Source organism: Marinomonas sp. S3726 (assembly GCF_000967665.1).
Classification (GTDB): domain Bacteria; phylum Pseudomonadota; class Gammaproteobacteria; order Pseudomonadales; family Marinomonadaceae; genus Marinomonas.
This window is the reverse complement of the sequence record NZ_JXYC01000036.1, coordinates 1-57,671: the sequence shown is the minus strand read 5'-3', so window position 1 is coordinate 57,671 and position 57,671 is coordinate 1. Positions and strand designations below refer to the sequence as shown.

Annotated in this window: 55 protein-coding genes (1 of these 55 running past the window's edge); 34 read left to right on the top strand and 21 right to left on the bottom strand. The window is 39.8% G+C overall.

Features of this window, described 5'->3' with window-relative positions; translation table 11 throughout:
* A protein-coding gene (locus TW85_RS22295; protein WP_046019359.1) for an XdhC/CoxI family protein crosses the window boundary here: on the top strand, window positions 1-901 show its 3' portion. It extends 161 nt beyond the left edge of the window; 901 of the gene's 1,062 nt are visible here — the last part of the coding sequence; its start codon lies off the left edge, out of view; it ends in the stop codon at window positions 899-901.
* Window positions 901-1,533, top strand: a complete 633-nt coding sequence (locus TW85_RS22290) for a nucleotidyltransferase family protein (RefSeq protein WP_046019358.1) — start codon at window positions 901-903, stop codon at window positions 1,531-1,533. Before TW85_RS22295 ends, TW85_RS22290 begins: the two co-directional genes overlap by 1 nt.
* Before the next feature lie 55 nt (window positions 1,534-1,588).
* On the opposite strand, the gene TW85_RS22285 is transcribed toward TW85_RS22290, so the two are convergent.
* Window positions 1,589-2,401 (bottom strand): TauD/TfdA family dioxygenase, encoded by an 813-nt coding sequence (locus TW85_RS22285; protein WP_046019357.1) that lies wholly within the window; start codon window positions 2,399-2,401, stop codon window positions 1,589-1,591.
* A 188-nt stretch (window positions 2,402-2,589) separates the two neighbouring features.
* On the opposite strand from TW85_RS22285, the gene hxpB reads away from it, so the two are divergent.
* Entirely contained in the window at window positions 2,590-3,246 is a 657-nt protein-coding gene (gene hxpB, locus TW85_RS22280; protein WP_046019356.1) for a hexitol phosphatase HxpB, read from the top strand.
* Here hxpB and TW85_RS22275 read toward each other — a convergent pair.
* Entirely contained in the window at window positions 3,215-3,649 is a 435-nt protein-coding gene (locus TW85_RS22275) for a PACE efflux transporter (RefSeq protein ID WP_046019355.1), read from the bottom strand. The genes hxpB and TW85_RS22275 overlap by 32 nt on opposite strands.
* Window positions 3,650-3,765: 116 nt before the next feature.
* Between TW85_RS22275 and TW85_RS22270 the strand changes: the two genes are divergently transcribed.
* Window positions 3,766-4,620 carry a LysR family transcriptional regulator gene (locus TW85_RS22270; protein ID WP_238326279.1) on the top strand — a complete coding sequence of 285 codons (855 nt, stop codon included), beginning with the start codon at window positions 3,766-3,768 and terminating at the stop codon, window positions 4,618-4,620.
* 30 nt (window positions 4,621-4,650) lie between these two features.
* Here TW85_RS22270 and TW85_RS22265 read toward each other — a convergent pair whose 3' ends face one another.
* The 3 genes from TW85_RS22265 to TW85_RS22255 all read right to left on the bottom strand — a co-directional run bounded on the left by TW85_RS22265 (window position 4,651) and on the right by TW85_RS22255 (window position 7,214).
* Complete coding sequence (locus tag TW85_RS22265; protein WP_046019353.1) at window positions 4,651-5,235, bottom strand: LysE family transporter; 585 nt, start codon at window positions 5,233-5,235, stop codon at window positions 4,651-4,653.
* 124 nt (window positions 5,236-5,359) lie between these two features.
* The gene (locus tag TW85_RS22260; protein ID WP_046019352.1) at window positions 5,360-6,190 is read right to left on the bottom strand and encodes an AraC family transcriptional regulator; all 831 of its coding nucleotides are present in this window, start codon (window positions 6,188-6,190) and stop codon (window positions 5,360-5,362) included.
* A gap of 166 nt (window positions 6,191-6,356) precedes the next feature.
* On the bottom strand, window positions 6,357-7,214 hold the full coding sequence (locus TW85_RS22255) for an aminotransferase class IV (protein WP_046019351.1): 858 nt from the start codon (window positions 7,212-7,214) through the stop codon (window positions 6,357-6,359).
* Between the two features lie 112 nt (window positions 7,215-7,326).
* Between TW85_RS22255 and TW85_RS22250 the strand changes: the two genes are divergently transcribed.
* The 5 genes from TW85_RS22250 (at window position 7,327) to TW85_RS22230 (ending at window position 14,485) form a co-directional block, all read left to right on the top strand.
* Window positions 7,327-8,379, top strand: a complete 1,053-nt coding sequence (locus tag TW85_RS22250; protein ID WP_046019350.1) for a LysR substrate-binding domain-containing protein — start codon at window positions 7,327-7,329, stop codon at window positions 8,377-8,379.
* Between the two features lie 199 nt (window positions 8,380-8,578).
* Window positions 8,579-9,406 carry a cytochrome c gene (locus tag TW85_RS25745; RefSeq protein WP_084616474.1) on the top strand — a complete coding sequence of 276 codons (828 nt, stop codon included), beginning with the start codon at window positions 8,579-8,581 and terminating at the stop codon, window positions 9,404-9,406.
* A 217-nt stretch (window positions 9,407-9,623) separates the two neighbouring features.
* A complete protein-coding gene (locus TW85_RS22240) occupies window positions 9,624-10,325 on the top strand; it encodes a ceramidase domain-containing protein (protein ID WP_046019349.1) in 702 nt (233 codons plus the stop codon).
* 487 nt (window positions 10,326-10,812) lie between these two features.
* Window positions 10,813-13,740, top strand: a complete 2,928-nt coding sequence (locus tag TW85_RS22235) for an AAA family ATPase (protein ID WP_046019348.1) — start codon at window positions 10,813-10,815, stop codon at window positions 13,738-13,740.
* Window positions 13,733-14,485, top strand: coding sequence for a hypothetical protein (locus TW85_RS22230; RefSeq protein WP_046019347.1), 753 nt, complete (start codon window positions 13,733-13,735; stop codon window positions 14,483-14,485). The genes TW85_RS22235 and TW85_RS22230 overlap by 8 nt, the downstream gene beginning before the upstream one ends.
* Before the next feature lie 298 nt (window positions 14,486-14,783).
* On the opposite strand, the gene TW85_RS22225 is transcribed toward TW85_RS22230, so the two are convergent.
* The 4 genes from TW85_RS22225 to TW85_RS22210 form a co-directional block, all read right to left on the bottom strand.
* The gene (locus tag TW85_RS22225) at window positions 14,784-15,644 is read right to left on the bottom strand and encodes a hypothetical protein (protein ID WP_046019346.1); all 861 of its coding nucleotides are present in this window, start codon (window positions 15,642-15,644) and stop codon (window positions 14,784-14,786) included.
* 446 nt (window positions 15,645-16,090) lie between these two features.
* On the bottom strand, window positions 16,091-16,675 hold the full coding sequence (locus TW85_RS22220; protein ID WP_046019345.1) for a paraquat-inducible protein A: 585 nt from the start codon (window positions 16,673-16,675) through the stop codon (window positions 16,091-16,093).
* A gap of 150 nt (window positions 16,676-16,825) precedes the next feature.
* On the bottom strand, window positions 16,826-17,776 hold the full coding sequence (locus tag TW85_RS22215) for a patatin-like phospholipase family protein (protein ID WP_046019344.1): 951 nt from the start codon (window positions 17,774-17,776) through the stop codon (window positions 16,826-16,828).
* A gap of 1 nt (window position 17,777) precedes the next feature.
* On the bottom strand, window positions 17,778-18,725 hold the full coding sequence (locus TW85_RS22210; RefSeq protein WP_046019343.1) for an SDR family oxidoreductase: 948 nt from the start codon (window positions 18,723-18,725) through the stop codon (window positions 17,778-17,780).
* 280 nt (window positions 18,726-19,005) lie between these two features.
* Here TW85_RS22210 and TW85_RS22205 point away from each other — a divergent pair, with 280 nt between their 5' ends.
* The 5 genes from TW85_RS22205 (at window position 19,006) to TW85_RS22185 (ending at window position 23,520) form a co-directional block, all read left to right on the top strand.
* Complete coding sequence (locus TW85_RS22205; RefSeq protein ID WP_046019342.1) at window positions 19,006-19,893, top strand: AraC family transcriptional regulator; 888 nt, start codon at window positions 19,006-19,008, stop codon at window positions 19,891-19,893.
* A 293-nt stretch (window positions 19,894-20,186) separates the two neighbouring features.
* On the top strand, window positions 20,187-20,558 hold the full coding sequence (locus TW85_RS22200) for a hypothetical protein (RefSeq protein WP_046019341.1): 372 nt from the start codon (window positions 20,187-20,189) through the stop codon (window positions 20,556-20,558).
* 33 nt (window positions 20,559-20,591) lie between these two features.
* A complete protein-coding gene (locus TW85_RS25740; RefSeq protein ID WP_052702369.1) occupies window positions 20,592-21,797 on the top strand; it encodes a LanC-like protein in 1,206 nt (401 codons plus the stop codon).
* Between the two features lie 124 nt (window positions 21,798-21,921).
* Entirely contained in the window at window positions 21,922-22,584 is a 663-nt protein-coding gene (locus tag TW85_RS25735; RefSeq protein WP_052702368.1) for a helix-turn-helix domain-containing protein, read from the top strand.
* A gap of 153 nt (window positions 22,585-22,737) precedes the next feature.
* Window positions 22,738-23,520, top strand: a complete 783-nt coding sequence (locus TW85_RS22185; protein WP_238326278.1) for a transporter substrate-binding domain-containing protein — start codon at window positions 22,738-22,740, stop codon at window positions 23,518-23,520.
* Window positions 23,521-23,650: 130 nt separating this feature from the next.
* On the opposite strand, the gene TW85_RS22180 is transcribed toward TW85_RS22185, so the two are convergent.
* Both TW85_RS22180 and TW85_RS22175 read right to left on the bottom strand, forming a co-directional pair.
* Window positions 23,651-24,820 carry a hypothetical protein gene (locus TW85_RS22180; RefSeq protein WP_046019340.1) on the bottom strand — a complete coding sequence of 390 codons (1,170 nt, stop codon included), beginning with the start codon at window positions 24,818-24,820 and terminating at the stop codon, window positions 23,651-23,653.
* A 339-nt stretch (window positions 24,821-25,159) separates the two neighbouring features.
* Entirely contained in the window at window positions 25,160-26,044 is an 885-nt protein-coding gene (locus tag TW85_RS22175) for a LysR substrate-binding domain-containing protein (RefSeq protein WP_046019339.1), read from the bottom strand.
* A gap of 144 nt (window positions 26,045-26,188) precedes the next feature.
* On the opposite strand from TW85_RS22175, the gene TW85_RS22170 reads away from it, so the two are divergent.
* The 5 genes from TW85_RS22170 to TW85_RS22150 all read left to right on the top strand — a co-directional run bounded on the left by TW85_RS22170 (window position 26,189) and on the right by TW85_RS22150 (window position 29,738).
* Complete coding sequence (locus tag TW85_RS22170; protein ID WP_046019338.1) at window positions 26,189-26,863, top strand: pirin family protein; 675 nt, start codon at window positions 26,189-26,191, stop codon at window positions 26,861-26,863.
* Between the two features lie 34 nt (window positions 26,864-26,897).
* Window positions 26,898-27,152 (top strand): DUF2798 domain-containing protein, encoded by a 255-nt coding sequence (locus TW85_RS22165; protein WP_046019337.1) that lies wholly within the window; start codon window positions 26,898-26,900, stop codon window positions 27,150-27,152.
* Window positions 27,153-27,265: 113 nt separating this feature from the next.
* Complete coding sequence (locus TW85_RS22160; RefSeq protein WP_046019336.1) at window positions 27,266-28,108, top strand: CPBP family intramembrane glutamic endopeptidase; 843 nt, start codon at window positions 27,266-27,268, stop codon at window positions 28,106-28,108.
* Window positions 28,109-28,194: 86 nt separating this feature from the next.
* A complete protein-coding gene (locus TW85_RS22155) occupies window positions 28,195-28,686 on the top strand; it encodes a thioredoxin family protein (protein WP_052702367.1) in 492 nt (163 codons plus the stop codon).
* Window positions 28,687-28,925: 239 nt separating this feature from the next.
* Window positions 28,926-29,738: a pyrroline-5-carboxylate reductase gene (locus tag TW85_RS22150; protein ID WP_084616473.1), complete on the top strand. Its 813-nt coding sequence runs from the start codon at window positions 28,926-28,928 to the stop codon at window positions 29,736-29,738.
* 66 nt (window positions 29,739-29,804) lie between these two features.
* Here TW85_RS22150 and TW85_RS22145 read toward each other — a convergent pair whose 3' ends face one another.
* A complete protein-coding gene (locus TW85_RS22145; protein ID WP_046019334.1) occupies window positions 29,805-30,488 on the bottom strand; it encodes a glutathione S-transferase family protein in 684 nt (227 codons plus the stop codon).
* 185 nt (window positions 30,489-30,673) lie between these two features.
* On the opposite strand from TW85_RS22145, the gene TW85_RS22140 reads away from it, so the two are divergent.
* The gene (locus TW85_RS22140; RefSeq protein ID WP_157197006.1) at window positions 30,674-30,952 is read left to right on the top strand and encodes a hypothetical protein; all 279 of its coding nucleotides are present in this window, start codon (window positions 30,674-30,676) and stop codon (window positions 30,950-30,952) included.
* A 137-nt stretch (window positions 30,953-31,089) separates the two neighbouring features.
* Window positions 31,090-31,305 (top strand): hypothetical protein, encoded by a 216-nt coding sequence (locus TW85_RS22135; RefSeq protein WP_052702366.1) that lies wholly within the window; start codon window positions 31,090-31,092, stop codon window positions 31,303-31,305.
* Between the two features lie 85 nt (window positions 31,306-31,390).
* On the opposite strand, the gene TW85_RS22130 is transcribed toward TW85_RS22135, so the two are convergent.
* Window positions 31,391-31,888: a lactoylglutathione lyase family protein gene (locus TW85_RS22130; RefSeq protein ID WP_046019332.1), complete on the bottom strand. Its 498-nt coding sequence runs from the start codon at window positions 31,886-31,888 to the stop codon at window positions 31,391-31,393.
* 127 nt (window positions 31,889-32,015) lie between these two features.
* Here TW85_RS22130 and TW85_RS22125 point away from each other — a divergent pair, with 127 nt between their 5' ends.
* The 5 genes from TW85_RS22125 (at window position 32,016) to TW85_RS22105 (ending at window position 36,572) form a co-directional block, all read left to right on the top strand.
* A complete protein-coding gene (locus TW85_RS22125) occupies window positions 32,016-32,918 on the top strand; it encodes a LysR family transcriptional regulator (RefSeq protein WP_046019331.1) in 903 nt (300 codons plus the stop codon).
* A gap of 197 nt (window positions 32,919-33,115) precedes the next feature.
* Window positions 33,116-33,949 (top strand): pre-peptidase C-terminal domain-containing protein, encoded by an 834-nt coding sequence (locus TW85_RS26615; RefSeq protein ID WP_071210302.1) that lies wholly within the window; start codon window positions 33,116-33,118, stop codon window positions 33,947-33,949.
* A 173-nt stretch (window positions 33,950-34,122) separates the two neighbouring features.
* Window positions 34,123-34,635 (top strand): GNAT family N-acetyltransferase, encoded by a 513-nt coding sequence (locus TW85_RS22115; protein WP_046019330.1) that lies wholly within the window; start codon window positions 34,123-34,125, stop codon window positions 34,633-34,635.
* 75 nt (window positions 34,636-34,710) lie between these two features.
* Window positions 34,711-35,325, top strand: a complete 615-nt coding sequence (locus TW85_RS22110; RefSeq protein ID WP_046019329.1) for a DUF6151 family protein — start codon at window positions 34,711-34,713, stop codon at window positions 35,323-35,325.
* 14 nt (window positions 35,326-35,339) lie between these two features.
* Entirely contained in the window at window positions 35,340-36,572 is a 1,233-nt protein-coding gene (locus TW85_RS22105) for a sugar efflux transporter (RefSeq protein WP_343251986.1), read from the top strand.
* A 48-nt stretch (window positions 36,573-36,620) separates the two neighbouring features.
* Here TW85_RS22105 and TW85_RS22100 read toward each other — a convergent pair whose 3' ends face one another.
* The 6 genes from TW85_RS22100 to TW85_RS22075 all read right to left on the bottom strand — a co-directional run bounded on the left by TW85_RS22100 (window position 36,621) and on the right by TW85_RS22075 (window position 43,948).
* The gene (locus TW85_RS22100) at window positions 36,621-37,565 is read right to left on the bottom strand and encodes a hydroxymethylglutaryl-CoA lyase (protein WP_046019327.1); all 945 of its coding nucleotides are present in this window, start codon (window positions 37,563-37,565) and stop codon (window positions 36,621-36,623) included.
* Window positions 37,562-39,565, bottom strand: coding sequence for an acetyl/propionyl/methylcrotonyl-CoA carboxylase subunit alpha (locus tag TW85_RS22095; RefSeq protein ID WP_046019326.1), 2,004 nt, complete (start codon window positions 39,563-39,565; stop codon window positions 37,562-37,564). The genes TW85_RS22100 and TW85_RS22095 overlap by 4 nt, the downstream gene beginning before the upstream one ends.
* Window positions 39,558-40,454, bottom strand: a complete 897-nt coding sequence (locus TW85_RS22090; protein ID WP_084616470.1) for an enoyl-CoA hydratase-related protein — start codon at window positions 40,452-40,454, stop codon at window positions 39,558-39,560. Before TW85_RS22090 ends, TW85_RS22095 begins: the two co-directional genes overlap by 8 nt.
* A gap of 101 nt (window positions 40,455-40,555) precedes the next feature.
* Window positions 40,556-42,163 (bottom strand): carboxyl transferase domain-containing protein, encoded by a 1,608-nt coding sequence (locus TW85_RS22085; RefSeq protein WP_046019325.1) that lies wholly within the window; start codon window positions 42,161-42,163, stop codon window positions 40,556-40,558.
* A gap of 112 nt (window positions 42,164-42,275) precedes the next feature.
* On the bottom strand, window positions 42,276-43,442 hold the full coding sequence (locus TW85_RS22080) for an isovaleryl-CoA dehydrogenase (protein ID WP_046019324.1): 1,167 nt from the start codon (window positions 43,440-43,442) through the stop codon (window positions 42,276-42,278).
* Between the two features lie 47 nt (window positions 43,443-43,489).
* On the bottom strand, window positions 43,490-43,948 hold the full coding sequence (locus TW85_RS22075) for a MerR family DNA-binding transcriptional regulator (protein WP_046019323.1): 459 nt from the start codon (window positions 43,946-43,948) through the stop codon (window positions 43,490-43,492).
* 272 nt (window positions 43,949-44,220) lie between these two features.
* Between TW85_RS22075 and TW85_RS22070 the strand changes: the two genes are divergently transcribed.
* Both TW85_RS22070 and TW85_RS22065 read left to right on the top strand, forming a co-directional pair.
* Complete coding sequence (locus TW85_RS22070) at window positions 44,221-45,399, top strand: acetyl-CoA C-acyltransferase (RefSeq protein ID WP_046019322.1); 1,179 nt, start codon at window positions 44,221-44,223, stop codon at window positions 45,397-45,399.
* 166 nt (window positions 45,400-45,565) lie between these two features.
* Window positions 45,566-45,934, top strand: a complete 369-nt coding sequence (locus TW85_RS22065; RefSeq protein ID WP_046019321.1) for a hypothetical protein — start codon at window positions 45,566-45,568, stop codon at window positions 45,932-45,934.
* 58 nt (window positions 45,935-45,992) lie between these two features.
* Here TW85_RS22065 and TW85_RS22060 read toward each other — a convergent pair whose 3' ends face one another.
* Window positions 45,993-47,702, bottom strand: a complete 1,710-nt coding sequence (locus TW85_RS22060) for a diguanylate cyclase (protein WP_046019320.1) — start codon at window positions 47,700-47,702, stop codon at window positions 45,993-45,995.
* A 344-nt stretch (window positions 47,703-48,046) separates the two neighbouring features.
* Here TW85_RS22060 and TW85_RS22055 point away from each other — a divergent pair, with 344 nt between their 5' ends.
* The 4 genes from TW85_RS22055 (at window position 48,047) to rluF (ending at window position 53,819) form a co-directional block, all read left to right on the top strand.
* Window positions 48,047-49,654 carry a methyl-accepting chemotaxis protein gene (locus tag TW85_RS22055; RefSeq protein WP_046019319.1) on the top strand — a complete coding sequence of 536 codons (1,608 nt, stop codon included), beginning with the start codon at window positions 48,047-48,049 and terminating at the stop codon, window positions 49,652-49,654.
* A gap of 125 nt (window positions 49,655-49,779) precedes the next feature.
* Window positions 49,780-51,480, top strand: coding sequence for a sensor domain-containing diguanylate cyclase (locus TW85_RS25730; protein ID WP_157197005.1), 1,701 nt, complete (start codon window positions 49,780-49,782; stop codon window positions 51,478-51,480).
* Window positions 51,481-51,735: 255 nt separating this feature from the next.
* Entirely contained in the window at window positions 51,736-52,527 is a 792-nt protein-coding gene (locus TW85_RS22045; RefSeq protein WP_046019318.1) for a transporter substrate-binding domain-containing protein, read from the top strand.
* 173 nt (window positions 52,528-52,700) lie between these two features.
* On the top strand, window positions 52,701-53,819 hold the full coding sequence (gene rluF / locus TW85_RS22040) for a 23S rRNA pseudouridine(2604) synthase RluF (protein WP_046019317.1): 1,119 nt from the start codon (window positions 52,701-52,703) through the stop codon (window positions 53,817-53,819).
* A 14-nt stretch (window positions 53,820-53,833) separates the two neighbouring features.
* On the opposite strand, the gene TW85_RS22035 is transcribed toward rluF, so the two are convergent.
* A complete protein-coding gene (locus TW85_RS22035; RefSeq protein WP_046019316.1) occupies window positions 53,834-55,597 on the bottom strand; it encodes a SulP family inorganic anion transporter in 1,764 nt (587 codons plus the stop codon).
* A 123-nt stretch (window positions 55,598-55,720) separates the two neighbouring features.
* Here TW85_RS22035 and TW85_RS22030 point away from each other — a divergent pair, with 123 nt between their 5' ends.
* Window positions 55,721-56,551, top strand: coding sequence for a LysR family transcriptional regulator (locus TW85_RS22030; protein ID WP_046019315.1), 831 nt, complete (start codon window positions 55,721-55,723; stop codon window positions 56,549-56,551).
* 107 nt (window positions 56,552-56,658) lie between these two features.
* The gene (locus TW85_RS22025) at window positions 56,659-57,288 is read left to right on the top strand and encodes a hypothetical protein (protein ID WP_046019314.1); all 630 of its coding nucleotides are present in this window, start codon (window positions 56,659-56,661) and stop codon (window positions 57,286-57,288) included.
* Window positions 57,289-57,671: the final 383 nt, after the last annotated feature.

The window sequence follows — 57,671 nt, the reverse complement described above, 5'->3', positions numbered from 1 at the left end:
TGGTGGTTGCTTAGAAGCTGATATTGTCCGCAATGCCAGAAAAGTACTGCAATGGGGTAAACCCTTATTACTCAGTTATGATGCAACCGATGAGGACGATTGGTCCTATCAGTTAGGCATAGGCTGTGGCGGTAAGGTGTATATCATGCTGCAAGCTATCACTAAGGAAAACGACCTAGGCCTCGGTGCTATGTTGACGGCGTTAGAGAATCGTCAGCCAGGCTTGTATCATCAAAAGATTAATGCGAATCAGGCTTATTTTGAACCGCTGGCTGACAAGCCTTTTCAAAAGGTGGTTATTCAACACCGCAGTGACGAAAGCCGCAATGGCGAAAGCAGCTATGCCGAAAAACCTATTGAAGAAGATTGGTTAGTGCAGCCGATTGTGCCAGAACCACATTTACTGATTGTAGGTGGTGGTGTGGATGCCAAACCTTTGGTTAATATGGCTAAAGAAATGGGCTGGAAAATCACACTTGCGGATCCAAGAGCCAGCCACGCCAGAGCAAAGAACTTCCCTAATGCCGATATGATATTGGATGATGTGGGCGAGCCTTTGTCTGAGTATCTGCTTAATCAAGGTGTGGATGCCATGGTGATCATGTCTCATAGTATGGAGATTGACGCCAAAGCATTAAAGAGTGCTCAGGTTAAAGCAATTGATTACGTGGCCATGCTAGGGCCTAAGCATAGATTTCAAGAGGTGCTTGGTATCGCGACACTCAAACCCTCTCAACTGGTATCAAAAGTCGCATCGCCAGCAGGGTTTGATATTGGCGGACAGTTGCCTGAGAGTATTGCTCTATCTATTCTGGCCCAGTGTCATAGCGTGCTGCATCATAGCAATGTGTCCCAAAGTGAGCAGAGCGAGCAGAATGAAGAGACGAGGATAGCCAGCTAATGAAAATAGCTTACGTGCTATTAGCGGCTGGCAATGCGAGTCGCTTTGGCAGCTGTAAACAGTTGGCAGAAGTACACGATAAGGCCATGATACTACATAGCCTTGAGACCTTAACTTCCTTAGCGACTTTAGCTGAGCAGACTCAAAACCAGCCGACTCAGACCAAGCAAACTCAAATCAAGCCCTTTGTAGTATTAGGTGCCTATTATGAGCAGATCAAACCAATCATAATGGGTAAGGCCGAGGTGATTTATAATCCAGATTGGTCGCTCGGCTTGGGTGCGTCTATCGCCAAAGCAAGTGAGGTTATTCAAGGATTAGGCGATTATGACGGGGTGCTTTTTACCTTGTCTGATCAAGTAAAGGTCAACCTTGAAGATCTTGAGAGTCTCATCAAAGGTTACGATGGACAGACAATTCGAACCGCTTACTATGCCAACAAACCCGGTGTGCCTGCGATTTTTCCAGCTAGCCAATTTACTGAGCTAAAAGGTCTTAAAGGCAAACAAGGTGCAAAACCTATCTTGATGGCAGCGAAAGATAATCTAAGTGTGCAAGTGATGGATAATGCGCTTTTTGATATCGATTACCCAGAAGATCTCGAACAATACCTGTCTGCTATCAAAGCTTAAGGCGTCACTCAAATAAAACTTTGTATGTCACTTAAAAAAAAGCGTCGCTCAAGCTTTAATAAACCGTCACCCTGTGTAGTTTTCTCGGCTCATCACCATAATCAATCACAGCATAATGTTGCGTGCTACGGTTATCCCAAATGGCGAGTGTATTTGGCTGCCATTTAAAACGTACCTGATACTCAGCTTGCCTTGCTATAGCAAATAGCCGATTAAGTAGTGCTCGGCTTTCGGTGTCGTTCAAGCTAATGACAAAGCGGGTGAACTGCTCGTTGATAAAGAGAATTTCTTCGTCTGTTTCAGGCAGTTTAGTGACCATAGGGTGCTCAACAGGCGGATTCGCCGCCGCTGTTTTAATCACATCTTTATGCCAGTCGGCATTTACCTCGTCTGTTTTTATGTTTTCAAATGCATGCAGTGAGTGCATCGTCTTAAGCTGGCGAGCGCTGTTTTTATCCTCTTCAGACAGCGCATTAAACACGGCTCTCATAGAGCACCAAATAGTATCGCCACCCACTTCTGGTAAATGCTGGGCATGTAGCAGCGAGGCTTTAGATGGTCTTGTTTGCCAAGTTAAATCCGTATGCCAAAAGCTTTCTAGTGGAGCTTTGCCTCTCACTGTTTCGATAACACTCACTTGCGGCGCCTCTTTCACATTCGGGAAGAAAGGATGAACTGGTGCAAGTTCACCAAAACGGCTGGCGATTTTGAGATGCTCTTCAGGCGTCATTTTCTGATCTGGCAAGAAAATAACCCCGTTTTGATACCAAGCTTGATAAACCGACTCGAACTCAGCGTCACTGCATTTTGTGAGGTTAACCCCATGAATCATGGCGCCAATATGCGGTGTTAATCGTTCGATATGCATCTGGTGTTTTCCCTTGTATCGATAATGCTTTATTAGAAAATTCTATATTAAAGTGTTGAGGCACTTTTTACTTTTTAAGAGGCACTTTCTAAGAGACTGTTTTAAAGATAAAGTTCACTCTCTAAAACGAGGCATCTTATTAATGTCTCAAGTTTACCTATTACCGCTTTAGCAAAAGAGAAGAGACTATGATCACTGCCGCAATTTTTGATATGGATGGTTTATTGTTTGATTCAGAGCCCCTTTGGCAAGAAGCAGAGTATCAGGTTTTTAGTCGTCTTGGGGTTAGAGTAACACCAGAGTTAAGCGCCATCACAGCGGCGATGACAACAAAAGAAGTTACTGAATTTTGGTATCAGCAACACCCTTGGCAAGGTGATTCTTTAGCATCTGTTGAGCAGGCGGTAATTGATCAAGTCGAACGGCTTATCAAACAAAAAGGCGAAGCCAAACCCGGCGTAAAAGAGATTCTTAATTTCTGTAAAGAACAAGGCTTAAAGATAGGCTTGGCAACTAATTCACCCTATCAATTAATCCCAGTGATTTTAGATGCCTTAGAGGTGAGCCATTACTTTGATGTGATTACTTCGTCTGATCAAGTAGAGAAGGGAAAGCCCGCACCCGATGTTTACCTTAAAACTGCACAAAGGCTCAATGTAGAGCCTAAGCGATGTATGGTGTTTGAAGATTCTCCATCTGGGCTAGCGGCTGGCGTTGCAGCGGATATGAAGGTAATCGTTGTGCCCCAGAAGGAACACTATGACAATCCTAAGTTCGAATTGTCACAGTTTAAGTTAGCTAGCTTGTTAGATTTTACGAAGCTTCACCTTGCGGCTCTTGCTTAGGCCAGAATTTTCCCTTGATGACATCGTAAGCCCAGTTATAAGCAATGGCATAAATGATGAAGAAAACTACTGCGCCAATATCAAGCACAAACACAGTCCAAAAGCTCATTTTTGTGACCCACATAATCACAGGGAAAGAGGCTAAAATCATACCTCCTTCAAAGCCTAAACCATGACCCAAGCGTAATTTAAAACTTCTTTTGAGCCTATCGCCCGGGAAAAAGCGGTCAAAGATCACGTTATAAATATAGTTCCAAGCCATTGCGATCACAGAAAGGGCGATGGCAAGCCCAGTCATGGCTGAGGTTTCTTGACCTGGGAGCAAAGAGGCGAGGCTAATTAATAAAATGAGCGCCAGCGCTTCAAAAAGCAATGCATGGAAAATACGTTCTTTCGTTTTCATTTCAAACTCCTAATAGAAAATCTCAGCTTGTTAATGGGTATTCTATTATTTATATTGATTAAACCAAGTTAATAACTATCACTTTTAATGATATGAATAATGTAGAACAGTTACGCATGTTTCTCGAAACGGTAGAGCAAGGCTCTTTTTCTGCCTGTGCAAAAAAGCTAGGGAAGGTGCAATCTGCGGTAAGCCAAGGTATTGCTAATCTAGAGATAGATCTGGATGTGCAGCTTTTTGATCGAACCACAAGAAAGCCAAGCCTCACACCAGAAGGAGAAAGGCTAAAACCCTATGCTGAGGCTATCTTGCATCAGGTCAATGAGTTTCAAGCCGTGGTGGATTCCATCAATAAAGAAGAAGAGGCGCTAGTTCGTATCACCTTTGATAACGCCTTATTGATGCCTGCTCTTACTAAAATTTTGGCCGAGTTTGATCAGAAGTTTCCAAATACCTCCTTAGAAGTAAATACAACTTCGAGTCTACAAGTTGCGAATGAAGTGCGTTTAGGTCGTGCTGATATTGGCATTATGTTGGCCAATCCAAGTTTTAATAAGCTGGTGGATTTGTGCTTTATCGGCCATTTGCCTTTTTATGCTGTGTGCCATGCAGAATACCCACTTGCCTGCATGTCTAAAATCAATGTGGGAGATCTAACGGCCCATAAACAAATCGCGTTAAAAGAGGATAGAGTCGAAACCAATCAAAGTACGCCACTTTTATCGGCAAATTTATGGTGGGCGAATGACTTTCTTAATATTAAAGCCATGATAATGCAGGGTTTAGGTTGGTCTTATTTGCCAGCACACCTTGTAGAGCAAGAGATAGAGGCTGGTAAGCTTTGTAAATTAGATTTAACTTTCGACCATAAAATCTGGAGTCCACCGATTGATATGGTGACAGAAAAAAACCACTCAAGAGGCCCTGCTCAAGAGTGGTTGTTTGAATCGCTAAAGGGGCTTTTCGACTAGTTTCTTAGCCATGCTTTTAAGTTGAGCCAGTTATAAAACAGCGACAAACTGATAAGCCACAAACCAAAGTAGCAGTGCCATCACACGGTTTATCCAAGCCATAACTCTGGGGTTTAACGCAAAGTTTTTAAGCTTGTGCCCAGCCAACAAATATAGGCTAGGCGCGCCACAAGCCATCATGCCCAAAATAAAAGACCATACCGCAATCTGGTTACCTTCGATCGCAGCCCGTGGAAACTGAATCGATACAATAGGAATGATGGCAACCAAGGCTTTTGGGTTACAGATTTGCAGCACAAAGCCTGTTTTGAAGAAGAGCTGAGTATTATTTGTTTGCAGGTACTGGTTAGCAAAGCTCGACTTCATAATCTTAAACCCCAAGTAACTAATATAGAGGGCACCTAAGATGGCGATTCCGGCTTGATAATGTGGCGGTATGATATTGCTGCCCAAATAACCGACCAGCAAAAATAAGATGAGCATGGCAAAGCCAACCCCAACGCAAAACAGCAAGGCTTGTTTGCCTTGGTTATTAACCCCAGCAAACAGAGCAAGCATGTTCATAGGCCCTGGACTGTACATGATGCCAAAGGCAAAGATAAGAATTTCGAGCATAGTGATCCCTCAAACTGAATTTGATGATTAAAAATTAAAAGGTGGATAAGGAGGTTGTTTAGCTACTTACTTTCGAAAATCACTTCTCTTGAAACAATTTCCCTTGAAGCTATTTACCTTGACGCTATTTACCTTGGAGAAAGTCTCGCTGGAACTGATAAGGGGTTTTGCCATAAGCGGGTTTAAAGCGCCGATTAAAATGGCTTAAATCATTAAAGCCATAATCAAACACAATATCTGCCAAAGGCGTGCCGGCTTCTAAGGCATCTTTCGCACGATTGATACGATAGTTAAGCCAGTATTGGTGTGGCGTCATGCCAAAGTAGTCTTTAAAGCGACGCAGAAAGTGAAACTTAGACATATGCACCTCAGCACTTAATGCATCAAGAGAAACTTCTTGGTTAAGGTGAGCATGCAAGTATTCTCTGGCTCTTTCTAATGCGGAATCTTTGCGACGATAAATTTGCCCTTGGTGTATGCCTTCTTGTCTTGCCAGTAAAACAGCAAACTCATAAAGAGCAGAAGAATAGGCCATCGCAGGGGTATCTGGGTTTTCGACGAGAGCAAACAAACGCAAGATATGCTGTTGCATAGCTGGATTGTCTTGTACTGTTTCTTTAATGCGAAAGCTGTCTGGTTTTTGAATGCCAGCTTGCTTTAGCATAGGGCTAAGCTGATCTGGGTGAACATAAAGCATCTTATAACGCAGAGTATCACTAGTGCCCACATGGCCATCGTGAGCGTCGTCTGGATTAATCGCAATCACATTACCTGCATGGCTTTTGTGGTGCTTTCCGAGAGAAAAGAAGTCCTGTCTACCCGCTAAAGTAATACCGAAAGAGAATTCTTCATGAGCATGTTTGCAAAAAGTGAAGTCCCGCATGGAGGCTTCCAATAAAATGATATCCCTATGGTTATCGCTTTTAGCAAATTGAAAATGATTCTCTACCGACATGGGTCTCACCTAAGAAGTAACGCAACTCAATTTAATAAGAGTGATTAGAGTATACAAGCTTCTTAGGTAAGACTTGGATAAAATTGCTTTATCTTCTTTGCTTTTGTTCTTGAGGTCTGCTTTTATTGTCTGGTCATTTATTCTTAGCTCATTATTCTGGGCTCTTTCATTTCTGGCTTTTTAATTCCTGGTAAGCAGTAAAAAGCTGCTGCCAAATCGGGCCGGGTTTGCCAGAACCTATGTTTTTACCTTCAATGGCGATAATCGGTTTTAGCTCCTCAATGGAGTTTGTTAACCAAACCTCGTCAGCATCCAATAGCATCTCTTTAGTGGGTGCAATCTCTTCAAGCTCCAAGCTTGCTTCATGAATTAACTTAATCACTAAATCACGGGTAACGCCGGTTAAAATGTTATTAAGTGGTGGCGTATAAATAACCATATCTTTTGCCATGAAGAGGTTGCTGCTTGGCGCTTCGACGACTAAGCCATCTCTCACTAACAAGGCTTCATCATTCTCATGACCTTGCTGATAAAGTTGCTGATAAGCCAAAATATTACCCATCAAGCTGGTGGATTTAATATCACACTTTTGCCATCTCAAATCCTCTTGAAAATAGGCATGAGAGCCTTGGTAATCCAGAGCAAAAGGCACGTCATAAGGTTGAGAATAGAGCAGGATAGTTGGCTCAGCCGTCACAGGAAAACGGTGTTTTCGTATTGCTTCAACACCACGGGTGACCTGAATATATACAAGCTCACAAGCCTGCTGCTCACTTAAAAGGGGCTGGCAAACGCTCATTAGATCATTAATTGAATAGGGAAGGTTAAGATCAATTTTCGCTAAGCTTTGCATTAATCTCTGCAAGTGCTCATGGGCACCTAGCAATTGGCCATGAAAAGCAGGAACTACTTCATAAACACTGTCGCCAAATAGGAAACCTCTATCCATGGGGGAAATACTAACCTGACTCAGAGTCATGAAGTCGCCATTGTAAAATGCAGGTAATGACTTATCATCTAACATGATTTTCTCCTAATTTGTCCTCAATATAAGGAATATGTTGAATAATGATGGAATATAATGAGAGGTTAGAGACTTAACATGTCATCAACAAACGAGTTCTGGTTCTTATGGTATGACTGAAATTCATGGTAATAAACGTTATTTAAGGCTGCCTGCGCAGCAATCTATTCGCGTATTCGAAGCAGCAGCCAGGCATTTAAACTTCACCAAAGCAGGTGACGAACTTGCACTTACTCAAAGTGGCGTGAGTAAACAAATTAAAGGGTTAGAAGCTTTTTTAGGCTCAGCACTTTTTGTAAGAGAAGGGCATCAACTTGCGCTAACAGAATCAGGCAAGATACTGCAACAAAGGGCCAGCCAAGCTCTCGATTTACTGCAACTTGCAGTGGATGAAATACAAGGCAGCCAGCCTCTATTAAGGTTACAGGTGCCGCCTACTTTTGCGGCGAGATGGCTTATCCCTAAAATGGGCGAACTTAAGCAGTCCAAGCCTGAGTTAGATTTGCATATTGAAACCACCTGGATGAGGAAGATCACTGATATCGTCAACCTGAAAGGGGATGAGCTCGCTTTACATGCTTGTCTAGATTACACAGACAAAGACGCCTCAATAGTAAAACTAAGGCAAGAGTGGCTTTGCATATTAGCGTCTCCCGCTTACCTTGAGAAAAGTGAGCCAATAAACTCAGCTGAGGATCTTATTGGGCAAACCCTGATACACACTCGTTTAGATGGGCACATACACTGGCAAGCTTGGAATGACTTGCTAGGAGAGCAAGCCCTAGAAAGAAAAGGGCAAGAAGGAATAGAGCTAGAAAAAGAAGCGCTTGATGTTAGCCAAGGTTATGAGTTTGAAACGCTAGATATGGCTCTGTCAGCCGCAGAAAATGGCATAGGGTTAGTGGTGTGTGATGTGTTTTATGCAATTAAAGCCTTAGCCGAAAAACGCCTCGTTATTCCTTTCAATATGCCGATTTTATTAGGATTAGATTATCTTTTAATCTCTAAGCAGCCTAGCAAAGGTGCCATGGCAAAATACCAAGATTGGTTAGTGCAGCAAGTGCAAGAAGATGAAACACAATTAGTGCAAGTATTAAGGGAATTAGGCATAGATGCTAACCAGAGAGTCGAGGCCTTTAAAAAAGTGAAAAAGCGTCTGAATTAATCAATTGTCTAATCTAGCCTTCGATATTTTTCTTTAGTTAGATCGACTCGTTATCTCATTGTTTTACTTTGCTATTTTGGACCTAAATCACTCATTTGTTAGACTTCTCAAAAATTGAGACAAACCTTTTGATCTCTCCCTCCGTTTCATGCAGTATCCCGCACGATTTTATGGAACTTGAATATAAGGATGATTATTCATGAAACGGATTTTGTTGAGTTGTCTTCTAACGGCAGGTGTTTCTATGTCGGCAATGGCCTATGACGAGTCTCAGGAGTTCAGAATTCAATCTGAACAATACGAGTCAGTGATGACCCTGTCTGACATGATGGACATATTCAAAGTGCAATCCTTTACCGTCTACGATGTGTCTTATCATGAAGATAAAACATATGAAGGCATTTCACTAAAAGCCATGCTAGAACATAACAACTATTCATTAGACGACATAGCAGAAATTACCGTTGTTTGTGCCGATGGATACAAGGCGGTACTGGATGGCGACATTCTGCGTAAATACCCAGATGCCCTGATCAGCTATCGTCAGTTGGATCAAAACGGTAAAGGCATTATCGGTGATTTTGAGCCAATGCGAGAGGGCAAGAAAATTGCTAATCCTTCGCCTTTTTATATGGTGTGGCCTCAAAAAGAAACATTCGGTGTTTTCCCTTGGCCTCATCAAGTGGTTGCTTTAGAAATATCTGCCAAAGATAGCTATCAGGTGATTAAGCCAGAGCAATCTGCATCTGCTTCTGTTCACGAAGGCTACAAGTTATTTAAAGGCGCTTGTTTAGCTTGTCATTCAGTCAATTTAGTCGGTGGCGTGATTGGTCCTGAGCTGAATATTCCGCAAAATATAACCGAATATCGCACGAAAGAGTATATGAAGCAGTTTATCCGTAACCCAGATAGCTTTAGAGCCAGAAGCAGAATGACAGGACTGCCTGATTTATCCGATGAGGATATAGACAACGCTATTGATTACCTTGTGTATATGAAGGAACACAAGAATACGAACAAGCTCTAAACAATAGGAAAGTCATCGTCACGTCATAGGCTAATCATTTAGCCTCAACTGCAGGTATTAAAACGCTAATTACCAAGCGTTTTAATACCTGCTAAATCAGTAAACTTTTAGCTTGGTCTAGCTCCTATTCTTGCTCTAAAATGCCTGCTCTTGCAGATCATACTCATTATGATCAATAAGCATATCAACCCGAACCCAATTACAAGGAAGTGAGTAAATGGAATGGTTTACCGAGATAGACCTATACTGCGAACGAGTCGGGACGGCATTTTGGGCCGAACCAATCAATGCAATATCTAACCTAAGTTTTGTGATTGCTGCACTTTGGGCTGCATCAAGTGCTCGAAAAAGAGGACAGTTTGATATCAGTACAAAGGTATTATGTCTACTCGGAGCTTGTATTGGTTTAGGCTCTTTCCTATTTCATACCACGGCTAATCTTTGGTCATCCTTTGCGGATGTCATCCCTATTTGGAGTTTTGTCGCTCTTTATATACTGGTGGTGTTTTTGAAACTTACAGGCCGTGAAGGTTTAACAGCCACTCGTTTGTTAATGTTTTTACCACTTCTCTTCATCAGCCTAGGTTGGATATTTATCTCAGGCAGTGCCACTCAAGTGAGCGCCTCAACAGATGCCTTAAATGGGTCAGGTCAATATACGCCTGCGCTTATAGGGCTTTGGGTTTTTGCCCTAATCAGTATAATCAAAAAGCGTCCTGTATGGCCTTGGGTAATGAGTGCGGCAATTGTATTTACCTTATCCCTTGTCGCAAGAACCTATGACCTCGCTTTGTGCTCCAGTTTTGCCTTAGGTAGCCACTTTCTCTGGCATTTACTGAATGGCCTAATGATTGGATTCTTATTGCAGGCTTTGATTCGTATTGAGTCCACGAACAGTCTAAAAGAAAGCAGAGTTTAGCCGTTCTGGGCTATGACATATTTGCAATGAAAGATTAGCGATAATGTTATAAATTGTATTTTTTTTGCTTGATCATAGCGAAATAAATTGAAATGTGAAGGGAAATGAGTAGGATTCTAGTAATTTATATATGAGATAGACTGTTAGTGGTTTTTGACCATTTATCAATAAATGAGATTTTAAATTTCAGTTTGTAGGGCTAAGGACGGCTTTTCAAACTGCTTATCTTTTGGTTTTAATGATCTTTTCATACCTTTTTATTGTAAAGTGACTAGATAGAAAAGCTAAATCTTAAAATTTAAGAAACTAGTCATTTTTTATTATAAAAATCAAACTTAAGTTTGTTTCCTTAAAATATTTTATACTAAAAAAATTAAGATATGAGGATTGTTTTAAGTGAATATATAAAAATATTAGTTAACCGGGATACTAAGCTTAGGCATGATGTATTATATAAAAAACATATATTTTAGCTCTAGAGAATAATATGCGCGATTTTAAAACAATACAAAATTTAATGGGTGATCTACCAGAGGAAGTCACAAAAGCTTACTTGATTGGTAGCACAGGGGCAGGTAAAAGCTCATTAGTTCAGCAAATACTTGGAACAACGGAAGTTAACTTTCCAACTACAACTCAACGCAGAACGACTGTTGCACCAACTGAATATGTAATTAACAGTTTATTACCTTTTAAAAGTACTATTTTATTAAAGAAAAAAGAAGACCTTGTTTTTGCAATTGAAGATTTGATTTTTGAAGCAATAAAAAAAACCTTGGATAAAAACTCTAATTTAAGTGATATTATTTATGAATTTGAGCAGTCGCCTGATGAAAGGTTTAAATTAAAACATATAGTTTCAGATTCAATTATAGAGAAACAAGCTGAAACATTAATAAATAAGCTAAGGCCTTTAAATTTAGATGTAAATGATGATGGTTTTTTTGATAACTTAAAGGTTAACAATATTGTTGATGATATAAAAAAGAATCTTATTGGTGAAATTGAATTTAATTTTTCAAAAACATGTCCTGATTCGGGAAATCTTTTCGAACAAGAAACAATAGAAATAATAGGGATAAATGATAAAGATAAATTTATTATTAAAAATAAAGATTTACTCAAAAATGAATTTGGCTCCATATCTGCATTAGTTGAATATGTTAGAATTGAAGGTGACTTGTTATCTTCAAAATTTCATAACAGTTCAAATTTTGTTTTAATTGATGGGGAAGGCATTGGCCATTCTTACAGTGAGAAACGTGATACGCTGTCAACAAGGCACTATGACTATTTTGATTTTTGTAATCATATTATTCTTATTGGTGATGCAGAGGAAGCTTTTGCAACAGGTGGGCAAGGTGTAATTGAAAGTATATGCTTAAATGGCTATCAAGATAAATTTCAACTAGTGTTTTCTAAAACAGATAAATTGGATAATACTGATGTAAACGGTTATATAAGAAGGAATTTACATAATTTATCATCAGCGCTTAGTAAGCAAAGTATAGAATTTAGTGTAGAAAATAAAGACACCTTTAAATTTGGAGAGTTAAATAAAAAAGAACTCAGTCACCATACTTCAGGGCAGATAATAAAATTACTAAAAGTAATAAATAGTAAAATTGAAAGAAATATTATTGATTTAGAGTATGATTATTCAGTTTTTTATTCAACTATTAATAATAATGAATTTCATGAAGAGTTTATAAATCGGCTCGATAATGAACACTGGGCAGTGTTAAAAGCTTTCAGTAAAAGGCTAAGTTGGAAGGATTTTGAATATCGCCATCTAAAACCTTTAAGTTGGGTTCTAACTTTTATCATGAGAGATATAAATTTATTTTTGACCAAAAATAATTTGGTTTCAGAAATATGTGACTCACAAAATAAAATCAAAAGAACTTTCTCTAAAAATTTGAGAGATTTTATTTTCAAAGAACTGATTATAGAGAAATCTCACTTATGGAAACAAGCCTATGAGATGAGAGGAAGAGGTTCTCATCAAAATAGAAAAAATTTCATTTTCGATAATATTATAACAACTTTTTTGCCTAAAGAAAGTTCAAAAGCCTTTCTGGATTTTAGAGAAAAACTTAAAAAATTATTGATAAATTCAGGTGCTTTGGAAATGAAAGAACCAATACGAACAACAATATGTAAAATTAAAATAACAAATATATTTGGTAATCGTGATATAGAGTGGAATTTACAGGATGATATTAATCTTCTGGTTGGTAAAAATGGATCAGGAAAAAGTACTGTATTAAATTTACTTAGTGCATGTATATCTAATAATAAAGAAATACTTGACTATTATAACTACCCATATGTTGAATTAACAATAAAAAAAGAGTTTGAAAATGGTCAAAATTCTGAACAAGTATTAAAAGCAAATACACCTTCTTTAAACTTAAACCCAATAATTATTCCTTCACTTAATGATTTAAGTCGGTTTTCTAATAAAAATGAAAGTTTAACTTTGGATTTAGTAATTGAGAATTTGACAAATAAATTTAGTAAGTATCAAAGAAATGTTAAGCAGATTATAAGTAATAGATCAGAGGAGTTAGAAAGTAAAAGAAATAAAATACTTGAAAATATTACCGACAGTACTCCTGAATCTTTGTTAGAATTTAAGAAACTTTCTGTTGAAATTAATAGTATTATAGATAATGAATCAAAAGTTTTACTTAAATTTAAAAAAGTAATGGATAAATATTTCTTAGATACTGAGAAAACCATAATAATAGATGACGATAATGATGCGCTAGTAATTGAATTGTCATCACCGGAAAAGAAGAGAATAAAATTAAATCAACTCTCTTCAGGTGAAAAACAATTACTGATTATATTTCTAAATGTGATTTTAAACTCTGGAAAATCATCTATTTTAATCATGGATGAGCCAGAAACATCTCTACATGTTGAGTGGCAGTCTTCTTTTATTGACAATGTAAAAGAGTTAAATCCAAAAATGCAAATTGTATCAACTACACATAATCCACTGATTCTATTAAATCGTAATCAAAATGAAATTGGAATTATAGATTATAAAAGTACTTGCATCGATACTAGTAAAATAGGGACGAAATACCTAGATATTTCGTCAGTTCTTCTTGAACACTTTAATTTATCGTCTCTAATTGGAAAAGATATGAGAGATAAAATAAAAGAGTACTCATCGTTGCAAATAATAAATTCGCCTAATGATGAAGAAGTAGAACGAATTGAAAAGATAAAGTTAGAACTTGATAATAGTTTCTCTAGTGAAATTCTTTATAATAGAAATTATTATAAGTTTTTAAAGTTTTTAAGAGATAATAAAGAAATTGATTTTAATAGATTTGAATCTATTGAACCTGAAGATATGGAAGAATTTCTTGAAGAGTTTGGAGAGTTTTTCAATGATTAGTATGAAAGATCTTTATGAACATAGTGACTACGAAAATACCAAGAAAGAATTTCTCGCTTCGAATAATGCGAAACGGTGGTCAATTTTTAAACCTGTTCATTTAAAGGTAACTAAGAATAAGTGCCCTATATGCGAATGTCGTTTAGATGGTTCATTAACTCGACCAAGTAATAATAGTCAAAGTATTTCTATTGAGGCTACAATTGATCATTATCGACCGAAAAAAAATGGCTTGTATCCATTCCTTAAATATGAGGATAAAAACTATATTGTGATGTGTTCTGATTGCAATAACTTATATAAAGGATGTGAATTTCCCCTTTTTCCTCCTGCTATTCGAGGCACATGTTCAGAATCTATCAAGAAAGAACAACCATTAATAGTTAATCCATTAACAGACAACCTTAGTGAATTATTTAATGTCCGATTCGTTATGTCACAAACAGGGCGTAACTTATTAGAGCTGACTCCTAGAAATAATAATGGCTATGAATATGAGAAAGCTTTGAAAACAATTAAAATGTTCGGGATTGGTCATTATGATGAATTTCTTCATTCAAACAATAATGCTAAATTACTTAGGCTTGAAATTTTATCTTCACATTATCAAAAATTTAAAAATTTTATAAGGGCTTTGAAAACTGGAGATAAAGAAATGGCTTTATTAGAATATAAAAACAATAACCTTTCTGAATTTGGTTTAATTAATCTTATAAAAAAACAGCAGTTCTCAGACTTTACATAATATTGATAAAAATCACAAAGCAGCCATGATAAGCCTCATAATTTATCATGGTTTTTTTTGTCCAAAAAAGCCTCTAACACCGAATTTTCATCCATAAATCTGCTTTGTATCTCTTGCCATTTAATATATAATTTTTAACTGAATCTCATTTCAAATTTTCTGTTCCTAAATTCAGATATAGATAGCGTTTACAAGGATTTTTATAATATTTATCAGGACAGCAATCCTAATTTTAAAAAGTATTTTATGATGGCTGTTTATATGATTCTTTTAGAAATCTTCTGTTTATATTTAATGCCTATTCATTAATCTGAGCTGCCATATTGGCATTATTACGTAGTTTACTCATGATACTATTACCAATATGTTCTGTGTGCACTGCATGATAAAGCACGTTGATCATATTTTGCGTAATATTAACAGGTAATGTGTATTGTCCGCGAGAAGGGTGACTTGCTCCATTGGCCCAAAGCTCATACACATATTCGCCAACTCGTGGTGGATTATTCCAACCATTATTTGTCATAAATAACCGCGTTGCAACGATGCCTTCTCTCAGCTTTGCACGATTAGGTTTCGCCGCATCAACATTCGTATGCGTATAGACTTCAACAGGATTAACATGCGACTCCACTGCTGGCCCTGATGGATGATTAAGGCGTATGCGGCCATTATTGCCTGCTGCATCGTCAAAATAAATACTGCCTACAATCCCATTACTAACAGACACATATTGTAAATTCGCTAAACTAAACAACGCTGGAGCATTATTATTCTGGTAGGTATTCCAATAATAATCCGTATCGGGGTTTTTGCACAGTCGTGTGCTTGCTATCCAACCTACTTGGCCACCATAGCTAGCCCAACGGTGATCCCGAGGAATGAGTTTAACGGCAAAATTATTCACTCTGTTATCTAAAATCTTAACTGGAACCCCATCGGGTACTGCAATAATTTCATCATGAGGCGCTGCAGTTTGCCTAAGACTAGTTGCTTCTTTTGTTCGGTACCAGCCCTCTGCTCTTTGCAGTTGAATGATGGCAGTCAAAGGGTTGACTTGACTAGGCTGGTACGACAACTCATATCTTGGTGAATTGGTTGTCTTGTTCATAGAAAGTAGTCTGTTTTGTTGTGTGCCTTTCTGTTTTTGAGCATACATATTACTCTCCCAATTTAATTAACATTAAATAGATATAGACTTAATTGATATTTATTAGATATACACTCACAACAAAACGTGAGTTAAATCGAAGTCGGTGATGCTTAATCAAAAAGCAATTAAGAGGATCAAGAAATTAATATGGCCGCCGTTAAAAAAATAACTATTTAATTTCCTACCATTACTTAAGGGCGCTAAGTAAATAACCGTTTCATTTATTTAATATTACCCACTTGAATGAATTAACCTCTGCCTAGTCGACGAAGTATTCGGCTTTAACTATGTAGTATTTGTAGGAAGTAATAGGTTTCTTGGTCAGGTTGAGAGAGAAGTTTTTGTAAAAGAGAAGGGGGAGTGAGTTTGTATGAGAGTAAATTTTTCACCTCGTTCCCAGAGAGGAAGGTCGTGGGAACGAGAGTGAGTGGTTTGGTGTAACTTGCTTTTATTTAACTTTGCTCAACTATTGGTTTTGCCTTTGCTTTATGACTGCTTTGGCTTAGGTGTGTACCTAACAAAGACAATAAGCAATAGCCTGTAAAATAGTAAAAACCTGCTCCCGCTGCAGATAGAGTTTGACTACTGATGAGTAAATCAATGTTTAAACCAAAGGCTGAGATGGCTTCTCTGTTTGCTGTTTCACTGTGGTTAGTCGATAAGATAGCCAGAAAAATAGCGACAGTGAAAACATCTGCCATGGACCACTTTCCGATACTGGCGACAAACTTTAAAATCTTGGTTTCTTTATCGGCATTTTTAATGAAGTATGAAAAGCTAACCAATGAAGTTTTTAGTAAGGGAATACAAACGGAAAATAAAAAAATCAGTACTGCCACGATAAAACGTTGATCTAGCCATAGCTCTTCAACTGTGGCGATAATGGATAACTCTTTATCGATCAAATTGGGTGTGAAGTTAGAGCCCATGACATTGATGCCCATTTCCATGGATAAAGACAGCATGGGCAGCATTATCCCAGGGATGAAGAGGCCAATGGCGATAATGTTAAGGGCAAATCCTAGATGTTTTTTCATTCTTTATTAGCGAGTCAGTATTAAGGTGGGCTGATTATGTCGCAGCTGTAGATAGCTTCTCAAGTAAATTGGCTATTTATAGCCTTTCTTTACGTTGATAAGAACTTAACCAGATTGATTAGCATCTGTTTTTCTTAGTACCTTTCTGTGTTAAAGCTCTTTTAGCAATTTTTCCAGCTTAGGCATTTGCGCCATCATGGCTTTGTAACCTGCATTGATCGCATCTTTTTTCGAGTTAAAATTTCGATTCTCATCTGGTTCATAATCAGGTCTGATAACTATGTCTGCACGATTGATTTCTGCTTCACTGAGTTTGCAGGCAAGTAACCTAAAGGTTGATAGCTGCATGCTTAAAGAGGTGTTTTTAGCTGGTTTTTGGTTGCCACAATATATGTCCACTGCAATGACTAAATCTGCCCCCATCGCTTTGGCATAATCTACTGGTACGACATTCAATACTCCTCCATCAACTAGAAGGTGATCTTTATGTTCAACAGGGATGAAAGCACCAGGAATAGTGGAAGAGGTTTGTACTGCTTCTCCTGGGTTTCCATCTCTAATTAGAACAGACTCTAGGCTAGTCATATCGGTTGCAGTGATCCCAATTGGGATGACCATGTCAGACAGTTTTTGCTGTGGTACTGAATTATTGATCCATTGAGCTAGGTTTTGGCCGTTCATAATCCCTTTACGTGATAAAACGATATCCATAATATCTGTTTCACTAAAATCACTGATGATCTTTTCTAATTCGTCATAGGTTTTTCCCGATGCATAAAGGGTTGCTGCAATGGAGCCAGCAGAAGAACCTGTGACTATATCTGCTTTTATTTTGGATTCTTCCAAGGCTTTGATCACGCCAAGGTGCATATAACCTCGAATGCCACCACCGCCAAAGGCAATACCTATTTTCTTTCTTTGAATAGCTTTTTGGCCTTTGGGTTTGCTTTCAACCCTTTGGCTTGCAGCCATTTGCTTTTCTTTCGAATGAGCTTTCAATTCAGAAGCTTTAACTAACTCTAATTGTTGATAGTTATTATTCTGGGCACAGCCTGCCACCGTTAGCATGAAGAGGGTAATAAGTAAGAGCTTAATTCTCATTTCAGAACGACCAAGTAAGGCCGGTTTTTTCCTCTGACAAGCGCCAAAGTTTATTAGCCATGCCTTGATTTAACGCGACTTCGTTTAAAGAGCACTCTCCAATAGGACCAACGGTTTCGGCTCTTTTAGTTGGGCCATATAAACGCTTTAGAACGAGTCCATCTTGAGTCGCACACATAACTTCTGGCCAAGCGCCTTTTTCGGCAGATTGCGCAATGATTCGAGAAAGTAGTGACCAAAGCACTTTGTTAAAGGTGCTTGCTGTGTCCATGAGTAAGTTAGTTCTGGATGCGCCGGGGTGACATACAAATACCTTTGTTCTTTTACCTGCTGCTTCGATACGATCTTGTAGCTGGTAGGCAAACATCATTTGAGCGAGCTTACTTTGTGCGTAGGAGTCCCAAGCTGTATATTTTCGATCAAAATTCAGGTCGTCAAATTGGATTTTCTTTAAACCCATTTTGTAAGCATTGCTGCCTACAACAACGATACGTCCTTGGGACGCTTCTATTCGATCGAAAAGCATGCCACATAGGAGAAAGTGACCAAAATGATTTACGCCAAGCTGGCTTTCGAAGCCATCAAGTGTGATTTCTTGTTTGGCAACTTGGGCAATGGCTCCATTACAGAGTAGGGCGTCTATTTGTTTTGTAGTTTCTAATACTTTCGTGGCGGCTTCTCTTACCGAATCTAATATAGAGAGATCCATTCGAATAAAGGTAACTTCTGCTTTATCGCCAAATTCCTGTTTCAGAGCTGTGATGGCTGCTGCGGATTTTTGTGTATTACGGTTAAGCATGATGACTCTCGCTCCTTTGCTTAACAGAGTGCGTGTTGCTTGGAAACCTGCGCCACTATTAGCTCCAGTAATCACATAGGTTTTGTCTGTTAAAGAGCCAAGCTGTTCTGGTGTCCAGCCTTTAGGGCCAAATGCGTTTATTTGCTTCATTGTTTATGATCCAAAAATTGTCTGTCTTTGAAGGTCTGTAAATCTGTGTTTTTCATCGCAGACAAATATAGCTCTCAGCATTGAGCGCAAATAGGCGAAATAATCTCTAAAATATGCCTATTTGTATCACTGAATTGAGTTCGTGAATCCTTGGTGCTAATTTGGATGTGTGTTTTCTAGATGTTTTATTTACGTCTAATTGACCTGTTTATTTATTCGTTAATAGAAGGTTTGTAAAAAGCTAAGCCACATTAAAAGATAATTGAGTTGTGTAGCCAGTATGAGTAAAGAATTAATCAAACAACTCGTTGAAATGAATATTCGTGACGATGGTATGGTGGAAACGGGTGTGAAGGGGGTTCAGCTCTTTCGTGTTACTAGTCCAGTTCGCTGTGCGCCCGCTATCTACGAGCCGACAGTTGTTGCCTTAGTGAACGGATCGAAAGAAGCTATCGTCAATGGTCAAAGGTATGCTTACGATAGTAGTCAATTCATGTGTTGCCCTATTTCTATGCCGGTAGAAGCGGGTACGCCAGAAGCTTCACCTGAAAACCCTTTGTTAGGTGTTTATATCTCTTTAGATACAAAAGTCATGACTGAACTCGCAATAGAGATGGACACAGGTATAGGCGCTATTCGTCAGCCTCAAATAAGTCACTTATCACCTAGTTTGACGCTTTCTCACTGGGATGAGTCTTTTACTGAGGCACTTTTGCGTTTACTTAGATTGCTGGAGAACCCTGCTGATATTTCGATCTTAGGAGAAGGGCGACTGCGCGAATTGTATTATGCCGTGTTAAAAGGAGAAGCTGGCGTATCTGCAAGACGTGCATTTGGGGTGGGCAACGATATTGCCAGAGTCATTGAATACTTAACAGCTAACTTGGACAAGCCGATAAACATAGAGGTGATGGCTACTCAGATGGGGATGAGTAGAGCTGTTTTGCATCGTAAATTTAAGCAAGCCACCATGATGTCGCCGATTCAATTTGTAAAATCCATGCGACTCAACACTGCTGCAATCAAGATAGTTGGTGGCATGAACGTAAATACAGCCGCGATGGAAGTTGGTTATGTCAGCTCTTCTCAATTCAGCAGAGAGTTCAAACGTATGTATGGACAGTCACCTAAGCAGTGGATTCATTCAAGGCAAACTGACACTGATTAGCGCTACTTTTAAATCAATCAGTAATCAAGTGAATTGGTTATGTCACGGCCACTTAGATTAAAAGGTGTTTTCATACCTATATTCTACTTGGGAATGCCTATCTATTAGCGTCAGTTCAAATATCTCTTTGTTACTCTAAGATAAATGGAAAATGGCAAGGTATAAGCCAGAATTTTGTACTCAAACCTTATTACACTGTATAAAGGACTTTAATAAGGTGTGAATTTCAGATCACCCGCTCTCAAAGTAGCGCAATGGATTCCAGCAAAGGATATGTAACTCAAGGATGATGTATGAGTAGATACTCAAATATAGCCATTAAATCAGTTGATGATTTAAAGAAAGACCAGTCTTTAACTCCTATGCAAGCATGGGCAAACAACGCCAAATACTATTATCCTGAAAAAATAAGCTCTCAAAAAAAGGGTTGCCCAAAATCTACTTTTTTAGGTTTGTGTGAAGCTGGAGAAATTATAGGGGTAAAAGGTGGTTCTTATACTCGATCCAAACTCAACAAGCAGTACGGGTTGAAGGCACTAGCGCTCTTGAGAAGTCAGCCAAAGCTTAGTGAGTCCGAGTTGTGGTCACTCATATCGAATAAAACTCATAATCAACAAATGAAAGTGGTCAAAGCGCTGTTTGACCATGGCTATATTCAACCCTAATTTACTTACATTGTATAAAGAGTCATAACATTGATGTTATTTGATATAAATCGTCATGAAAAACTTACTGAAAGTTTATGGGACGAAAAATGCGTAAGGTCAGAAATATCAGCAATTATTGATGATATTCAACAACATTCATTACCTAATGCTAGTTGGCCAACACATCAGCTAGATGCTGAAAGCTATTCTAATTCTGGACCAAAATGGTCGGCATATGCTGGTGCCGCAGGCACTATTCACGCTTCGCAAATTTTAAGAAGGTACGGCTATCAAGTGGCGGATTACTCCGATCTGTTAGAAACTGTCTATCAATCTTTCTTAGAGAATCCTGATGTCTCTGTTGAACCGGGTTTACAAATAGGTGAACTAGGCATTCTTATGCCTGCTTTATTAGCCCAACCAGAAAATGAAGAGTTATCTAAAAGAGTTATACGATGTATGGAGCAAACACTTCACCTTCCTTTGTACGAGGTAACTTCTGGGCAAACAGGTATGATGCACGCTGCTTTGTCTCTTTATCGATCAACAGGAAAGAATTGTTGGAAAACCTTGTTTATTAAAGGTGCTAATTCTTTGATGGAACACTGGTTGCAAGATGAAAACACAGGAGAGTGGCTATGGCAAAGCCAAGTGTTTGGGCCAAAGCGTCATTATTATGGTGCCTGTCATGGCTTAACTGGTAACGCTAATATTTTATTAGAAGGTGCAGACCTATTGCCAAATGATTATGTTGAGTTAATCATAAAACGTACGGTTTCTACTTTGGAAATTTCAGCAAAACATAGTGGTAATTTAGCTAACTGGATTTTATGCACAAAGCCAGATATTGATAAACTGCTCGTACAATGGTGTCACGGGGCTGCAGGAATAGTGACGGCAATGGCGAGAACACCTCAATCGAGCTCCCCTGAATCAGAGCGACTTGAGCGGTTATTACAACAAACTGGAGAATTAGTATGGGAAGCTGGGCCTTTAGTAAAAGGTTCTAATATATGTCATGGTACGTCTGGAAATGGTTATTCCTTTTTGTATTTATATAAAAGGTGGGGGAGAACTGTTTGGTTAGATAGAGCTCGAAAATTTGCAATGCATGCAATAGAACAGTGTCAAAAAGACCGCCAGCGTTATGGTGTAGGGAGGTTCTCGATGTGGACTGGCGATGCGGGCTTAGCTATTTTTTTGCATCATTGTTTAAACCCTGAACAAGCTGCAATACCCGGTTTAGACCTGTTTTGATAAAGTTTGTATTTACAAAGTTTTAATCTGTATAAGGGTCTTTAATAAGGTGTGAATTGCAGTGCACCCACTCTCATGTAGTGCAATTGATTCCAGCAAAGGATATGTAACTCAAGGATGATGTATGAAGAAATTTGGAGAGACAGCAGGTAGGCTGTCTAAGAACCCATTAGGTATCCTAGCTCTCTTGATCGTGTTGGTGTATGCCATAGCGGGCTTGGTTGCCTCGTCGGATAACTTTTCAGGCAATGATCTAACCATTCTTGTGTGGTTTCTCGTTTTGTTCCCTTTGGTGGTGTTAGCCTCTCTGGTGTTTTTGGTTTGTAATCATCACGACAAACTCTATGCTCCCTCTGACTTTACCGATGAAAGCCACTTTGTCTCTTTGGTTGATCAGTCATTATCTCAATCTGAAAACTTTAACCGTTTAAATAACTCTACAAAGAGTATTGAACAAGAGCTAGAAGCTATTTCTGATAAGGACACAGACCAAGATGAAGTGATAGAAGAGCTGAGTTTCGTGAAAACCGAGCTGCTACATTTATCTAAGGAGAAAATTTCTGTCTTGGAAGCCCTAAGGGACGGGGTGAACCTTTATCGTTCTATTTCTGGCATTGCCACAGATTGTCAGCTCTCAAAAACGCAGGTGCGTGACCTTTTGTTTACTTTAGAAGAAGAGGGCCTGATTAGCTCAAGAGATAGAGGGCGCGGAATGAAGTATTTTATCGTAAATGAAGGTCGCAGTGCTTTGGCGCTTTCTAGTAAACCTTTGAATGCCAATGCTTAATGGCGCTGTCTAGATGTCTTGATGAAATTTGGTATTCTGTATCAGGAGTCTGAATACAAATTGAAAATGCATGCTTTTTATCTGTTAGTCTTTAAAAAACGTGAGATTAAGCATTTCAACAATATTGGGATATTTAAGGTTTAGGTTGCTTTTGTGAACAAAATTGCATTGATAATTTTTACTATCCTATTTTCTGCTAGCGCTATGTCAGAGGTCTCTATTGATTTAGCAAACGGTGAGTGGCCGCCTTACCATTCAAAAAAGTTAAAGCATTATGGTGTGGTTTCTCATATTGTTAAAGAAGCTTTCGCTTTAGAAGGTATTAAAGTGAATTATCACTTTCTCCCTTGGAAGCGGGGGATGAAGATGGCCGAGCATGGCAAGTTAAATGGTACAGCTGTTTGGCGATATCAGTCTGATATCCAAGAGAAGTTTTATTATAGTGACCCTGTGATAACAAGCGAAACTGTCTTTTTTCATCTAAAATCTTTCCCATTTTTATGGAATGAATTTACCGATCTTAAAGGGCTTCATATAGGTGGGACTATTGGTTATACCTATAATGAGGAATACCGCAAAGCAGAGGCCTCTTCTGACTATAACATTCATCGTATCGCAAACGATGGGCTGAACTTCACTATGCTTCTTCGAAATAGAATTGATATTTTTCCAATAACAAAAGAGGTTGGATACTTTTTGCTGCAAACTCAATACGAAGAAAGTCAGGCCAACTTAATTACTTATCATCCTAAAAGTATTACTCCGATGAGTGAAAAGTCATTGCACCTCTTGTTATCAAAAAATGATAAGCAAAATGAGCAATTTATGGCTTCTTTTAATAAAGGGCTTAAAAAGTTAAAAGCCAGTGGGCTTTATGAGCAATTTTTAAGAGATCTTGAGAGTGGTAAGTATTTGCCTAATTCGAAGGTTGATTAGCTTTTTCAGTTTGCATATTAAAAGTACTCAATTTAAGCATTATTAAATTATGTTTTTGGAGTGATAAGTAAATGTTTTAAATAAATGACTGAGCTGGTAGCTAGTTCTACCAGCTCAATCATTTCAATGGTTAATAATCTTTTACTTCAAATTGATCATCAGCAGGGTCAGCAGTATATCGGCCTTCAACCTGGTCCCATTCATAACTATTGCCCATCATGAACTTTATGCGGTTATCTGATGTTGAAGCACTTGCTGCGTCATAGCCTGTTTCGCTGCGTGTTCCCCACCAATTAATACTAACTTCTTCTGGCGCATCTGAATCCATAGATTGAAAGTACCATCTACGTGCATGGTTATGTTTGGATGTGATATCCCAAGCATTGAGATACCAAAAGCGGTTATTGATGAGGGCAACATCACTTTCTAAAGCAGTATTTTGATCACCAATCCAGACATCAAAAATAAGGGAGGTTTTATACCATTCGACGGCAATGTCTTGATCAGCAATCATTTCATTGATGGCCCAGTGAACTCGTTCACCTGTCCAGTCATTTTGGCCGTCGCCATTTTTATCACCTAAATAGCTTTTTCCATCTTGAGACCAAAAAGGGTCTAATAAAGCAATTCTTTTGGGCATGAGGTTGTTAGCTAAGGTACCGTTATTTATTCCATCATTGATTTTCTGGGCGACAAAAACGGCGAGTTGATTACCTAAAGAGTGGCCTGCAAAGCGAAGGTTATTTGATGTGTTGTTGGCTAAAACAGAACTAATTTGTTGAAAAGCAATTTCGCCAACAGATATGGCCGGTGATTGGGTTGTACTATAGCTGCCATCGCTTAAGCGATAACGCATGCCTTTATTGCCATTTGCGCTCCACATTTTTGCTTCCGCATCTTTTACTTCGCTTTCGTCTGCAAACTGATTCCAATGGAATATGCCTACATTCCAGCCTTGTTCCTTCCAAGTTTCCATGGTGTTTTCATTAATATCTGAAAATTCGAAGTCTTCTCGGCTATATCCTTCTTCAGCTGATCCACTTTGCCAACCATGGAAGTAGATCACTGTTGGTTTGCTATCGTCATAGTAGCTAGTATCTTGGGTGATGAGAGAGCCGTCATGATTAACGGCTTTGACTTGGCTTTCATTGCCGCTCACCATTTTGGCCCAATGTAAGCCATAGTCGAGATAGTCTTGTGCTGCATAGGTTAAGCCTGACATTGAGATAGACATAGAGATAGATGAAAGGCACAAAAAGCGTTTTAGTGGTTTGCTAAATGCAGTCGAATTTTCAAACATATTATTTCCCTTAATTGAGAAAACGCACCTCATGGATGATTTGTTAAATTAAATATCCTTAAAGTGCATTTTTATGCGTTTTATTTTTATTGAAAATCGAGAATATGAAACTATTGTGCATAAAACAAACAATTACAGATATGAGTTTTTGTTATTTCTTTTGGATTAAGATATTTTTAATTGGCTATATCTAATATTAAAAGTTCATAAGGTTTTTTATTGATTGATTTATTAATCATTTATTTCTTTGTTAATCAGTAGTTTATATAAAAAGCATTTTTTATGAGTAATCATTTACTAATCATTTATATGTGCTTTTCGCTCTTTCTAAAGACATAATTAAATTTTCTCTGACAGGATTCTATCAATAAACCAGCGGGCAGCTTTGCCTTTGTTGTTACTTTTCCAAGAACAGTATTGAGGCGTTATTGCAGTAGGTTCTGTGGTTTCTAATGTGACTAATGTGCCTTCATCTAGTTTGTTTTGAATCTTGTGCTTGGGCAAAAAACCTACACCAATACCAGCCTCGATCAGACTTATTTTTTGTTGCATTGAAGCGACTTTAATCTGCTTTTGTTTATCCATAAGGCGATGGGACTTGATCGGAGAATGTCTGGATGAATCTTTAATCACAATGGAAGTATATGGAGCAATCATTTCATTCGTTAATGGAAGGTTTGTTTGAGTAAGAGGGTGATGATTTGCTGTCACAAAACACCATTGGCTTTGTATCACTTCTTTAAACTGTAAGCCTTGAATGGGCGTGTTTGGTGCTGGACCACCAAGGACAATATCCGCTCTGTCTTCTATCAAAGCTTCTAAACTGCCACCCATGACTTCTTCTAAGAGGTTGATTTCAACACCTGTATTAAGTTGCTGAAACTCAGTCAGAATAGGTAAGAACTGCTGTGTATCCCAAACTGTATCTAGTGCAATATTGAGACGAACCTCCCAGCCTGAATCCACCTGATGGGCTTTATCTATCATGGCTTGGGTCGCTAGAAGAAGGCTCCTTCCTTCCTCTAATAAAACTCGACCCGCTGGTGTTAGTACAGAGCGTCTGCCTTCCTTTCTGAAAATAACAAAGCCTAAATCCTCTTCTAGCTTTTGTATTGTATAGGTCAGGGTGGAAGGAACACGAAAGAGGGCATTCGCTGCGGCGGCAAAACTGCCTTTTTTATCTATCGCGTCGAGTACTTCAAGTGCATCTAATGTGAGTTTCATTTTTTGCCTCCTTGCCTTAAGCTAAAACTATTCAGTTTTATCGAACAAATTGGTTAATTTATTCTGATTATTTAATTTTATTTCTTTATTTACAATGGTTTTAGCTTCAAAAAAACAAACAAATATAGATAAAAGGAAATGATTATGAAGATTTTACACAGAGATTCTCTTAAACGTGGTGGTTTTGCTGGACTTAAAGAAACACGTTTGATTGTTGATAACAAAGTAGGAGGTAATAACTCGACTTGGAACGGGTTAGGGCAGTTTATTTTCCTAGCGGATGCAAGGTACTTACCTCATGGGGAAACCAGAATGCACCCTCATCATGAGGTGGATGTAATTACCGTGATGTTAGAGGGCAACTTGCAACATGAAGGCTCGCTAGAGCATGGGCAATCGCTTTCTGGTTATCAAGTTCAAGCGCAAAGAGCTGGGGCTGAAGGCTTTGAGCACAATGAAATTAATCCAGATGCCACGGGGAATCGCATACTTCAGCTTTGGGCTCTGCCAGAAACCTTGGGCGAACCTGCAGCTTACAAACTCTATGAACCAAAAGAGAATGAGTTAACCCGTATTTATGGTGGTAGTAAGTTGCAAACTGAGACTTTTGATAGTCATACAACAATCGATATTGGCCTACTGAAGAAAGATAAAAACATTCAAATTAAAGGTGAATTTCTCGCTTATATCAGCCAAGGCGAAGGATTATTAAATGGCGAGGTTGTAAAAGACGGTGACCTAGTGAGAGGTGAGAGTATGGACCTTAGGGTAACCAGTGATCTCCTACATATTAGCCTGATACAAGATTCATCGCTTTAAGCCGAAAGCCAGCTTTAGATTAAAGGAGGTAGAGATGTTTCATGCAAAATACTATGGGCACTTGTTTGGATTTTTTATGGCGTTATTAATGTCTGGGGCTATGTCGTTCGCTATGACACTCATACAACTGGGAGTAGAAGACTTAATGAGTTTTCTATTGGCTTGGTTAGCCGCTTGGGGGATCTCTTTTGCAGTTGCCTTACCTGTAACTTTCATGATTAATCCTGTGGTGAACTCAATCGTTAATCGTTTGATTAGTAAGCCTTCCTTAAAGAAGAAAAATTATTAATCAAACACTTAGCAAAAGGAAGTGTGAGTTTAGTGTAAATAATTTGCCTGGATTATATGAGCTATTCGGTAGCATGCTAGTATCCGCACACAGTTTTTTTATGGATCTAATTGATGGAATTTATACTTTCACTTTTCCCAGCAGGTTTTACTTGGTTTCTGCTAGGTATGGCAATTATTACAAGCTTCTTTAAGCCTAAGTTTGGGCTTTTAGGTTTAGGTGTTTGTGCTTTAGCCGCCTTGTATCAGTCTCATTTGGAATTAATCGGAATTCTATATGGTGTAGCTGGTTTAATTGTGGCCGCTTATGGTGCAAAAGCTAAGGGAGTAAAACGTCTTATTTGCCATGTGATTGTGGTTGTCTGGGCGCTTGCATTAGTCTTACATCTCGCACCTGGTTTTAATAATTTACAGGTTTTAGATCAGGTGCAAAGCGGAGCAAATAGCTCTACCTATACATTATATTTAAACCTTGATAAGCCGCTGATATTCTTTGCCTTGCTTTTACTTGTACCTAATTTGCTTGGACGTGCTAAGGCAATGACTCAAATGCAAGTACGAACGCTTGCCGCTTTGTTTGTGAGTGTTTTCTTACTCGCTTTCCTTCTGGGACTGATTCAATACGAATTGAGTCTACCAAATTGGTGGTTGGTATTTGCCTTTAGTAATTTGCTCTTAACCTGTGTCGCTGAAGAAGCATTGTTTAGGGGTTATATTCAAAACCTATTAACTCGTCGCTTTAATCCTGTTATCGGCGTGGGTATTGCCAGTGTTTTATTTGGTTTAGCGCACTTTGCTGGTGGGCCTGTCTTTATGTTAGTGGCAAGCTTAGCTGGGCTTTTATACGGTTTAACCTATTATTGGAGCGGAAGACTAAGTTATGCCGTGGCAGTTCACTTTGCTTTTAACTTAGGGCATCTGACTTTTTTCACTTATCCTTTATTGGCATCATCATAAGTTGAAAATGTTTTCGGTTTATTTGTGGTCTTCTGTTGGTAAGATGGTGTTTGAAATTAATAAAAAGCAAAGGTAATTGTTAGCTTATGGCATTTAAAAACTTTTTTGAGCAAGGAATCGACTTTAAAACCTATTTGGCGCAAGGCTCTGAAGACGAAGCGCTTGCTGTCCTTAAAGCGGCTGACGCTTTAACGGGACAGTTTACGCAATCACTTATAATGAGAATTGCCAGTTTAGAGCAGGGTGCTAATATCCTAATAGCCGGTGAAACTTGGTGTCCGGATTGTCAGCTAAATATTACGGCAATCAGTGCAATGGCAGAGCTTCACCCTAAGATTAATATCTCTATTATTAGCCGAGATTTTGCTCAAGAAAACTTGTTAGATAAGTTAGATATTACAGAGGTTAAAATTCCTTTAGTGGTTGTATTAGACCAATATTATCAACCAAAAGGCTTATTTATCGAACAGCCAACTAAGGTGAAGGAAAGCCAAGATGCGGCATTGCAAAGCGCTTATGACAATGGTGAGCTTTTAACTCAAACCATTGAAGAAGTGCTGGATATTATCGCTCGATAAACTCTCTTCTCATGCCTTATTTTATATATCTCCAAGGATGGAGATAGTGAGTCTTCCCACTTTAATTCACTTCTGTTATTTACGCTGTTTTTTATTTAATCTAACTAAATCAATTAGTTATTTCTAATGTTTCTGTTTTTTCTTTCTTTTATTAAAGCCTTGAAAGTTTTAAATCTATTCGTACCATCTAGTTTTCGAATAGAAAACGAAAATGGATAGGATTAAGGAGAAGATCGCAAATGTTGCAAAAAAATTGTGTGTACTTAGGAGTGGGGAATATGGGGTTTCCTGTATTCAAAGCGACATTTCCTTACTTTTTAAATACTTGGCAAGTGAGTGTTATCGACAAAAGTGAAGAAAGGCTAAAACTTGCGCAAAGTCTTGGTGATATTGAGATGAGAGAAGGGCTCCCCGAAAATACACACATTCTCTTCTTAGGAATAAGGCCCCAAGACTTACCTAATCTAGCGATGCAAAACCGAGATTCGGGCGCTAACGATCCTGCTTTAATTGTTTCTATGTTAGCTGGTGTGTCGTGTGCGGAAATTCAGCAATACTTTCCTAACTCTCAAGTGGTGAGATGTATGCCAAATACGCCTTGTGAGTTTGGTGTAGGAATCACGCCTATCTATTTTAGCGGTACTTTTAGTGCTCATTATTCTGCTTTTCTTGAGGCGGCTCAGTTTATGGGTGAGCTTTTCTTTGTTGAGAAAGAGAGTGATATAGATGGCGCAACAGGCATCAGTGGTGGAGGGCCAGCTTATGTCATGCTAATGGCTGATGCCATGATTAAAGCCTCTCAAGCATTGGGCTTTAACTATGAAGAGTCAAAGCGATTAGTGGGTAAAACCTTAGAGGGTAGCGGTAAAATGCTGCAAATGTCTGATAAGTTGCCTGCTCAGCTTGCTCAAGATGTGATGACGCCAAATGGTACCACTGAGCAAGGAGTGAATGAGCTGAAAGCCAAAAATGTGGAAGCCGCTATTTATGATGCTTTGTTAAAAGCGTCTCATAAAGCGGTGGATATGTCTGATCCTGACAATAGGGATTAATGGCTTTTTAGTTTTGGATCTAATAAAGGGGAGAGAGCCAAGACGTTTAGGCTCTCTCAACCTTTCTCAATGTAGGTAGGAATCATAATAAATGGGGTCTAATCCATAGGCTTCATCTAACCAAGTTTTGACATGAGGTCGGTTTAATAAACGTTCTGCCCAAGCCTTTGTTAGGGGGAAATGATGAGATGGTTCAAGGTGTGAAGTAAGCCTTAATACGCTAGGTACTAAGGTAAGGTCCGCAAGGGACACGTTGCCAAATAAATATGGACCCTGGTATTTAGATAATAGACCTTCCCATACTTGATAAAGGCCTTCGGCGCTTTTGACATTATCAGCTGACAGTATTTTCTTATCTGGATAAAAGCTGCTTTCAAAAGATAGGCTAGGGCAGATCTTACCCATATCAGCATGTTGCCAAGCAATCATAGATCTGGCTTCAGCTCTTACAAATGTATCATCAGGGAGTAATTGGTTATTGGATAGTTCATTAACGAATTCCATGATGGCCTGAGAATCATAAATGACGTGCTTGTTATTATTCTGACTAATCGCTTCTTCAACCACTAGAACAGGTACACGAGATGCGGGTGAAAAAGTGCTAATTTCAGCTATGTTTCGCCATCTTTGAGGGCGTCTAATATCAACAATAATCTCTTCAAATTCAATGTTTGTTTCCTTTAGACTTAACCAAGCTCTCATGGCCCAGCTTGAAGCGTTGCGTGTGCCAGAATATAGGGTTAATTTCATGATTCACTCCTTAATAATCAAATTAATGCATGTCATTATTTTAGTGATATTTAGGTTCTTTCGCGCTGCAAAGCTGCTTTAGTTGAGTGCGTTATTATGCATTTTGGTGTTAAAAATGAAGAAAATCTTCCCGATAGTTTATTTAAATGGAATAGTGATGAGTTGCAATAAATGCGGAGCTTCAAATGAGAAGAGAACCTTATAAACGAAAGATAGGGGTAATGCTAGTCCCCCATCTTTGGATAGGTGCCACTATTTGGCCAACTCTCTTGTATCTTGGTTTATCTGATTTAACAGAGTTTTACTTTTATCTTTCTCTCTTTTTTATTGGTTCTACTGCTTTCTGCATTCATCAAGGCTGGTATGCATTTAAGCACGGGGAGTATTCAGATTTTGCGGTTTTGGCTGTCGTTCCTATCTTATTGCCTATGCTATTATTCGCTTGGTATTTAATGCGTAACTGATTGGAATGGTGAGTTATTGAGTTTGAAGTTTATCTAGAAGACTTGAGTCAGATTTTATCTAATATTCGCAATCAAATATTTAAGTGAGTTTTGGAGTGAAGCGCTTTAAAAACTCAATATAAAAAGGAAAGTAGTTAATGATTAAACTAGCCATGTTAGGTGTTGTTATGGTTTTAGTGACAGGCTGTAGTAATAAAGACTTGTATGACAATATTCAAGCGAATAATCAATTTGCTTGTAACAATGTGGCACCTTCCCAATATGATGAGTGTATGGAAAGGTCCAGCATGTCTTATGAGGAATATGAAGCAAAGAGAACAGAAGACCCTTATGAGTCGAGCCTAGGCTATTAGGTCTGTATCTAGCTAGCAATAAGACTGACTTATTGGCAGGTGCTTGAATAAGCGGTAAGCCAGTCTTTTACTTTTAGATTAATGCTTAATCTTGATAAGCGCCTGCTGAGTAAGTTAACTCGTAAGAGTGTGAGTAGATCTCGATGATGTTCCCCCACGGGTCTTCACAGTAAACCATGCGATATGGCTTTTCTCCAGGGTAATAACTGCGAACTGGCATACGCTGTTTACCGCCCGTTGCGACTATCTTCTCTGCTAAACCCTCTACATCAGGATCAGTAATGCAGAAATGAAAAATGCCCGTCTTTTTATACTCTAAATTATTTTCAGGTGTTTGATTATCTGGGAACTCAAACAATTCGATACCGATTCTATCTGCTGTTGCTAGGTGACAGATTTTAAATTTACTCCAGCTCTCACCAAATACGTCATCACACATAATGCCAATGGCACTGTCATCTCGTGCAATTTCTGTTGGCTCCATTATTGGGTAAAGCCCTAAAACATCTGTATACCACTTAAAAGCGGCGTCGACATCAGGTACGGATAAACCTATGTGATTAAAGGCTCTTGGGTAGGTCATGTATTTTCCTTATTAACGGTTTAGATAGGTCTTTCTCGTCGTGTTTAACGAGTGAATAAGGCAAGGTTACATACGTATATTAATAATGTTAAATTATCATTTAAAATGAAAATAAGTATATTTTGTTATGATTAATCCTGTCCTTTTAAAAAGCTTTTGTACTCTGGCCGAGCTTGGCCATTTCACCCGTACCGCTGATAAGTTGCATATGACGCAATCTGGCGTAAGCCAACATGTTCGAAAGTTGGAAGAGTCTCTTGGGCAGACTTTACTAATACGACAAGGGAAAAAGTTTAGTCTGACCCATGCGGGCAATCAGGTTTACCAAAAGGGAAAGCAGATATTACAGACCATGGAAGAGCTCGAAACCAGCTTGCAAGACGACCCTGAATTTGAAGGGGAGGTAAGTGTCATGTCGCCTGGAAGCGTGGGGTTAAGACTTTATCCTGATATTTTGTCTATGCAGCAAACTCATTCTAAGTTGACGGTTGATTATCGTTTTGCGCCTAATGATTCGGTCGAATCACATTTAAGCCAAGGCGTGTTAGATATTGGCTTGATGAGTAAACTTACAGCAAACCCTAAAATAGACGCTAAGGAAGTGGCAAAAGAAGCGCTTGTTTTGGTAACACCGGCTGATTTTGACGATTGTGAACTATCTTCTGCAACCACATCAATGGCTATGTGGAATCAGCTTAAAGAATTAGGCTTTATCCAGCATCCAGATAGCGCTTATCAAGCCGCTTTGTTACTAGGGGCTAACTTTCCTGAATTTAGCCATATTGATGATATCCGAAAAAGTGGCTTTTCAAATCAAATAGGCTCGATTCTAGAGCCGGTCAGCTTAGGTTTAGGTTTTACTGTCTTGCCTGCTTTTGCTGTTGATGCCTTTGTTTATCAGGACAAGATTAAACGGCATACACTTCCAAACCCAGTAAATGAAACCATTTACCTTTGTACTAATCGAGAGCATGTATTGCCGAAACGTGTAATAGGCTTACTTGCAAGATTAGAGGAATGGTTAGCTTAGCTTAAGGAATGGTTTAAGGAATCATCGATTGATTTAGCGCAAGTTCTCTAATCTAATCTGAGACCCTTGATCTAGCTATATTAGCCTTTTTAACTTTTGCTCAGCTACGGCAAAAGCATTGCTAGTATGTTGATCTGACTTTGTGAAAAATCAGATCAAAAACAAACTAAAACAATGTGTTATAAAAAGGATTTATCATGATTAAGAAGGCTTTAACTGTCTCTGTTGTGGGTATGAGTATGGCTTTATCTGGCCTGTATGCTTCTTCATTAATGGCAGCGGATGCGAATATTATTTATTTAACACGCCATGCTGAAAAGTTGGATGCTGGCTCGGACCCTTCCTTGTCTGAAGCGGGAAAACTACGTGCCGCTAACCTCGCTAGTACACTCAAGCATGCAAATATTAACGCGATTTACAGCACTTCTTACAATCGTACCTTAGAAACAGCAGCATCTTTAAGTGAGCTTATCTCAGTTGGTGTTCAGTCTTATGATCCGTTCGATTTGAGTGGCTTTGCGACGACTTTAAAAACCTTGGTTGGTAATACCATGGTGGTGGGCCACTCTAATACTACCCCAGAACTTGTGACCTTATTAGGCGGCGAAGCAGGCTCTGCCATTGATGAAAGTGAATACGATAGACTTTATCAGCTTATCTTTAATCAAGATGGTTCTGTTACCACTGTGCGTCTTACATCTTTGCCTAGCGAAGATAAGCAAAGTTGTGAAGTATCTGACCTTGCTTTAACGAACTTATCAGGCAACACCGGTGAGTGGGCTTATTACCAACTTGATCTACCTGACTGCGTGACCTCATTTGAAGTCAGTATGAATGGTGGTACAGGAGATGCTGATTTGTATGTTAAATACGGTGCGCAACCAACTTCATCTGATTATGATTGCCGACCTTTTGAAACAGGTAATAATGAAACCTGCCAGATAGGTAATCCCGCTTCAGGTATTTACCACATAGGGACTTATGCTTATAAAGGTTTTTCAGGTGTGAACCTTTCTAGTAGTGCTCAATAAGTTACTTTGTTTACGAGGTTTGTTAGAAATTTCATAACAGGGTTCAATTGCTTTTTGCGATTGAGCCTTTTTATAAGCTTTGATTCTAAATGAGAATTTATCTCAACACCTATTAAGTTAATCTCATATGCCTTAAAGTATATCTATGGATTCACATAGAGCAGGGCGTACTCGTGTTATTTCGAAAACTCACTCCAGAAGATTGGCGACATTATAAAAAGGTTCGCCTTAAAAGTCTTGAAGAAGCTCCTCAGGCTTTCGAGTCTAGTTTACTTGAAGAATCTCACTTTGATGAGACTATTTGGCGTGAACGCTTGGAAGCGAGAGAATCTTCTTTTTGTCTTGGGGGATTTATAGAAACAGGCGAGCTTGTTGCTATCGCAGGGTTCACTCAAGGTCATAAGCTTAAAACTCAGCATAAGTCTTATCTCTGGGGTGTTTATGTTTTACCTAATGCGAGAGGCTTTGGGATTGCCTCAGGCCTGATGAAGAGCATTATCAAAGAATTTGATGCCTTAAAAACGGTTTCGAGTTTGCAACTAACGGTGACTGCAAATAATACACAAGCAATAGATTTGTATAAGAAGTTTGGTTTTAAAGAGTATGGGTTAGAGAAAGACGCCATTCGAGTGGCAGGTGTTTCTTATGATGAGATTTTGATGCATTTAATTAAGCCATTCAACTGAACTGATTAAGTGGCTCTTTTCGGTTTAACTTTTTTCAATAAAACGCTTTTAAATATAACGATGAGGGTAAGACTTATGGCAGAAATAAAGCTGGCTTGTGATTGCGGTAAAGTTCAGGGGCAAGCCCATGATATGGATGCGCAAAAGGGCAATCGCCTTACCTGTTGCTGTTATGATTGCCAGGCTTTTGCTTTTTATTTGATGGAGTTGGGGCGATCTAATCATCCGGCCATTCTTGATCAATACTCTGGTACGGATATTTTCCAAATGCCCATCTCTAATCTGACAATCGATCAAGGTATTGAAGAAATTGCCTGTATTCGCTTAAGCGATAAAGGCATGAATCGTTGGTATGCAAAGTGCTGTAACACGCCTATTGGCAATACGTTAGGGCGCAATATGCCTTTTATTGGTGTAGTACATAATTTTATGCGACATCAAACTAGTCGAGTAGATGAAATTGGTCAAAACCGTGCTTATGTGCAAACTCATGAGATTAAAAAGCAAATTCCGTCAGCACTAAAGGGTTCGTCTGCCAAAGCTGTGATGAGAGGTATTGGTAAAATTTTAAGTTGGAAACTGAAAGGGCTTAATCGACCTTCTGTATTTTTTACCCAAGAGGGCAGTCCTATCGTTAGCCCTATCATTAAACGCAAATCAGAAATAATGCAGAATATCAAAACGAACTAAGTATTTAGACAGCTCTGACAAGGAGTCAGAAACAAGGAGAAAGGGACATCAAACGCATTTATCATTTTCTCAGCAGTGAGGCTGGTAATTACTATATTATCAATGGCTTAACTGCGCTTTCATATGCTCTTATTATACCTATATTAAGTATTTTTTTAATCGATGGACTCGGCTTTGAACCTATTTATATTGGTATTTATACTGTGGCTTATACCGTTTCTGGAATCTACATTACGCAAAAATTTGGCGCGCTTGCTGATAAGGGAGTAGACCACAAAGTTTTGTTTATTATCGCTTTGATGGGAATAGTCTGTGCGGCAATGAGTTACGCTTTTTTAACCGCATTCTGGCAAATATTGATTGCTGGTACCTTGTTTATGGGAGTCGCTAGGGCGTCGATCCCTATGATACTGATTATGGTTAGACACTTTGCTGAAAGTTCGGCAACAGATCCAACTCAATTGAATGCGCAAATACGATCTTCGGTATCCTTTATCTGGATTCTTGGGCCGCCATTAGCCTTTTTATTAGTCGATAAAATAGGTTTTGAGTTCACCTTTCTTATGGCTGCGTGTGCTGGCGTTTTTGTCGCCTTATATGCTTGGGGAAAACTCCCTCAGCAAGAAAAAGCATCAGCGACTAAGGGCGAGTCACAAGCGCTGCAAAACCAAGCTATTCCGAGGGTTGTGTATTACCTAGGGGCGGTGCTTTTTCTTGGGAATGTGGCGAACTCAAATTACATTACAGCCATGCCATTATATTTGACCAATGACTTAAACTTGCCTGTGTCTTTCCCTGGGCTCTTGTTAGGTTTGACCGCAGCATGTGAGATCCCAATTATGTTGATGTCTGCTAAATGGGCTAAGGCAATCGGCACAACTAAGGTTTTACTCCTTAGTTTTATTGCAGCCATGGTGTTTTATATATCATGTACTTTAATTGAAAGCATGCTGAGCTTTATTTTGATTCAGATTATTAATGGTGTTTTCTATGGTATTTTTGTGGGTGTCGGGATTAGTTTATTGCAAGATAAAGCGCCTAACTGTATTGGTAAGGCTACGGCTTATTATTCAAATATGATGGCGTTAGGGAGTATGGCGGGAGCGTCTTTAATGGGGATTGTTGCGCAATACTTTGGTTACAAAGAAGCATTATTCATTAGCTTCGGGGCTATACTTATCGCCTTTATAATGTTGTTTTTTTATGAGCTTTTGATGCGAAAGAATCAAGCTTTACAAGAAGCTTGATTCTAAACCCGCTTTCTAAATTTTATTGGAATGCATGAAAAGTCAGGATTAGTCCTGACTTCTTCCCTTTGCTAGTGCCACTTTAGAGCCATTATTACGATTGATTTGTTCGCAAATCCAGAAGCCAGTATCGACCATGGCTTGAAGGTTTATACCTGTTTCGATGCCAAGTCCTTCGAGCAAATAAAGCACATCTTCGGTAGCAACATTGCCAGAGGCGCCTTTTGCATAAGGGCAGCCGCCAAGGCCTGCTACCGAACTATCGATAATAGCGAGACCTTCTTCTAGCACCGCATTTAAATTACCGACAGCTTGGCCATAGGTGTCGTGAAAGTGCGCTGCTAGTAAGTGCATTGGAATGACTTTGTTAACTGCTTCTAGCATGCGTTTGGCTTTTAGCGGTGTACCTGTGCCGATAGTGTCACCTAAAGAGATTTCATAACAACCCATGTCATAAAGGGCTTTTGCCACTTTAGCGACTTTGTCTGGCGCTATTTCACCTTCATAAGGGCAGCCCATCACAGTAGACACATAACCTCGAACAGGGATGCCTTGGGACTTAGCGGCTTCAATCACAGGGATAAAGCGTTCAAGGCTTTCTTCAATCGAGCAATTAATGTTTTTCTGAGTAAAGCTTTCTGAGGTGGCACTAAATACCGACACCTCTTGAGCATTGGCCGCAAGCGCAGCTTCAAAGCCACGCAAGTTAGGGGTAAGCACGCTATAGGTTATGCCGTCTTTACGCTTGATGCCCGCCATAACTTCACTGGCATCCTTCATTTGCGGTACCCATTTAGGAGACACAAAACTGGCTGATTCAATATGAATCAGACCAGTGTCGCTTAAACGGTTAATCAGCTCTATCTTGGTTTGTGTGGGAACAAAACAACCCGTTTCATTCTGCAAGCCATCTCTTGGGCTCATTTCTACCATACGTACCTTTTTGGGGTAAGAATGGGGGGACTGGATAAAAGTACGTTTATCTAGGGTCATGAGACACTTTCCTGTTGTGTTTCAATCGCACTCATAGCGAGGAGCTCTGCACCGTCGCTGACAAGTTCGCCTTCGTTAAAGTAAATGGCGTCGATGATACCGTCATGAGGTGCTTTAATAGCATGTTCCATCTTCATCGCTTCCATAATCACTAGGGTTTGGCCTTCGCTAACCTTATCCCCTTGAGAGACCATCACGCTCACCATGGAGCCATTCATAGGTGCGCTTAAGCTGTTATCAGATCCATGATCGCCTTGTTCATACTCAGCCGTGTACTGGTGGCAGTTAAACTTCTCGCCTTGATAGAAAAGATCTAACACGCCTTCTTTTAATGCTCCGTGGACACTAAGGCAGTGGCCATCAATAATAGCATCTAGCTTGTCATGACTAAGATGAGATTGCAGTTTGTATGAGCGACCATCTACTCGGACTTCATCATATTCATCAAAATGTTGAATTTCTAATGTATGTTTGGTGTCGTCTACCACGAGAATAAGCGGCTTTTGATATTGCTTATTCATTCTCCAATTTTTAAATTGGCTGAAAGGTGAGTGCTTATCTTGATTGCTCTTCTTGACCACTTTAGCTTGTTGTAAATAAAAGCCAGCAGCTAAGATAAGAGCCTTATCTAGTTCAAGGCTACTAGTATTAAATAAAAGGTTTTCGTGTTTTTCGATAAAACCTGTATCAAGTTCAGCATCTCTAAAAGGTTTTGCAGCTACTAGGGCATGCAAAAAGCGAATATTACTGGTGACGCCGCTAATGCGATATTGCTCTAGCGCTTGCACCATACGGTTGATCGCTTTGCTTCTGTCCTGATCCCAAACTATGAGCTTGGCGATCATAGGGTCGTAATGAATGCTGACTTCATCGCCTTCTAGTACACCTGTATCCACTCTGACATTTGAGTTGGTGGCTGGTGTTTTTAGGTAATGCAGCTTGCCTGTTGCAGGTAAAAAGTCATTATCAGGATCTTCTGCGTAAATACGGGCTTCAAGTGCGTGACCTGTGATTTGGATTTGATCTTGGCTTAAGGGCAAGGCTTCGCCATTGGCGATGCGTAATTGCCATTCGACTAAATCTTGCCCTGTGATCATCTCTGTCACTGGGTGCTCAACTTGCAAACGGGTATTCATTTCCATGAAGAAGAAAGAAGCATCCACATCATAGAGAAACTCAACTGTACCTGCGCCTACATAATCTATGGCTTGAGCCGCTTTTACTGCTGCTTCACCCATAGCTTTGCGTGTGGCATCTGAAAGACCAGGAGCAGGGGCTTCTTCAATCACTTTTTGGTGGCGTCTTTGTACCGAACAATCTCGCTCAGCTAAATAGACGCCATTGCCGTGAGAGTCGCAAAAGACTTGGATTTCTACGTGACGAGGTTGCGTTAGGTAGCGTTCTATTAGCATGTCTGGGTTGCCAAACGCATTGCTAGACTCACGTTGTGCAGCTGCTAAGGCTTCATCAAACTCAGTCAGTTCGTTTACCACTCGCATGCCCTTACCACCGCCACCTGCGATCGCTTTAAGCAAAACAGGGAAGCCGCAACGTATCGCTTCTTCTTTTAATAGCTCAGGGCTTTGATCATCACCGTGATAGCCAGGTACTAATGGCACCTGTGCTTTTTCCATAATAGCTTTAGCAGCAGATTTAGACCCCATAGCCGCAATAGCGCTGGCTGGTGGACCAATAAAAACAAGGCCATTCTCGGCACAGGCTTCAGCAAACTCTGTGTTTTCAGATAAGAAGCCATAGCCTGGGTGAATAGCTTGAGCACCACTTGCTAAGGCGATCTCTATAATTTTTTCGTGGCGTAAATAGCTTTGGTTACTTGGTGCTGGCCCTAGTAAAAAGGCTTCATCTGCCATAGCAACATGACGAGCATTTACATCTGCTTCTGAATAAACAGCAACGCAGCGAACACCCATTTTGTGGGCAGTTTCGATAACACGACAGGCAATTTCACCACGGTTAGCGATTAGGATTTTATTAAACATCATCTGTCTCCTTGTCTTTGCCTGTTGTAGGTTGAATCCAACTAGCTTGACGCTTATTTAAAAAGGCATTGAGACCTTCTTGGCCTTCGTCACTAACACGTATGTCCGAAATGCACTGGCTGGTATAGCTAATGACTTCTGTGTCGATCGGCTTGTGACTCACTGCGAAAATAAGCTTTTTCGCTACTGTCATGGCTTGGGGGCTGTTTTGACTTAACTGCTGAATAAAGTGTTCTGCCGCTTGATCTAGCTGGTTCTGGTCATCAACTAAGTCGTGAACTAAGCCAAAACTTTGAGCTTGCTCTGCGTTGATAATTTCTGCACTCAAAAAGTAGCGTCTTGCTTGGCGTTCACCAATTGCGCGAATTACATAAGGGCTAATGACGGCGGGTACTAAACCTATTTTGACTTCGCTTAAACAGAATCTTGCGGTGCGTGTGGCAACGACTATATCACAACAAGCGGCAAGGCCAACGGCACCACCATAAGCTGCACCTTGTACAAGTGCGAGAGTAGGCTTGCTAAAGTTGTTAAGGTTTTGCATTAACTTAGCAAGTTGGTTGGCGTCATCTAGGTTTTCTTGATGGCTGTTGTTTGCCATACGCTTCATCCAGTTTAAATCTGCTCCAGATGAGAAGTGTTTACCTGTAGAGCGCAAGATAAGGAGTTTTAAATCTGCCTGCGCTTCTGCTTGCGCTAATTTCTCTATCATTAAAGAGATGATGTGATCGTCAAATGCATTGTATTTGTCTGCATTATTTAAGATTAACTCAGCGATACCAGGGTTAGGGTAATGCAAAATTACTTTGGCATTAAAATCACTGTTGGCAGAAGATGAGTTCTCTTCTGTGTTATCAAAAAGCGTGCTTTGCGTGGGTATATTGTTCATGACATTGCTCTCTCATGATCACTTAATAGGGATGGCTTTACCCAAATATGTTGGTAAAGCCTAGATTGGGCCAAATGGGTTAAACTTGGTTGTCCAAATCCTTACATTCTAAAGACACCAAATTTTGTCTCTTCTTTTGGTCGATTCAGGGTCGCTGATAAACTTAGGGCAATCACATCACGTGTTTGCGCCGGATCTATCACACCATCATCCCAAAGACGAGCGCTAGCATAGTAGGGGTGTCCTTGATGCTCGTAAGTGTCAATAATTGGCTGTTTGAATTCTGCTTCTTCTTCCTCGCTCCAGTTCATGCCAGAACGGGCAAGCTTATCTTTCGTTACCGTTGCCATCACACCTGCAGCTTGTTCGCCGCCCATGACAGAAATTCTGGCGTTAGGCCACATCCATAAAAAGTCTGGGTTATAAGCACGTCCGCACATGCCATAGTTACCCGCACCAAAACTACCACCGATTAATATGGTGATTTTAGGGACATTGGCACAAGCAACAGCCATTACCATTTTTGCGCCATGTTTAGCGATACCCTCGGCTTCGTATTTCTGGCCCACCATGAAACCTGTGATATTTTGCAAAAACACCAAAGGAATATTGCGCTGACAGCAAAGCTCAATGAAGTGAGCGCCTTTTTGAGCAGAGTCTGAAAAGAGAATGCCATTGTTTGCGATTATGCCGACAGGATAACCATGAATATGAGCAAAACCTGTTACTAACGTTGTGCCATAAAGCTGTTTAAACTCATCAAATTCTGAGTTATCGACCGTGCGTGCTATCACATCTCTTACATCAAATGGCTTACGTAGATCTGTACCAACTATGCCGTAGATCTCTTTGGCATCGTATTTAGGTGCTTGTGGTTCACGCACATCTACATGAGGTTGTTTTTTATGATTAAGGTGAGAAATACAACGACGCGCAATTTGCAGAGCGTGCTCGTCATTTTCGGCATAATGATCTGCCACACCAGAAGTACGACAATGCACATCTGCACCACCTAAATCTTCTGCACTGACTTCTTCACCTGTTGCTGCTTTAACCAAAGGTGGTCCTGCTAAAAAGATAGTACCTTGGTTACGTACAATAATGGATTCGTCCGCCATGGCAGGTACATATGCACCACCCGCCGTACAAAGACCCATTACCACTGCAATTTGTGCAATGCCTTTGGCAGACATGCGCGCTTGATTGTAGAAGATGCGCCCAAAGTGATCACGGTCAGGGAAGACTTCGTCTTGTTGAGGAAGGTTCGCACCACCTGAGTCCACTAAGTAAATGCAAGGTAGGTGGTTTTGCTCAGCAATTTCTTGTGCTCTTAAATGCTTTTTCACCGTAAGCGGGAAGTAAGTGCCGCCTTTAACTGTGGCATCATTGGCGATGATCATGCATTCGATGCCGGATACTTGACCAACACCTGCCACAACACCTGCTGCTGGAATATCGTCTTGATAAACCCCATAAGCGGCTAATTGGCCTAACTCTAGAAAGGCACTGTCTTCATCGATTAGCGTATCGATACGTTGACGTACTAGTAACTTACCTCTTGCAAGATGGCGTTCTTGATAAGATTTACCACCACCTTGATAAATATGTTCGATTTTAGATTTTAAATCTAATACCGCTGTTTCCATTGCATCGGCTTTCGCTAAAAACTCTTCAGAACGAGGATTAACTTTAGACTGCAATATAGGCATATAGCTCTCCTTAATCTTTTTGTCCTATCAACTCTTTTTTAAATAAGCAGGCCCTTAAATAAAGAGCCTTGACTAATGAGAATGATTAATAGGAATGAATGATTGGTCTAAGTTATTTGTTCATGAAAAGTTCGCGGCCAATTAGCATGCGGCGAATTTCTGAGGTGCCGGCACCAATTTCATAAAGCTTGGCATCGCGCAATAAACGGCCAGTAGGGTATTCGTTGATATAGCCATTACCGCCAAGTAGTTGAATCGCGTCTAAGGCAATTTGAGTGGCCATTTCTGCTGCATAAAGAATAACACCAGCGGCATCTTTACGGGTTGTTTCACCTCTGTCTGCTGACATGGCAACCATGTAAACATAAGATTTAGCAGCATTCATACGAGTGTACATGTCAGCAATTTTACCTTGCACTAGCTCGAATTCACCAATGGCTTTACCAAATTGCTGACGGTCACGGATATAAGGTACAGCCACATCCATCGCCGCTTGCATTATGCCAAGTGGTCCACCTGCTAATACAAGACGCTCGTAATCAAGGCCACCCATGAGTACTTTAACGCCACCGTTTAGCTCACCTAAGATATTTTCTTTTGGCACTTTGCAATCTTGGAAAACCAATTCGCAGGTGTTTGAACCGCGCATGCCTAGTTTGTCGAGCTTTTGAGCTTGAGTGAAACCTTCGCTATCACGTTCAACAATGAAAGCCGTTATGCCTTTAGAGCCAGCGTGTAAGTCAGTTTTGGCGTAAATAACATAAACATTGGCATCAGGACCGTTAGTGATCCACATTTTGTTGCCATTAAGTACATAATGATCGCCTTCATCGCGGGCGTGTAGCTTTAATGAGACAACATCAGAACCGGCATTAGGTTCAGACATGGCTAACGCGCCAATGTGCTCACCAGAAACCAGCTTAGGAAGATAAGTTTCTTTTTGCTTTTGAGTACCATTACGATAAATCTGGTTAACACACAGGTTTGAGTGCGCACCGTAAGATAAACCAACAGAGGCTGATGCACGGCTGATTTCTTCCATAGCAATCACATGGGCAAGGTAGCCCATGTCTGCGCCCCCAAATTCTTCACTGACTGTGATACCTAGTAGGCCCATTTCACCAAATTTTTTCCAAAGATCATTGGGGAAGAGGTTATCTTGGTCAATTTGCTCAGCACGAGGTGCAATTTGTGCTGCAGCAAAAGCATTCACTTGTTGGCGTAACATATCTAGGGTTTCGCCAAGTCCAAAATTCAGTTCAGAGTATTGAGAGATCATGTCAGTTTACCTTTATAGGGTGATTCTTGTTTTTAGGCCTAATTTGTTTAAATCTCTTTTGAAGACGTCAACATGTCAGCGGTATTGTGTGCTGATCCTTGCCCAGTTTCTTTACCTTGCATTAGCTCCTTGAGTGCGGAGCGGCAGCGCATTTCAGCATTGTCCAATTCTTGTTTGGCCATCTGTATGTCTTTCATTTGTTGCTCAAGTTGAGCCTGTTTAGCACTTAATGTTTCTAACATCTTATTTAGCTGTCTTTCACTACCGCTTGGGGTTTCATCCCATAAATCGAACAGTTCACGGGATTCTGCCAGGGAAAAACCAAGACGTTTGCCGCGCAAAATAAGTTTTAGTCTTACCTTGTCATGGCTGTAATAAATGCGAGTTTGTCCTTTACGCTCAGGCTTCATGAGACCTTGATCTTCATAAAAACGAATGCTGCGGGTGGTTACACCAAACTCAGCGGCAAGTTCGCTAATTGAGAAGCTCTTTTTCTGTGTGGTCATAATGTTTGCTCATAATGGATTTCTCTAATATATCTAAAGACTAAATGAAGTTGACGTTAACGTAAAGTAAATATTTTGATCACTTATAAAGCGAGCAAAAATCAGCAGATAGACAAGGAAAGTTTTGATCTAAATAAACGGATAACTGATATCACAAGGAAAAAATGAAACATGCTTTACGTTAACGTTAAGTCATGCTATTTATCTAATAATAGAACGCAGAATTATCAATACTTAATATCGGTTTACAGGCCGATTAATGGAGAATAAAGATGACTGATCATGTTGTGCTAGTTGGTGCTGCTAGAACCCCAATGGGTGGTTTACAGGGAGAGTTAAGCAGTGTTAAAGCGCCTGAACTAGGTGGGATTGCAATCAAAGCTGCGCTAGAGCGTTCTGGTCTAAAGCCAGAGCAGATTGATGAAGTGTTAATGGGTTGTGTATTGCCCGCAGGCCTTGGTCAAGCGCCTGCACGACAGGCCTCTTTAGATGCAGGCCTACCATTAGCAACAGGCTGTACCACGGTGAACAAAATGTGTGGTTCAGGAATGAAAGCCGTGATGTTTGCACATGATCAAATCTTAGCAGGTAGTGCTAATATCATGGTTGCTGGCGGTATGGAAAACATGAGTCAGTCTCCTTATATCTTACCTAAAGTACGTGAAGGTTTACGTATGGGTCATGGTAAGGTGCTAGACCATATGTTCGTTGACGGCCTTGAAGATGCCTATGAAGGCGGCCTAATGGGGAACTTTGCTCAGAAAACGGCTGACAAGTACGAACTTACCCGTGAAGCTATGGATGACTTTGCATTAGCATCTTTAGAAAAAGCGAATACAGCGATTAATAATGGCACTTTTGCTGATGAGATAACACCTGTGACGGTAAAAGGCCGTCATGGTGATACTTTAATTGAAGTAGATGAGCAGCCAGGTAATGCTCGTCCAGAAAAAATTCGTAAGCTAAGGCCTGCTTTTGCAAAAGAGGGCACAGTAACGGCCGCGAATTCGAGCTCAATTTCTGATGGTGCATCTGCCATCATCTTGATGAAAGAGAGCGAGGCAATTGCAAAAGGCCTTAAGCCATTGGCGCGTATTGTGGCACATTCTACTCACGCGCAATTACCTGCTGAATTCACTATCGCACCGATTTCAGCCATTCAAAAGGTTTTGGATAAAGCGCAATGGTCAAAAGATGATGTGGATTTATACGAGATTAATGAAGCCTTCGCCGTAGTAACCATGCTTGCTCAACAAAAGCTGGAACTTGATCCTGCTAAGGTCAATATTAAAGGTGGTGCTTGTGCACTTGGTCATCCTGTTGGCTCAAGTGGATCACGTATTTTGGTTACCTTGATGTACTCACTACAGCAAGAAAACAAAAAGCGCGGTGTTGCTTCTTTGTGTATTGGTGGTGGTGAAGCAGCAGCGGTTGCGATTGAGCTAATTTAGCTTAATTCGCTGCTAACCTTGTTTAGTTTCTGACCATTTAGTCCGTATTGAAAAAGCCTTATAAATTGTTTTATAAGGCTTTTTTTGTAAAATTTCGAGCTTTTTATAAGATAAGGATTAGACTTAAAAGAAACTTGTTAAAGCAATAGTTATAAAAGGACTTACTATGGCATTTTCACTGGCAAGAGAAGAAAATAACATCATAAAAGTGGTATTTAATGATGCGGTCGATTTTCAACAACGAGTGGCGGCAGTTGATCAGGTATGCCAGCTAGTGCAAGAAGGCGAGGTGGTTAAATTACTTGTTGATTTAAGCCATTTTGAGAACTTAATGACACTAGAAGAGCAGGAGAAGTTTGGCATTTATTTAGCAAGTCAGGATGAACTAGAAAATGCAAAGGTAGCATCTGTAACAGCTCACGCTTGTTCGGAAAACGTGATTGTTGAGGCGGTTGCTTTTACCAATGGATATCAAGTCGTCAATTTTCATAGTTTAAAAGACGCGCAAGCTTGGCTGCTTGGCGAATTTAATTAAAGAGGCTGTTTTTTTAGGTGTCTTCACTGTTTATCAAGGTTTCAGTATTTAAACCCAGCTATAAACTAAATAAAACATGCTTTCCTTTACCTTGCTTTTTAGCTTGGTACATGGCGATATCTGCATCTTTTAATAATGCCTTACGAATATTTGAGTCTAATATGGCTTTCTCTTCTGGGCTGGTTTCTTGAGGCGCCATTTGAAGCTTACTCTGTTTGGATGAGATGTTTGTCTTCGTCTTCGTGCTTTGATTATCACGGGTTTTGGATAGTGACACACCAATACTGGCACTTACTGAGATATTAACTTGGTTTGTGTTTAGTAAAATTGGCTGATTTATCTCGTCTATGATGCGCGTAATAATCTCATCAATTGGCTCAATTAAATGCAAACCAGTTAGGATAAAAACAAACTCATCACCGCCAACTCGCGCAGCAACGTCACTGTCTCTTAAGTTATCTAACAATCTGGCAGCAACGTCTTTTAATACTTGGTCGCCAGCATCATGTCCATAAACATCATTAATTTCTTTGAAGCCATCTAAGTCCATTACGCAAATGGCAGAAAAACTCTTATCTCTTTCTTCTAAGCTTAAAATGCGCTTGAGGTGCTCATTCAACAAAGAGCGGTTTGGTAAATGGGTTAATTGATCATAATAGGCAAGATCATCTAGCTCTTTTTGCCTTTCCAAAAGCGCAAGGTTAGCTAGCTTTAATTTCTCTGACTGTCTAAATGCATTAAAAATAAACGAAGCAAAAACCAAGGTAAGTAACAGCATGATTATTAGTAGCGCTAGGGGTAAGAATGAACCTTGTACCATAACTTTATCTGTATCTGAGTAGAACTCTAGCGTCCATTGTCTGCCAGGAACTTGCCAAGAATGCTGAATGATTTTTGGATCGGCTAAATTGCTAATTGCCAAATCTTCAGGGCTGTCAGCTCTTGGATAAATTTTTAGCTGTATTTCATTGGTTGTGTCTATTAGGCGGACTTGAATATCTTTTTTACTAAATTCTGCTTGGTATTCTTTTAATAAAAGCCCTGGCCTTAACATTAAAATAATATAGCCTTTTAATGCATCCCAGCGCTGTTCGGGAGTGTCTTGAGCTTTGTTTTTGCTGTAAATGGGGTGATAAAGTGCCACAGAGAGTGGGCCGTCAGGGTCCTGAACGATAGGAAAAGGTGGCGTTGTATCTTGCATTCCATGACGAGCAGCTTCGCGAATAGTGACGGTATTATATGGCCTCGCTAAGGGGTCAAGGCCAACCGCCTTACGGTTTATCTCTAAAGGTTCGGCGTAAATAACCGGAAAGTACTCTTCTCGTTTTGGTGCTCTTTCTAATTCATTGGCATCTGGATTGACGTCAAAAATACCCAGTGGTGCTAAATCAAGCGCTGCTAGTTGCGCTTCAATTGCGGCTCTGTCTGCATGTTTAATACGAGGAGTCCAATGAACGGCGAAAATCTCTGGGTGCTCATTTAATATCACTTCTGAAAACAAACGATATTCGTCTCTCGTTACATGTCCTTGGCTATCTAAAAAGCCAAAATATGATTGAAGTACCATGTTGGATTGTTGGATTTTGGCTTGAATTCTCAGGCTCTGCGCATGTATGTATTGCTCGTAATGTTGCTCTAATTGATCTTCTTCACTGTTTTGACTGTAAAAGTAAAAACTGAACGATAGAGTAAAACCAAAGATAATAATGAAAAGGGAAGAGAGGATGCTGATGCAGTTGGTAACTTTCTTAGGTTTAGGGTTTGCCATAAAATTAATGTACACAAAAGTAAATGCTGTTAAATCTAAAACTTAGTAAGTGATTAATATTACTAACTAATTTAATGAATATGAGGTTGTGTGATTTCAAGAAAATTTTTGATTTAGAAAAACACAAAAAATAGTTTAAATTAAGTCGCGCTTTAGACTTAAAGAATAGAGAAGTCAATTTCATAAGATTACAAATTAAGCTTCAGACAATCAATTTATATTCGGTATTTAAGTGTGTTTTTTCGTTATTTCTCAAAAAATAAGTGAGCCTTTATTAATCGAGATCAAACTAATAAATTATTTTTATAGTTAGTATTGAGAATCGGTTCTTGGAGAAAAATGAAATGCGTTCACTCTCGATTCAACATAAAATTTATCTGCTTCTCGCTATAACAGGTATTCTTGTTTTAATTGCCAGTATTATTAATGGTTCCAATCAGCAGCAAAAGCTTGCAGAGCAGACGATTGAAACAAATATTAAACTATTGGCGGATAATTATTTTGATTCGATCAATACCCTCATGATTACTGGCACCATGTCGAACCGTGAAATTTTAACGGACAAAATGCGTAGCCAAAAGAACATAGAAGCCGCGCAAATCTTTCGTGGCGAACAAGTAAGTAAACTTTATGGGCCAGGTAATCTAAATGAAAAGGCCAGTACTCCAGCAGAGCTTGCTGCAATGAAAGGTAAACAAAGCCTCTTTATCGAAACCAAAGACAATAAACGTGTTCTCACTTATATCAATCCGATTGTTGCCAGTGATAATTACAAGGGCACAAACTGCCTAGGTTGCCACCAAGCTAAAACAGGGGACATTCTAGGTGCAGTCAAAGTGAGTTATTCTCTAGATGAAGTGGATCAAGCCATCAATCAAAACTCAATTTTCAGTGTAGTAATGCTGAGCTCTATCTTCTTTGTTGCTTTTGTTGGCTTAGGTTTACTCTTCAAACGTTTATTCATCAAACGTCTTAAGGTGCTGGGTAAAACCATGCGCTTGGTTGCTCAGAATAATGATTTGAGTTTGTCGATTCGTGATAATACTAATGACGAATTAGGCCGTTTGGCGAATAACTTCAATATCATGATGTCGAGCTTTAAAAACAATATTACGAATGTATCTGAAACCTCCCACATTCTTATCCAGTCAGCAGAGCAAATTCATACGGCATCTGATACCACAGAAAAATCTATCCAATTACAAAAGCAGAGTACAGAGTCGGTTGCCGATGCAGTCAGTAAATTTGAGAGCTCTTCTTCAGCGGTTAAACATACATCTCATGAAGCTTCAGAAAAATCTGATGCCAGTAATCAGATGGCAGAAACCAGTATGGCGATTGCCGCTCAGACCGAATTAAGTATTAACCAATTAGCTAATGATGTACGTAGTGCCGCGAATCAAGTTGAAGAGTTGCAAAATCAAACCTTAGAAGTGGGTAATGTGCTTGAGGTAATCAGCAGTATTGCAGAACAAACAAATCTACTTGCTTTAAACGCAGCAATAGAAGCTGCCCGTGCAGGTGAAACCGGTCGAGGTTTTGCCGTAGTGGCTGATGAGGTGAGAACTCTAGCAACTCGCACCCATGACTCAACCGATGAGATAAAGCGAACCATTGATAAATTGCAACAAGAGGCGAGAGACACGGTTGTAGCTATGAGTGCATCTTGTGAAGAGGCTGATCAAAGAGCACTTCAAGTTCAAGAAGTGGCTATGTCGTTAAAAGACATTTCTGCCCAGATGAAGGAAATTAATAATCTTAATGTGCAGATTGCTGAATCTACCGAGCAGCAAAACATCACAGCAGAAGAGATTAATCTCAGTGTCGAAAATATTCGTGATAATGCAGACCGTTCTTTAAGCGATGCGCATAGTAGTAAGGAAACCAGTGAGAAACTACTGAACTTGGCCCGTAACCTTGATGAAAGGGTAAGTTCATTCAAATTAGATTAAAGCAGGTTCCCTAGAGTCTGCTTTAATTTGTGAGTTTTATTCACTTTTTCAATATATTTCACTAATCTAATATAGAGTCGATCTAACACATCGGCTCTTTTTTTAGTTAATAGAGTGAAGTGAATGTGATTAAGAATTCAAATTTTTCCTCTTTAATATTGCCTTTTGTTTTTATTATTTTGATTAGCTTCGCTATCTTTATGGCGGTTATTTATGTCGAAAAACAAGCTAAGCAAACTATTCATCAATCACTCTTCACTGTTTTAGAAATTACCCAAGAGGCCCTACAGAGATGGGCTGAGAACCACCTTCAAGACCTTGTTGATATCTCCAATGACACCCGAGTTACTGAATTAAGTAAGCAGTTATTGTCTGATGACAATCCACAAACTATTGCTAAAGCAAATCATGAACTGCAAATGCTAATGCAAACTAAAATGCAGCATTATTCTGATCAAACCTTCTTAATTGTCGACTTTAATGGCACGACACGTGCCAGCAAATATGAATCTCATATAGGTCAAAAAAGCACTATTTTTGATACACGAAACGAAAGTTTAAAACGCCTGTTTAAAGGAGAGGATGTGTTTATCTCTCCGATAGAGTATCCAGTTACGTCAGTTACCTCTGAAAACGGAGCACAATTAACAACAACACCCATTGTATTTGTTGGTGCGCCTATCTTTGATGAAAAAGGGTTTGTTGTTGCGGCTTTGATTCTTGGGTTTAACCCTATGGTGCATTTTACGAGAATTACAGAGCTTGGCCGTATAGGTAGAACAGGTGAAACCTACGCATTTGATAAAACAGGTCTGCTCATTACTAAAAGTCGCTTTACCCAAAACTTAAAATTACTGGGTTTATTGGGTGAAAAAAATATGGCCATGTTAGCTATTCGCATTACCGACCCTGGAGTTAACTTAGTAGAAGGTGAAGAAACCATCATAGCGAAGAACGAAAGGCCTTTTACTCTTATGGCGAAAAGGGCGTTAGATGGTAATCGCGCACCTTATTACGAATCCTATCGAGACTACAGAGGTGTACCTGTATTTGGGGCTTGGTTATGGAATGAAAAACTAGGTATAGGTTTAACAACTGAAATAGACGAAGAAGAAGCGTTAAAAACCTATCGAGTCACTCGTCTCATTTTTATTCTAGTACTTGGCGTTATTATCTTGCTCACCACAGGGCTTGCCTTCTTACCTCTTTGGTTCAAAGAAAAAGAAAGGGAAGTGTTAAAACGACATAAAAAAAGTCTAGAAAAAACAGTCAGAAGTAGAACAGAGCAGCTAGAGCAGGCGAATCATAAATTAAAGGTACTAAGTGAGCTTGATTCCCTGACTAAGATTGCAAACAGGCGCTTATATAGCCGCACATTAATCCGAGAGATTGCCATGGCTAGCCGTACCTCTGAGCCTTTATCGCTTCTCATGATAGATATTGATTGCTTCAAACTTTATAACGATAACTATGGGCATGATTTTGGCGATACCGTGTTGCAAGAGGTCGCTCAAGTAATTACCAAATCACTTACTCGTACAACAGATTTTGTTGCTCGATATGGTGGAGAAGAGTTTGTTGCCATCATGCCAGCAACGGGTGCCGATGGTGCGCTGATTATGGCTGAAAAAGTTCGAGCAAATGTAGAAGCTTTGGCAATCGAGCATTTGTATTCGAGTGTGGTGCCTAAGGTAACGGTTAGTATCGGTGTCTCTACCTTAAGAGGCTCACAACTTGATAAAGTTGCTTTGTTTAAACAGGCTGATCATGCCCTTTACATAGCTAAAGAAAAGGGGAGAAATCAGGTTTCTGCGTTTGTTGTCTAGGGAGCCTGCGATTAAGTCATCGCTTCTCTGTCTTTTCAGAGAAAGTATTAATCGTAGGCTCCCTAGCTAATTAGACTAAAGAATATGCTTTAATTTTCATATTTGAGGTTTGTCTATTGATAAATCTAAAGAATATCAGTAGCCTTTAATTATTCGACTTGGTTATGTGTTTTTGTTGTTTTACTTGGAAGTATTTAAGAACGTGATAGTGCTACAGGTCAGAAGTTAAACCTACGCAAAACTAGGAGCCTGACAATGCGCTTTGTGTGCTTTTCTCTTTTTTTATTTTTTACATCATCCCTTCATGCTATTACTATCACTCTGGCTTACGAAGATAAGCAGCAACCTCCCTATTATTTAGGTGAAGGTAGCAAGGTACTTGCAAACAAGCCTGGTATCGCCGTAGAAATGCTTCAAATTCTCGATGAAAGAGTACCAGAATTTGAGATTAAGTTTATCCGTATGCCATGGAAGCGTGCCTTGTATTCGCTAAAATCTAATCGAGTAGATGGTATTTTTAATGCTTCTTACAAGCCCGAAAGGTTAGATTTTGGTTGGTATCCAACGAAAGACTTTCAGCATGCAGGCCCTATCGATACAGACCGCCGTATCACCAGTATTTCCTATTCACTTTATCACTTAAAGTCGTCGCCTATTAATTGGAGCGGAGATTGGCAAGACCTCAAAACAGAATTAGTTGGTGCGCCATTAGGTTATTCTATTGTGGGAGATCTGCAAAAGAAGGGCATCAGGGTTGAGCAATCTAGCAGCACGAAAAGCAACTTACTGATGCTAAGTACAAAGCGAATTAAGGTGGTTGCCTTGCAGACGGTTACCGCAGATAGCTTTTTATCGACCCAAACTGAGAATGCAAACTATAACGCCATCGAAAAACTCAGCCCACCATTAGTTTCTAAACCTTATTATTTGATGTTGTCTAAATCATTTGTTGCAGAACACCCAGCACTTTCACAAAAAATTTGGAATGAAATTAAGCTGATTAGAGAAGAGCATTCCAGTGCTTTGTATACTGCCTACCAAGATTAATTAAGATATTTTGCCATTAGCAGGGTGAGTTGCTGGCAACCTTACCGCCATTCTTATAAAGTGTGCGCCATTAGTTTAGCTGCCTCATTACTGGCCATTCATCATGAACGAGCCGTACACTTAAGCCAGCCTAATATTAATTATCGACTCTCCAACACTTTGATAGGACCAACATGGATTTCAAAACCTCAACTCGTTTAAATAAATACATCAGTGAAAGTGGTATGTGCTCGCGCCGTGAGGCAGACCGCTTTATTGAACAAGGTAATGTGTTTATCAATAAAAAACGAGCTGAAGTGGGCGACCAAGTAAATCCAGGTGATGTGGTTCGTGTTAATGGCGCTAAAATTGAACCGCCAGAAGCAGAAGATCTTGTCTTTATCGCGTTAAATAAGCCTGTTGGTATCGTCTCGACAACTGAGATGGAAGAACCAGATAACATGGTGAATTTTGTTAATCACTCATCTCGAATCTTTCCTATTGGCCGTTTAGATAAAGACTCACAAGGGCTTATCTTTTTGACCAGTAATGGTGATCTGGTAAATAAGATTTTACGTGCTGGTAATAATCACGAGAAAGAATATGTGGTTACCGTTGATAAGCCTTTAACAGAAGACGCAATTAATACCATGGCAAATGGTGTACCTATGTTAGGTACGAAAACCAAAAAATGTAAGGTGGTACAAGAAGCACCGAATGTGTTCCGTATTTTCTTAGTACAAGGTTTAAACCGTCAAATCCGCCGTATGTGTGAATTCTGTGGTTATCAGGTGACCAAGTTAGAACGTGTTCGCATTATGAACATCAGCTTAAAAGGGCTGCCTGTTGGCGATTGGCGTGACCTAACTGAAAAAGAAATGACCGAACTCTCAAAAATGATTGAGCATTCGTCTTCTGAAGATACAAGCAAGAAAAAGCCAGCACCTGCAAAAGCAAAGAGTAAAGGTAGATCTAACTCAAAAAGCTTTAGTAAAAGCAAAGCCCAAGCTGCTGAAAGCCGTAAAGAAAAGTCTCAAGCGGGTAAACCAGCAGCTAAAGGTAAGAGTGATGGCCGTTCTCGCCCAAGCGAAGGCAAAGGTAAGAATGAAGGTGGTCGAGGCAAAGCCCCTTTAAATCGCTCCCGTTCTGGGGATGGCGGTAAAGGTGGTTCTCAAAAAGCCCATGGTTCTCAAAAAGGAAGCGGTGCTAGTAAAGGTCGTCCAGCACCTGCGGGTCGCAAGCCAAGCTCTGGCAAACCAGGCGGCCAAGGTAAAGGCGGCGCAGGCAAAGCTCCTAAAAACAGAGGCCGCTAATCTGTATTGCCCAGTTATTTAGGGCACACTGAAAAGATGCGATTCGTACATATATCGCATCTTTTATGATCAAGCTCTGCCATAAGGCTGGTAATAGCTTGGCTCGTATCCGAATAGATATTCTCTCTCGTCATTAAATCCAAATACCCAGACCCGTTAAGATCATCCATCAAGGTGTTTTTAAAGCCACAAAAGACTAATCTTCCTCCCAAACGTTCAATACGTTCTATCTCTTTCACTAACATCTCCTTGCCAGCGAAATCGATAAAATTCACCCCAGAGCAGACTAGAACAAAGTGTGTATGAGCGCCTTTCTCAGGCTTTAAGGCGCTTATTGTGTCTTGAATGTGATCGACAGAAGCAAAGTAGATAGAGCCATCTAATCGTATTGTTTTGATCTGAGGGCAGGTCTTAAGGTTAAAGCGCTCAACATTACGAAAGTTTTGATTATCTTCAATCGAACGAGGCGCAAGCTCTATGATTTTGGGTTTACTGGTACGGCGTAAATACAAAATCAAAGAGAGAATGACACCAAAATAAATGGCGAACTCTAAGGCGATAGTTAAGGTAGAAATAAAGGTCACCAGCAAGATGGCGCTTTCTTCTTTATCAGTCAGAATATGGCGAATACTGGTGATATCCACCAAGTTAAAAGCGATCAATAAAATGGCGGCAGCCATCACTGGTAAGGGTAAATACTCAGTAATTTGAGGAATAGTTAACAAAATAAGTATGAGCAAAAGGGCTGCAAAAATAGCTGCCATGGGCGTTTTTGCCCCTGAGTCGTAATTGACACCAGAGCGAGTAAAGGAGCCTGAGCCTGCATAACATGCGAAGAAGCTACCAATAATATTCGATAAGCCTTGGCCCATAAACTCTTTATCGCCTTCAATGCGTTGGCCTGAGCGAACACCGATTGCACGGGCAATGGCCAAGGCTTCAACCAAGCCCAAAATGGCCACTGCCATGGCCCCTGGCAGGAGGCTTGTCATCAAATCAAACGATAGAGGAGGCAAACTCATTTGAGGGATCATATTGGGTAATTCGCCCACTAAAGGCACCCCATGCTCTTTGCCATTAATTAACCAAGTAAACAAACTACCTACTATCATGCCCAATAACATGGCAGGTAATTTAGGATTAAAGTGTTTAATTAGCTGGATGCTAACGAGTGTGACTAGGGCAATGCTTAAGGTATAAAAACTGGTTTCAGGTAGATGCTGGATGAGCTGCCACCAAGACGCAAAAAAGTGATTATCTGATGCAAGCTCAACCCCTAATACATATTTAAATTGGCTGGTGGCAATCAGTAATGCGGCGCCTGTCGTAAAGCCCACTATCACAGTGTGAGAGATAAAGTTCACTAAACTGCCCAAACGCATCAAACCAAAGAGATATTGAATGATGCCAGTAAGCAAAGTAAGAGTGAGGACAATGCCAATAAACTCACCGGATTCAATTGCCGAATTGTTAGCGATATTGTTCGCCACACTGAAGACCACGATAGAAATTGCCGCCGTAGGGCCAGAAATAAGATGAAAAGAGGAGCCAAAAAGAGCAGCGATAATAGGCGTAATAATCGCCGTGTAAAGGCCGTATTCTGGCGGTAAACCTGCAATTAAGGCGTAAGCTATCCCTTGAGGGAGTACAACAACCGCGCCTGTTAGACCTGCCATGAAGTCAGCCATCAAAGACTCTTTGTTTAGACTTTTTCCCCAAATCAAAAAAGGTAAATAGCGATTAATAAAGGCGTGATGTTTTAGGTTTTTCTGACTCATGTTATTGGCTCGCCTTTAAAGGTATTGAGGACAAAATTTAAAGTGGGAGCATGATAAAAGCTTTTGAAGGTTTGATAAAACGATATATATTGGCCTTAAGCTCTAAAAAAACAGGATCTACTTTTGGACACCATATTATTAGAAACCTTTATCGAAGTGACCCACACGCGTAACTTTGCTAAAGCGTCAGACAAGCTCTGTATTTCCACCTCGACCACAAGCGCTAGAATCAAACAGCTTGAAAGCCTGTTAGGTGTTGCCTTGTTTGAGCGTAAGCACCATGAAGTGTGTTTAACACCAGCAGGGGAGCGCATGGAGCGTCACGCACGATTTATTCTCAATGCTTGGGAGCAAGCCTATGAAGACACGGCCCTTGGAGAAACAGAGAAAAAGCGTCTTGTGATAGCAGGTGTTCCTGGGCTTTGGGATAGCTTCTTACAAGACAAGGTAAATCGACTTTATCAAACCCAGCCTGACCTTATTTTAAGGCTAGAGGAGAGTACACCGCTTCGAGTTGTGGAAAAGCTGGATCAAGGCTTGGTGGATATCGGCTTTGTCTACGAACAGCCCAATATTAAAGGCCTTATCGTCAAAGAAGTGGCTAGCATCCCCATGAGTTTAGTCACAAGCCAGCCTAAACAAACATTAGAAGAGGCACTCGGTGCAGCCTATGTGAGAGTCGAGTGGGGCGCACCTTTTAATACTCAACACGAGCTCGCCTTTCCCCAGCGTCAGCTTGCCAATGTACGCGCCAACAGCGGCCGTATTGCCTTAAAACTCATACTCGCCAACGGCGGCGCAGCCTACTTACCCGACACCTTGGTACAAGAGCATTTAAAAGCAGGGAGGCTATTCAAAGTCGACGAGGCGCCCATTATTCACATGAAAGCCTATGCGGCTTATAGAATGCATAATGAGTTAAAGGGGTTGTTGGAGGCATTCTTAAGCACTTAATTTAAGAGAATTAGCTGACTAAGTATTTGCTTTTAAAATCTTTTATATGTATTAATTTATCAGCTTAAAATCTCGTATAGTGACAGGGTAATTAAGGAATTAGCAAGATGCAGGTGAGCTGTAACCAATGTAAAAGAAAAATAAGTTCAGAAAATATCAATGTTGCCAAAGATACTGCTTTCTGTATTAATTGTGAAAGTCTAACATCTCTGTCATCAATATTAAGTTCACTGCCCTCTAAATCATTTGATTCAACCCAAGTTTTAAAGGGGGTGAAGGTTGAAAGTGAAGGGCAAACTTGGTCAGTTCAAGCTTCACATCGAAGTTTTATGGCGCTATATATCGTACCTTTTACACTTGTATGGTCAGGGTTTTCTTTATCAGGAATTTATGGCTCACAAATAATAAATAGGGAGTTTATTTTAGAGCAGTCATTAGTAGGTTTGCCATTTCTCATCGGTAGTATTTGTTTAGTGACAATAGCTCTAATGAGTATATTTGGACGAACACTAGTTAGCTATGAGCAAGGTAAAGTGCGTGTTTTTATGGGTATTGGCGCAATTGGCTGGAATAGAAAGGCTGATTGGAATTCGATTGATAATATTAAGGAAGGGGACTTCCATCGAACCAAATACTTAGCTTTGGAAGGAAAGCAAAGACTTAATTTTGGTTGGGGAATCAGTTCTGAAAAACGTTATTTTGTTTGTAATTACCTTAAGTCAAAACTAAATACCTAATCACAATTTAAAAACAAATTTAAAACAGACACCCACTCCAATTTTTGAGAAACACTTTAAAGCAGCCGTTGGTTCAGAAGCTTACTTAGCAGAGTATTCAGAGTATTGTGAACATACTTAACTGCAAAGGCGATCGGGTTAGCGGCTTGTAAGCGGCTTCTTTCTTAAGGTTTAGCCTATTGGCAGGCGTTCGACTTAATAAACCTATCATATTGTTATCGCGAGAAGCTCTGTCGCCTTAAATACGAAGGTCTTCAATGAGCACTTTAAAATTAGCTATTATGTTAAGAGAATTTCTAGCATCTCAACTATGAAACGTTAAAAAGAACGAAGTGAATGTTATTCAGATGATGTTGTATTTGATCTCTTTTAGAATGGCTGAT

Coding starts and splice junctions, on each gene's coding strand:
- TW85_RS22025 (WP_046019314.1), top strand. CDS start 56,659: ATGCAGGTGAGCTGTAACCAATGTAAAAGAAAAATAAGTTCAGAAAAT.
- TW85_RS22055 (WP_046019319.1), top strand. CDS start 48,047: ATGCGTTCACTCTCGATTCAACATAAAATTTATCTGCTTCTCGCTATA.
- TW85_RS22080 (WP_046019324.1), bottom strand. CDS start 43,442: ATGATCTCTCAATACTCTGAACTGAATTTTGGACTTGGCGAAACCCTA.
- TW85_RS22205 (WP_046019342.1), top strand. CDS start 19,006: ATGAGTAAAGAATTAATCAAACAACTCGTTGAAATGAATATTCGTGAC.
- hxpB (WP_046019356.1), top strand. CDS start 2,590: ATGATCACTGCCGCAATTTTTGATATGGATGGTTTATTGTTTGATTCA.
- TW85_RS22130 (WP_046019332.1), bottom strand. CDS start 31,888: ATGACCTACCCAAGAGCCTTTAATCACATAGGTTTATCCGTACCTGAT.
- TW85_RS22175 (WP_046019339.1), bottom strand. CDS start 26,044: ATGAAACTCACATTAGATGCACTTGAAGTACTCGACGCGATAGATAAA.
- TW85_RS22235 (WP_046019348.1), top strand. CDS start 10,813: ATGCGCGATTTTAAAACAATACAAAATTTAATGGGTGATCTACCAGAG.
- TW85_RS25745 (WP_084616474.1), top strand. CDS start 8,579: ATGAAACGGATTTTGTTGAGTTGTCTTCTAACGGCAGGTGTTTCTATG.
- TW85_RS22210 (WP_046019343.1), bottom strand. CDS start 18,725: ATGAAGCAAATAAACGCATTTGGCCCTAAAGGCTGGACACCAGAACAG.
- TW85_RS22060 (WP_046019320.1), bottom strand. CDS start 47,702: ATGGCAAACCCTAAACCTAAGAAAGTTACCAACTGCATCAGCATCCTC.
- TW85_RS22155 (WP_052702367.1), top strand. CDS start 28,195: ATGGCATTTAAAAACTTTTTTGAGCAAGGAATCGACTTTAAAACCTAT.
- TW85_RS22260 (WP_046019352.1), bottom strand. CDS start 6,190: ATGTCGGTAGAGAATCATTTTCAATTTGCTAAAAGCGATAACCATAGG.
- TW85_RS22100 (WP_046019327.1), bottom strand. CDS start 37,565: ATGACCCTAGATAAACGTACTTTTATCCAGTCCCCCCATTCTTACCCC.
- TW85_RS25740 (WP_052702369.1), top strand. CDS start 20,592: ATGTTATTTGATATAAATCGTCATGAAAAACTTACTGAAAGTTTATGG.
- rluF (WP_046019317.1), top strand. CDS start 52,701: ATGGATTTCAAAACCTCAACTCGTTTAAATAAATACATCAGTGAAAGT.
- TW85_RS25735 (WP_052702368.1), top strand. CDS start 21,922: ATGAAGAAATTTGGAGAGACAGCAGGTAGGCTGTCTAAGAACCCATTA.
- TW85_RS22250 (WP_046019350.1), top strand. CDS start 7,327: ATGACTGAAATTCATGGTAATAAACGTTATTTAAGGCTGCCTGCGCAG.
- TW85_RS22085 (WP_046019325.1), bottom strand. CDS start 42,163: ATGCCTATATTGCAGTCTAAAGTTAATCCTCGTTCTGAAGAGTTTTTA.
- TW85_RS22045 (WP_046019318.1), top strand. CDS start 51,736: ATGCGCTTTGTGTGCTTTTCTCTTTTTTTATTTTTTACATCATCCCTT.
- TW85_RS22140 (WP_157197006.1), top strand. CDS start 30,674: ATGAGAAGAGAACCTTATAAACGAAAGATAGGGGTAATGCTAGTCCCC.
- TW85_RS22075 (WP_046019323.1), bottom strand. CDS start 43,948: ATGACCACACAGAAAAAGAGCTTCTCAATTAGCGAACTTGCCGCTGAG.
- TW85_RS26615 (WP_071210302.1), top strand. CDS start 33,116: ATGATTAAGAAGGCTTTAACTGTCTCTGTTGTGGGTATGAGTATGGCT.
- TW85_RS22255 (WP_046019351.1), bottom strand. CDS start 7,214: ATGTTAGATGATAAGTCATTACCTGCATTTTACAATGGCGACTTCATG.
- TW85_RS22160 (WP_046019336.1), top strand. CDS start 27,266: ATGGAATTTATACTTTCACTTTTCCCAGCAGGTTTTACTTGGTTTCTG.
- TW85_RS22180 (WP_046019340.1), bottom strand. CDS start 24,820: ATGTTTGAAAATTCGACTGCATTTAGCAAACCACTAAAACGCTTTTTG.
- TW85_RS22220 (WP_046019345.1), bottom strand. CDS start 16,675: ATGAAAAAACATCTAGGATTTGCCCTTAACATTATCGCCATTGGCCTC.
- TW85_RS22065 (WP_046019321.1), top strand. CDS start 45,566: ATGGCATTTTCACTGGCAAGAGAAGAAAATAACATCATAAAAGTGGTA.
- TW85_RS22145 (WP_046019334.1), bottom strand. CDS start 30,488: ATGAAATTAACCCTATATTCTGGCACACGCAACGCTTCAAGCTGGGCC.
- TW85_RS22150 (WP_084616473.1), top strand. CDS start 28,926: ATGTTGCAAAAAAATTGTGTGTACTTAGGAGTGGGGAATATGGGGTTT.
- TW85_RS22225 (WP_046019346.1), bottom strand. CDS start 15,644: ATGTATGCTCAAAAACAGAAAGGCACACAACAAAACAGACTACTTTCT.
- TW85_RS22285 (WP_046019357.1), bottom strand. CDS start 2,401: ATGCATATCGAACGATTAACACCGCATATTGGCGCCATGATTCATGGG.
- TW85_RS22090 (WP_084616470.1), bottom strand. CDS start 40,454: ATGAACAATATACCCACGCAAAGCACGCTTTTTGATAACACAGAAGAG.
- TW85_RS22290 (WP_046019358.1), top strand. CDS start 901: ATGAAAATAGCTTACGTGCTATTAGCGGCTGGCAATGCGAGTCGCTTT.
- TW85_RS22165 (WP_046019337.1), top strand. CDS start 26,898: ATGTTTCATGCAAAATACTATGGGCACTTGTTTGGATTTTTTATGGCG.
- TW85_RS22230 (WP_046019347.1), top strand. CDS start 13,733: ATGATTAGTATGAAAGATCTTTATGAACATAGTGACTACGAAAATACC.
- TW85_RS22240 (WP_046019349.1), top strand. CDS start 9,624: ATGGAATGGTTTACCGAGATAGACCTATACTGCGAACGAGTCGGGACG.
- TW85_RS22215 (WP_046019344.1), bottom strand. CDS start 17,776: ATGAGAATTAAGCTCTTACTTATTACCCTCTTCATGCTAACGGTGGCA.
- TW85_RS22110 (WP_046019329.1), top strand. CDS start 34,711: ATGGCAGAAATAAAGCTGGCTTGTGATTGCGGTAAAGTTCAGGGGCAA.
- TW85_RS22265 (WP_046019353.1), bottom strand. CDS start 5,235: ATGCTCGAAATTCTTATCTTTGCCTTTGGCATCATGTACAGTCCAGGG.
- TW85_RS22135 (WP_052702366.1), top strand. CDS start 31,090: ATGATTAAACTAGCCATGTTAGGTGTTGTTATGGTTTTAGTGACAGGC.
- TW85_RS22035 (WP_046019316.1), bottom strand. CDS start 55,597: ATGAGTCAGAAAAACCTAAAACATCACGCCTTTATTAATCGCTATTTA.
- TW85_RS22200 (WP_046019341.1), top strand. CDS start 20,187: ATGAGTAGATACTCAAATATAGCCATTAAATCAGTTGATGATTTAAAG.
- TW85_RS22170 (WP_046019338.1), top strand. CDS start 26,189: ATGAAGATTTTACACAGAGATTCTCTTAAACGTGGTGGTTTTGCTGGA.
- TW85_RS22125 (WP_046019331.1), top strand. CDS start 32,016: ATGATTAATCCTGTCCTTTTAAAAAGCTTTTGTACTCTGGCCGAGCTT.
- TW85_RS22275 (WP_046019355.1), bottom strand. CDS start 3,649: ATGAAAACGAAAGAACGTATTTTCCATGCATTGCTTTTTGAAGCGCTG.
- TW85_RS22095 (WP_046019326.1), bottom strand. CDS start 39,565: ATGTTTAATAAAATCCTAATCGCTAACCGTGGTGAAATTGCCTGTCGT.
- TW85_RS22270 (WP_238326279.1), top strand. CDS start 3,766: ATGTTTCTCGAAACGGTAGAGCAAGGCTCTTTTTCTGCCTGTGCAAAA.
- TW85_RS22070 (WP_046019322.1), top strand. CDS start 44,221: ATGACTGATCATGTTGTGCTAGTTGGTGCTGCTAGAACCCCAATGGGT.